This window comes from Nocardia acidivorans NBRC 108247 (assembly GCF_001625085.1).
GTDB lineage: Bacteria > Actinomycetota > Actinomycetes > Mycobacteriales > Mycobacteriaceae > Nocardia > Nocardia acidivorans.
In genome coordinates, this window is record NZ_BDAW01000038.1 from 1 (window position 1) to 57,671 (window position 57,671).

At 66.9% G+C, this 57,671-nt stretch carries 43 protein-coding genes (1 of these 43 running past the window's edge); 22 read left to right on the top strand and 21 right to left on the bottom strand.

The features are described from left to right. From NA10_RS21200 to NA10_RS21235, 8 genes are all read left to right on the top strand, one after another. Positions 1-878: alpha/beta hydrolase (locus NA10_RS21200; protein ID WP_067570651.1), on the top strand; the 878-nt coding region annotated here is incomplete at its 5' end. A gap of 177 nt (positions 879-1,055) precedes the next feature. Further along, the gene (locus tag NA10_RS21205; protein WP_067570652.1) at positions 1,056-3,038 is read left to right on the top strand and encodes an alpha/beta hydrolase-fold protein; all 1,983 of its coding nucleotides are present in this window, start codon (positions 1,056-1,058) and stop codon (positions 3,036-3,038) included. 157 nt (positions 3,039-3,195) lie between these two features. After that, positions 3,196-3,735 carry a DUF732 domain-containing protein gene (locus NA10_RS36960; protein ID WP_067570653.1) on the top strand — a complete coding sequence of 180 codons (540 nt, stop codon included), beginning with the start codon at positions 3,196-3,198 and terminating at the stop codon, positions 3,733-3,735. Then, positions 3,732-4,709 (top strand): cutinase family protein, encoded by a 978-nt coding sequence (locus NA10_RS21215; protein WP_067570654.1) that lies wholly within the window; start codon positions 3,732-3,734, stop codon positions 4,707-4,709. The genes NA10_RS36960 and NA10_RS21215 overlap by 4 nt, the downstream gene beginning before the upstream one ends. A gap of 479 nt (positions 4,710-5,188) precedes the next feature. Next, positions 5,189-7,111 carry a long-chain-fatty-acid--AMP ligase FadD32 gene (gene fadD32 / locus NA10_RS21220; protein ID WP_067570655.1) on the top strand — a complete coding sequence of 641 codons (1,923 nt, stop codon included), beginning with the start codon at positions 5,189-5,191 and terminating at the stop codon, positions 7,109-7,111. Positions 7,112-7,237: 126 nt separating this feature from the next. Next, on the top strand, positions 7,238-12,514 hold the full coding sequence (gene pks13 / locus NA10_RS21225; protein ID WP_174562539.1) for a polyketide synthase Pks13: 5,277 nt from the start codon (positions 7,238-7,240) through the stop codon (positions 12,512-12,514). Positions 12,515-12,566: 52 nt separating this feature from the next. Further along, positions 12,567-14,111: an acyl-CoA carboxylase subunit beta gene (locus NA10_RS21230; protein ID WP_067570656.1), complete on the top strand. Its 1,545-nt coding sequence runs from the start codon at positions 12,567-12,569 to the stop codon at positions 14,109-14,111. Positions 14,112-14,176: 65 nt separating this feature from the next. After that, positions 14,177-14,377, top strand: coding sequence for a DUF5988 family protein (locus tag NA10_RS21235; protein WP_067570657.1), 201 nt, complete (start codon positions 14,177-14,179; stop codon positions 14,375-14,377). A 22-nt stretch (positions 14,378-14,399) separates the two neighbouring features. Here NA10_RS21235 and NA10_RS21240 read toward each other — a convergent pair whose 3' ends face one another. The 3 genes from NA10_RS21240 to NA10_RS21250 all read right to left on the bottom strand — a co-directional run bounded on the left by NA10_RS21240 (position 14,400) and on the right by NA10_RS21250 (position 22,062). Beyond that, positions 14,400-15,173 (bottom strand): alpha/beta fold hydrolase, encoded by a 774-nt coding sequence (locus tag NA10_RS21240; protein WP_174562540.1) that lies wholly within the window; start codon positions 15,171-15,173, stop codon positions 14,400-14,402. A 140-nt stretch (positions 15,174-15,313) separates the two neighbouring features. Beyond that, a complete protein-coding gene (locus NA10_RS21245; protein WP_067570659.1) occupies positions 15,314-18,640 on the bottom strand; it encodes an arabinosyltransferase domain-containing protein in 3,327 nt (1,108 codons plus the stop codon). Between the two features lie 137 nt (positions 18,641-18,777). Next, complete coding sequence (locus NA10_RS21250; RefSeq protein WP_067570660.1) at positions 18,778-22,062, bottom strand: arabinosyltransferase domain-containing protein; 3,285 nt, start codon at positions 22,060-22,062, stop codon at positions 18,778-18,780. Positions 22,063-22,197: 135 nt separating this feature from the next. Between NA10_RS21250 and NA10_RS21255 the strand changes: the two genes are divergently transcribed. Both NA10_RS21255 and NA10_RS21260 read left to right on the top strand, forming a co-directional pair. Further along, the gene (locus NA10_RS21255; protein ID WP_067570662.1) at positions 22,198-24,060 is read left to right on the top strand and encodes a serine/threonine-protein kinase; all 1,863 of its coding nucleotides are present in this window, start codon (positions 22,198-22,200) and stop codon (positions 24,058-24,060) included. Positions 24,061-24,067: 7 nt separating this feature from the next. Next, positions 24,068-25,594, top strand: a complete 1,527-nt coding sequence (locus NA10_RS21260; protein WP_067570664.1) for a serine/threonine-protein kinase — start codon at positions 24,068-24,070, stop codon at positions 25,592-25,594. Here NA10_RS21260 and NA10_RS21265 read toward each other — a convergent pair. The 4 genes from NA10_RS21265 to dprE1 all read right to left on the bottom strand — a co-directional run bounded on the left by NA10_RS21265 (position 25,587) and on the right by dprE1 (position 32,022). Beyond that, on the bottom strand, positions 25,587-27,455 hold the full coding sequence (locus NA10_RS21265) for a glycosyltransferase family protein (protein ID WP_245677628.1): 1,869 nt from the start codon (positions 27,453-27,455) through the stop codon (positions 25,587-25,589). The genes NA10_RS21260 and NA10_RS21265 overlap by 8 nt on opposite strands. 207 nt (positions 27,456-27,662) lie before the next feature. After that, positions 27,663-29,639 carry a galactan 5-O-arabinofuranosyltransferase gene (locus NA10_RS21270; RefSeq protein ID WP_084515085.1) on the bottom strand — a complete coding sequence of 659 codons (1,977 nt, stop codon included), beginning with the start codon at positions 29,637-29,639 and terminating at the stop codon, positions 27,663-27,665. A 140-nt stretch (positions 29,640-29,779) separates the two neighbouring features. After that, positions 29,780-30,541 carry a decaprenylphospho-beta-D-erythro-pentofuranosid-2-ulose 2-reductase gene (dprE2, locus tag NA10_RS21275; RefSeq protein WP_067570666.1) on the bottom strand — a complete coding sequence of 254 codons (762 nt, stop codon included), beginning with the start codon at positions 30,539-30,541 and terminating at the stop codon, positions 29,780-29,782. Beyond that, entirely contained in the window at positions 30,538-32,022 is a 1,485-nt protein-coding gene (gene dprE1, locus NA10_RS21280; RefSeq protein ID WP_373862396.1) for a decaprenylphosphoryl-beta-D-ribose oxidase, read from the bottom strand. Before dprE1 ends, dprE2 begins: the two co-directional genes overlap by 4 nt. A 65-nt stretch (positions 32,023-32,087) precedes the next feature. Here dprE1 and NA10_RS21285 point away from each other — a divergent pair, with 65 nt between their 5' ends. Both NA10_RS21285 and NA10_RS21290 read left to right on the top strand, forming a co-directional pair. After that, positions 32,088-32,546 (top strand): GtrA family protein, encoded by a 459-nt coding sequence (locus NA10_RS21285; protein ID WP_084515087.1) that lies wholly within the window; start codon positions 32,088-32,090, stop codon positions 32,544-32,546. A gap of 40 nt (positions 32,547-32,586) precedes the next feature. Further along, the gene (locus NA10_RS21290; RefSeq protein WP_067570680.1) at positions 32,587-33,324 is read left to right on the top strand and encodes an SDR family NAD(P)-dependent oxidoreductase; all 738 of its coding nucleotides are present in this window, start codon (positions 32,587-32,589) and stop codon (positions 33,322-33,324) included. Position 33,325: 1 nt separating this feature from the next. Here NA10_RS21290 and NA10_RS21295 read toward each other — a convergent pair whose 3' ends face one another. The 6 genes from NA10_RS21295 to NA10_RS21320 form a co-directional block, all read right to left on the bottom strand. Next, positions 33,326-33,949: a pyridoxamine 5'-phosphate oxidase family protein gene (locus NA10_RS21295; protein ID WP_067570682.1), complete on the bottom strand. Its 624-nt coding sequence runs from the start codon at positions 33,947-33,949 to the stop codon at positions 33,326-33,328. Positions 33,950-34,211: 262 nt separating this feature from the next. Then, on the bottom strand, positions 34,212-34,871 hold the full coding sequence (locus NA10_RS21300; protein WP_067570684.1) for a Crp/Fnr family transcriptional regulator: 660 nt from the start codon (positions 34,869-34,871) through the stop codon (positions 34,212-34,214). 7 nt (positions 34,872-34,878) lie between these two features. Continuing rightward, positions 34,879-35,217: an adenylate/guanylate cyclase domain-containing protein gene (locus NA10_RS37620; RefSeq protein ID WP_067570686.1), complete on the bottom strand. Its 339-nt coding sequence runs from the start codon at positions 35,215-35,217 to the stop codon at positions 34,879-34,881. Beyond that, positions 35,217-35,495 (bottom strand): hypothetical protein, encoded by a 279-nt coding sequence (locus tag NA10_RS37625; protein WP_169812619.1) that lies wholly within the window; start codon positions 35,493-35,495, stop codon positions 35,217-35,219. The genes NA10_RS37620 and NA10_RS37625 overlap by 1 nt, the downstream gene beginning before the upstream one ends. Before the next feature lie 96 nt (positions 35,496-35,591). Continuing rightward, the gene (locus NA10_RS21315) at positions 35,592-37,916 is read right to left on the bottom strand and encodes a molybdopterin-dependent oxidoreductase (RefSeq protein ID WP_084515089.1); all 2,325 of its coding nucleotides are present in this window, start codon (positions 37,914-37,916) and stop codon (positions 35,592-35,594) included. Positions 37,917-38,680: 764 nt separating this feature from the next. After that, complete coding sequence (locus NA10_RS21320; RefSeq protein WP_174562541.1) at positions 38,681-39,178, bottom strand: hypothetical protein; 498 nt, start codon at positions 39,176-39,178, stop codon at positions 38,681-38,683. Positions 39,179-39,517: 339 nt separating this feature from the next. On the opposite strand from NA10_RS21320, the gene NA10_RS21325 reads away from it, so the two are divergent. Together NA10_RS21325 and NA10_RS21330 are read left to right on the top strand one after the other, a co-directional pair. Further along, positions 39,518-40,102, top strand: a complete 585-nt coding sequence (locus NA10_RS21325; RefSeq protein ID WP_067570690.1) for a DUF4282 domain-containing protein — start codon at positions 39,518-39,520, stop codon at positions 40,100-40,102. A 40-nt stretch (positions 40,103-40,142) separates the two neighbouring features. Further along, positions 40,143-41,015, top strand: a complete 873-nt coding sequence (locus NA10_RS21330; RefSeq protein ID WP_067570692.1) for a helix-turn-helix domain-containing protein — start codon at positions 40,143-40,145, stop codon at positions 41,013-41,015. 115 nt (positions 41,016-41,130) lie between these two features. On the opposite strand, the gene NA10_RS21335 is transcribed toward NA10_RS21330, so the two are convergent. After that, the gene (locus NA10_RS21335; RefSeq protein ID WP_067570694.1) at positions 41,131-41,532 is read right to left on the bottom strand and encodes a MarR family winged helix-turn-helix transcriptional regulator; all 402 of its coding nucleotides are present in this window, start codon (positions 41,530-41,532) and stop codon (positions 41,131-41,133) included. Positions 41,533-41,618: 86 nt separating this feature from the next. On the opposite strand from NA10_RS21335, the gene NA10_RS21340 reads away from it, so the two are divergent. Further along, a complete protein-coding gene (locus NA10_RS21340; protein WP_067570775.1) occupies positions 41,619-43,085 on the top strand; it encodes an MFS transporter in 1,467 nt (488 codons plus the stop codon). 156 nt (positions 43,086-43,241) lie between these two features. On the opposite strand, the gene NA10_RS21345 is transcribed toward NA10_RS21340, so the two are convergent. Both NA10_RS21345 and rfbA read right to left on the bottom strand, forming a co-directional pair. After that, a complete protein-coding gene (locus NA10_RS21345) occupies positions 43,242-43,808 on the bottom strand; it encodes a dTDP-4-dehydrorhamnose 3,5-epimerase family protein (RefSeq protein WP_067570696.1) in 567 nt (188 codons plus the stop codon). 2 nt (positions 43,809-43,810) lie between these two features. After that, complete coding sequence (rfbA, locus tag NA10_RS21350) at positions 43,811-44,683, bottom strand: glucose-1-phosphate thymidylyltransferase RfbA (RefSeq protein WP_067570698.1); 873 nt, start codon at positions 44,681-44,683, stop codon at positions 43,811-43,813. A 245-nt stretch (positions 44,684-44,928) separates the two neighbouring features. Between rfbA and NA10_RS21355 the strand changes: the two genes are divergently transcribed. Further along, on the top strand, positions 44,929-45,924 hold the full coding sequence (locus NA10_RS21355; RefSeq protein WP_067570699.1) for an alpha/beta hydrolase: 996 nt from the start codon (positions 44,929-44,931) through the stop codon (positions 45,922-45,924). A 68-nt stretch (positions 45,925-45,992) separates the two neighbouring features. Here the strand turns inward: NA10_RS21355 and NA10_RS21360 are convergent, their stop codons facing one another. Then, entirely contained in the window at positions 45,993-46,703 is a 711-nt protein-coding gene (locus tag NA10_RS21360; protein WP_067570700.1) for a DUF8020 domain-containing protein, read from the bottom strand. Between the two features lie 436 nt (positions 46,704-47,139). On the opposite strand from NA10_RS21360, the gene rfbB reads away from it, so the two are divergent. Then, positions 47,140-48,144: a dTDP-glucose 4,6-dehydratase gene (rfbB, locus tag NA10_RS21365; protein ID WP_067570701.1), complete on the top strand. Its 1,005-nt coding sequence runs from the start codon at positions 47,140-47,142 to the stop codon at positions 48,142-48,144. A gap of 33 nt (positions 48,145-48,177) precedes the next feature. On the opposite strand, the gene NA10_RS21370 is transcribed toward rfbB, so the two are convergent. Both NA10_RS21370 and NA10_RS21375 read right to left on the bottom strand, forming a co-directional pair. Next, positions 48,178-49,758: a DUF2142 domain-containing protein gene (locus NA10_RS21370; RefSeq protein ID WP_245677629.1), complete on the bottom strand. Its 1,581-nt coding sequence runs from the start codon at positions 49,756-49,758 to the stop codon at positions 48,178-48,180. A gap of 32 nt (positions 49,759-49,790) precedes the next feature. Further along, positions 49,791-50,765, bottom strand: a complete 975-nt coding sequence (locus tag NA10_RS21375; protein ID WP_067570706.1) for a glycosyltransferase — start codon at positions 50,763-50,765, stop codon at positions 49,791-49,793. A gap of 79 nt (positions 50,766-50,844) precedes the next feature. Between NA10_RS21375 and NA10_RS21380 the strand changes: the two genes are divergently transcribed. Together NA10_RS21380 and NA10_RS21385 are read left to right on the top strand one after the other, a co-directional pair. Then, the gene (locus NA10_RS21380; RefSeq protein WP_245677630.1) at positions 50,845-51,360 is read left to right on the top strand and encodes a GtrA family protein; all 516 of its coding nucleotides are present in this window, start codon (positions 50,845-50,847) and stop codon (positions 51,358-51,360) included. 249 nt (positions 51,361-51,609) lie between these two features. Then, the gene (locus tag NA10_RS21385; RefSeq protein WP_067570779.1) at positions 51,610-53,511 is read left to right on the top strand and encodes a glycosyltransferase; all 1,902 of its coding nucleotides are present in this window, start codon (positions 51,610-51,612) and stop codon (positions 53,509-53,511) included. A gap of 115 nt (positions 53,512-53,626) precedes the next feature. Here NA10_RS21385 and NA10_RS21390 read toward each other — a convergent pair whose 3' ends face one another. Then, positions 53,627-54,220: a TetR/AcrR family transcriptional regulator gene (locus NA10_RS21390; protein ID WP_067570708.1), complete on the bottom strand. Its 594-nt coding sequence runs from the start codon at positions 54,218-54,220 to the stop codon at positions 53,627-53,629. A gap of 21 nt (positions 54,221-54,241) precedes the next feature. Here NA10_RS21390 and NA10_RS21395 point away from each other — a divergent pair, with 21 nt between their 5' ends. After that, positions 54,242-54,616, top strand: coding sequence for a hypothetical protein (locus tag NA10_RS21395; protein WP_067570712.1), 375 nt, complete (start codon positions 54,242-54,244; stop codon positions 54,614-54,616). A 45-nt stretch (positions 54,617-54,661) separates the two neighbouring features. Here the strand turns inward: NA10_RS21395 and NA10_RS21400 are convergent, their stop codons facing one another. Continuing rightward, complete coding sequence (locus NA10_RS21400; RefSeq protein WP_067570713.1) at positions 54,662-55,510, bottom strand: SDR family oxidoreductase; 849 nt, start codon at positions 55,508-55,510, stop codon at positions 54,662-54,664. Positions 55,511-55,718: 208 nt separating this feature from the next. On the opposite strand from NA10_RS21400, the gene NA10_RS21405 reads away from it, so the two are divergent. After that, positions 55,719-56,903: a serine hydrolase domain-containing protein gene (locus NA10_RS21405; RefSeq protein WP_067570714.1), complete on the top strand. Its 1,185-nt coding sequence runs from the start codon at positions 55,719-55,721 to the stop codon at positions 56,901-56,903. A gap of 55 nt (positions 56,904-56,958) precedes the next feature. Next, positions 56,959-57,671: the beginning of an alpha/beta fold hydrolase gene (locus NA10_RS21410; RefSeq protein ID WP_245677631.1), read on the top strand. Its footprint extends 871 nt past the window's final position; only the first 713 of its 1,584 coding nucleotides appear in the window; the start codon lies at positions 56,959-56,961; the stop codon falls past the right edge of the window.

Here is a 57,671-nt window from a genome sequence, read left to right on the forward strand (position 1 = left end):
CCGCCGAGCCCGCCCCGCCGCCCCCGCCGCGCCCGCGCTTCGAGGAGTTCATGGTCCCCTCCAGCATGGGGCCGGTGAAGGTGCAGGTGCAGTGGGCCAAGAACGGCGGCGATGCCGCGCTCTACCTGCTCGACGGGCTGCGCGCGCGAGATGACTTCAACGCCTGGACATTCGAGACCAATGCCCTGCAACTGTTCGCCGACGACAACCTCACCCTGGTGATGCCGGTCGGCGGCCAATCCAGTTTCTACACCGACTGGCGCGCGCCCTCGAGTACCAACGGCCAGAAGTTCACCTATCGCTGGGAGACCTTCCTGACCCAGGAACTGCCCGCTTTTCTGGAGCCGATGGGGGTGTCCCGCACCAGGAATGCCATCGCGGGCCTGTCCATGGGTGGTTCCGCGGCGCTGGCCCTGGCCGCCTATCACCGCGATATGTTCCAGCACGCCTCCTCGTTCTCGGGCTACCTGAACATCTCCGCGCCCGGTATGCGCGAGGCGATCCGCGTCGCCATGCTCGATGCCGGTCGCTTCAATGTGGATTCGATGGCCTGGCCGTGGAGCCCGCAGTGGCTGCGGATGGACCCGTTCGTCTTCGCACCGCAGCTGCGCGGTCTGCCCATGTTCATCTCGGCGTCGTGGGGCGTGCTCGGCGCGCACGATGATCCGGCCTCGGCGCGGGGCGCGTTCAACACCATGAACGCGGTGGCGCTGGAGGCGCTCTCGATGCTCAATACCGTCTCGTTCATGTCCCGGATGAATGAGCTCGGCATCGGCGCGCACTACAGCCTGCCGACCAAGGGCACGCATTCGTGGGGGTACTGGCAAGACCAGTTGACCGCCGCACGGCCGGACATTCTGGCGGCACTGGGCGTGTAGTCGCGAAGTCGCGCCGGACGACACCAAAAAGTAACCGGTCGTTTGCTGATGTGCCCCCGATTCCCGCGCGTCCTACCGGGCCGCGCACCCGATCGGGGGTACAACACTTGTGTGGTTGGAGTTGTTGGTGGGACTGAGCGGGCGCGCCGACGCTGGGCGGCATGCGCCGCCGTTGCCATGTTTCCGCTGGCAGTCGGCGTTTTCGGTGGTACCGGCGCGATAGCGGGGCCGACGACGGCCTTCGCCGAACCCCAGGTACCCGCGGGCACGCCCGCCACCGTGCAGAAATCGGTGTGGCTGGGCGATCGCCGGGTCGCGCTGTGGGTCAACTCGCCCGCGACCGGTGCACCCGTCGAGGTGCAATTGCTGATGCCGCGCGACTGGCGCGCCAAACCCGATGCCAAATTCCCCGTCATGTTCATGCTCGACGGGCTGCGCGCGACCGATGACGAGAACGGCTGGACCAAGGACGCCGGCGCGGCGGGCTTCTTCGCCGACAAGAACGTCATGGTGGTGCTCCCGGTGGGCGGGCAATCCAGCTTCTACACCGACTGGCTGCAGCCCGATCAGGGCCGCAACTACAAGTGGGAAACCTTCCTCACCAAGGAACTGCCGCCGCTGCTGGAGAGTCAGTACCGCGCCACCAATGTGCGTGCGGTATCCGGACTTTCGATGGGCGGTTCGGCCGCCATGATGCTCGCGGCCCGCAATCCCGGCTGGGTGCGGCACGCCGCCTCCTACTCCGGTTTCCTCACCCTGACCACGCTCGGCATGCCGCAGATGGTCAATTTCGCCATGAAGGACGCGGGCGGGTTCGACTCCAATGCCATGTTCGGGCCGCCGTCCAGCCCGGAGTGGAAGTCGCACGACCCGTACGAACTCGCCGACAAGCTCAAGGGCATCGCGCTCTACGTCTCCAGCGGCAGCGGTACCGCGGGCGCGACCGATCCGCCCGGCGACGTGCCCGGCCTCACCACGAACTACGCGGGTATGGGCCTCGAGGTGCTCTCCCGCCTGAGCACGCAGAACTTCGTCGCCAAGCTGAACAAGTTGAATATCCCGGTGCAGGTGAGCTATCGCCCGTCGGGTACGCACACCTGGCCGTACTGGGATTTCGAGATGCGCCAGTCCTGGCCGCAGATCGCGGCCGCGCTCGGCGTGGACGGCACCCCCAGCGATTGCAGACCCGGTGGCGCGATCGGCGGACTGCTACAGCTGAACAACTGGCTCGGCGACTGCCTCACCGGTGAGTACCCCGTCGCCAATGGCGGTGTGGCACAGGACTTCCGCAATGGCGTGGTGTTCTACTCGCCCGGCACCGGCGCACAGCCGGTCACCGGGGCCATCGCGGGCAGCTATTCGGCTCTCAACGGCGCCGCCAGTGGGCTCGGCTTCCCGACCAATGGCGAGCAGCCGCTGCCCGATGGTCGCGGGCGCTATCAGCCGTTCCAGGGCGGTTCCATCTACTGGACCCCGCGGACCGGCGCGCAGATGGTGCGCGGCGCGATTCTGGACCAGTGGGGTAAGCAGGGCTTCGAACGCGGACCGGCGGGTTATCCGAACGGTCCGGAGGCGGCGACGCCGAACCACGACGGGGTGGTGCAGGGCTTCGAGAACGGGTCCGTCTACTTCAGCCCCAAATCCGGTGCGCACCTGGTGCAGGGCCTGATTCTGGGCCGGTACGCCCAGATCGGTTATGAGAACAGTCCTTTCGGCTTCCCGACCGGAGAAGAGCAGCCGCTCAAGGATCTCGGCCGCTTCGTGAGCTTCGAGGGCGGCAATATCTATTGGAGTCCGCTCTCGGGCGCGTGGGGCGTGCGCAAGGGTCCGATCATGGATGCCTGGGGCGCACAGGGTTTCGAGAACGGCGGGCTCGGCTTCCCGATCGGTGAGGAGGGCGCGAATCCGAACGGCACCGTGCAGCAGGCGTTCCAGGGCGGTTCGATCGTCCAGCAGGATGGACGCGCCCAAGCGTTCGGAGTCGACGGCAAGCCGATCGGACCGGCCGTAGGCGGTCCGCCCCCGGCCGAGCCCAAGCCCGCGCCGCAGCCCGCCGCCGCGGCAGCGCAACCGGCCGCGCCGCCCGCGGAACCCGTGCTGCCTGCGGAGAACTTCCCGCTGCCCATTCCGGCCCTGGGCCCGGAGGTCCGTCCGAACTGACCGGTAGGGGTTTTCCGAGGCTGCCGCCGGGTAACTGCCGGGGGAGTATCGGACGCTGAGAAGTGTATGAGGTTCACCGTCGAGGCAGGCGCGGCGAGCGGGGTTGCCGCTAGCCTGGGTGCGACCTCGAGCCCGCAGACAGATCAAGGAAACGAACATGCATCGGACCCGTGGAAAGGTTCTCGGCGTAGTGATGGCTTGCGCCGCTGCCGGACTCCTTGCCGCCTGTGGCACCAATGATTCGACCGCGACGAGTACGCCCACGCTGGCCCCGACCACGACCAAGACCACCGCCGCGGCCTCCGCCACCACCGCGCCCGGCGGCGATGCGCCCTCCGATCACCCCGGGTCCACCGAAGCCGCGCCCACCACGGTGCCGGAAGCCGAACGCCCGCAGCCCGTGCCGAGCCAATTCCTCACCACCCCCAGCGGTACGCCGCCGCTGACGGATCGGGACAAGACCTTCATCCAGGAGCTCAAGAAGCAGGGCATCAGCCCGGCCGCACCCGATATCGCGCTCACCGCCGGCGGCCTGGTCTGCCAGGGCACCGCCGAGGGCGCCACCAAGGATCAGATCATCACCTACGTGACCGCGATCGCGGGCTCTGATCCCTCCTTCGACGAGTCGAAGATGTCGGTGGATCAGGCGGGCAAGATCTACTACGACGTCGCGATCAAGAGTTACTGCAACAAGTGACCACCTCACGACGCCGCCTCGGACGCCGGTCGAAACCGGCGGGTTGCCTGCTGCTCATCGCCGCGATCGTGATCGTGATCATCGTGGTGCTGCTGCTGTGGTACCTGTTGGCGGGCCGGCTGCGGGTGCCGGGTCCGAAACCGCCCGGGTCCAAGGAGCCGACCTCGCAGTCGGCCGACTGTCCGGATGTGCTGTTCCTGTCGGTGCCCGGCACCTGGGAGTCGAACAGCGGTGACGATCCGTACAACCCGTCCGCCAATCCGGCCTCGCTCATGCTCAATATCTCCAACCCGGTGCGGGAGAAGTTCCCGAACGATCGGCTCGAGGTCTACACCGTTCCGTACGTGGCGCAGTTCTCCAATCCCATCGCGCTGCCGCCGGACGGTCAGCAGTCCTACAACAACAGTCGCTCCGAGGGCGCCAAGCGCGCCACCGACAAGCTGGCCGCGACCTACAAGGCGTGCCCGCTCACCAATTACGTGATCGTCGGTTTCTCCCAGGGCGCGGTGATCGCCGGTGACGTGGCCGCGCAGATCGGTGCGGGCAAGGGTCCGGTCCCGGCGAACAAGGTGCTGGGCGTGACCGTCATCGCGGACGGGCGGCGCGATCAGGGGCCGGGACAGGCCACCGAGGTCGGGCAGTCACCGGCCGGCGTCGGCGCGGAGGTGGCGCTGCGCGGGCTGAACGTTCCGGGCATCACCATGACCGGTCCGCGAGAAGGCTTCGGCGACTTGGCGAATCGCGCGTTCACCATCTGCGCCCCGGGCGACCTCATCTGCGATTCGCCCAAACAGGCGCTCAATCCGATGAATCTGCTCGGCAGCGTGGGCACGCTGATGAAGGCCGCGGGCAATCCGGTGCACAGTCTCTACAACGGATTCGTGGTGGACGACAGCGGCACCACGGCCACCCAGTGGACCGTGAACTGGGCCGATGGGCTGATCGAGAACGCCCCGCACCCCGCGCACTCCTGAACTTCCGGCCGACCCCCCAGTTTTGGGGTCACGCTGTAAAGTGCTGCGAGTTGCGGCACCGGCTGGCCCGGTGGCGCGGGTACATCCGGACAGCCAGGAGCAGGTGTTGATGACAGCAGTGGGGTTCGGCACACCCGCGCCGTCCCTCGCCCGGGTGACCGGGGTGCGGCAACTCACATCCTCGTCCCGCAGCGGGCGGGTTGCGCACCCGAACAGCCACATTCGCGCCGGTGATCCCGTGTGCGCGAGTCGAGTGAGCTGGGATATGTTTAGCCGCTCCGGAGCATGGCAGGGTGGCTCCTCTGTAACATGACCCTGGTTTGAGTACATCTAGCCAATAGACGGTCACCGCGCAGACCGCAACAGAATTCTGCAGGTCGGCTCTCACGAGAGCCCCCCGCGGGCGAAAGTCGGGGCCCCACAGGCAACAGCGGCATTGTCGCCGCCCATGTCGCGTGTGCCTCGGAGGAGAAGAAGGAATGGACGAGACTTTCGACGATTACCTCGACGAAACGGGGAACATCACGATTCCCGAGGGGCGCACCCTCGTCGACTACGTCGAGAAGCACACGCACGGGAACGACGCCGATGATCTGGCCTACCGGTACATCGACTACTCACGTGAGCGCGACGGTGTTTATCAGGATCTGACATGGAGTCAGTTCGGCGTTCGGCTGCGCGCGGTGGCTGCACGTCTTCAGCAGGTGACCAAGCGTGGTGACCGAGTCGCGATCCTGGCCCCCCAGGGCCTGGATTACGTCATCTCCTTCTTCGCTGCCATCTACGCGGGCACCATCTCGGTACCCCTGTTCGATCCGGACGAGCCGGGCCACACCGATCGCCTGCACGCGGTGCTCGGTGACTGCACGCCCTCGGCGATTCTGACGGCCAGCTCCTCCGCCGCCGGGGTCCGCCAGTTCTTCCGCGGACTGCCCGCGGCCCAGCGGCCCCGCATCATCGCCGTGGACGCCATCCCCGACAGTGTCGGCGAGTCGTGGATCCGGCCCGATATCGCGGTAGACGATATCGCGTATCTGCAGTACACCTCGGGTTCGACACGCGTGCCCGCCGGTGTCGAGATCACCCATCGCGGTGTCGGCACCAATGTGCTGCAGATGGTGAACGCGCTGGACCTGAACTGGAATTCGCGCGGTGTCACCTGGCTGCCGCTGTATCACGACATGGGTCTGCTGACGGTGATCCTGCCCGCCGTGGGCGGTAAGTACATCACCATCATGTCGCCGTCCGCGTTCGTGCGCCGCCCCTCGCGCTGGATCCAGGAACTGGCCGCGGTCTCCGACGGCGCCGGAACCTTCGCCGCCGCACCGAACTTCGCGTTCGAGCACGCCGCCGCGCGCGCCGTGCCGAAGGCCGGTGAGTCGCTGGACCTTTCGAATGTGATCGGCCTGATCAACGGCTCCGAACCGGTGACCACCGCCTCGATGAAGAAGTTCAACGAGGCGTTCGCGCCGTACGGCCTGCCCAAGACCGCCATCAAGCCCTGCTACGGCATGGCCGAGGCGACGCTGTTCGTCTCCGCCACCCGGCACGAGGACGAGGCCAAGGTCATCTACGTCGATCGCACCGAGCTCAATGCGGGGCAGATCGTCAAGGTCGAACACGGCACGCCGAATTCCATCGCCCAGGTCTCCTGCGGCTATGTGGCGCTCTCGCAGTGGGCCGCCATCGTGGATCCCGAATCGGTCGACGCCCCCGAGGGCGCGACCGAATTGCCCGAGGGCCGGGTCGGCGAGATCTGGTTGCACGGCAACAATGTCGGCATCGGCTACTGGGGTCGTGCCGAGGAGACCCAGAAGACCTTCCGGAACCGGATCGTCAACCGGGTCGCCGAGGGTTCGCACGCCGAGGGCGTTCCGGCCGACGGCAATTGGCTGCGCACCGGCGACTATGGCGTCTACGTGGACGGCGAGCTGTACATCACCGGCCGCGTCAAGGATCTGGTCATCGTGGACGGCCGCAATCACTACCCGCAGGATCTGGAGTACTCCGCCCAGGAGGCGTCCAAGGCGCTGCGCCCCGGCTTCATCGCCGCGTTCTCGGTGCCGGCCAATCAGCTGCCGCCGGAAGTCTTTGCCCAGGACAGTCATTCGGGCCTGAGCTTCGACGCGGACGACGGTTCCGAACAGCTGGTCATCGTGGCCGAGCGCGGTCCCGGTGCGGGCAAGGCCGATCCGGGTCCGATCGCCGATGTGGTGCGCGGCGCGATCTCCACCCGCCACGGCGTCACCGCCCGCGATGTACTGCTGGTGCCCGCGGGTTCGATTCCGCGCACCTCCAGTGGCAAGATCGCCCGCGCCGCCTGCCGGGCCGCGTATATCGAAGGCACACTGCGTGGTGGTTACACGCAGCAGGCTTTCCCCGATGCTCCTGACGAGGAGTGAGGCGGAGCATCTAACGTGGAGTGGCGCGGGCCTGACGGTCCGCGCCATTCATGCATGACGCTGTGCCGCTTCGAACGTCCGAATCACTGCCGCGCATCGAACGCAGACAGGTAGCTTGAGGAACTGATGGCTGAGAACGAGGGCACGTCCCCCACCCAGACGACCGACAATGCTCCGACGGTGTCCGACGGCGCCGCGAAACCGGAAGCCACCGGCGCGAATATGACCGTGACGGAGCTGCGCGAGTGGCTGCGGCGCTGGGTCGCCGACGCCACCGGGCAGCCGTACGAGCAGATCACCGTGGAGCGTCCGCTGGAGGAGTTCGGCCTGGCGTCGCGGGACGCGCTCGCACTCGGTGGGGATATCGAGGAGCTCACCGGGGTCGTGCTCAATGCGACCATCGTCTATCAGCACCCGACCATCGCCTCGCTCGCGGAGCGAATCATCAACGGGGAACCCGATCTTCCGGTCGAATCGGCCGACGACTCGTTCTATACGGCGGGGTACACGCCGGGCGAGGCGCACGATATCGCCATTGTCGGCTTGTCGACCCGTTTGCCGGGTGCGGGCGAGACGCCCGAATCCACCTGGGAATTCCTGATCAACCGCGGTGACGGCATTCGGGATCTACCCGAGGGCCGCTGGTCCGAATTCATGAGCGATCCGCGCGCGGCCGAGGCCATCGCCAATGCCATGACCAAGGGCGGCTACCTCGATCAAGAGGTCATCAAGGGCTTCGACGCCGAATTCTTCGCCACCTCGCCGGTCGAGGTCGAGCGGATGGATCCGCAGCAGCGGTTGACCATGGAGCTCACCTGGGAAGCTTTGGAGCACGCCAGGATTCCGGCGAATACCCTCAAGGGCCAGCCGGTCGGCGTGTACGTCGGCTCGTCCGGCAATGAGTTCATGCTGATCGCGGCGATGTCCGTCGGCGGGACCGAGTCGGACGCGAAGACCCCGATTTCGGCAGAGGCATACGGGATCATGGGCTCGGTCTCGTCCATCATCGCGAACCGCACCTCCTACTTCTTCGACTTCCGCGGCCCGTCCGTCGCCATCGATACCGCCTGCTCGTCCTCGCTGGTGGCGGTGCACGACGCGGTGCGCGCACTGCGCAGCGGCGACGTAGACGTGGCGCTGGCTGGTGGCGTGAACGCACTGGTGGCGCCCATGGCCTCGCTGGGTTTCGACGCCAATGGCGGTGTGGCCAAGGACGGTCACATCAAGGCGTTCTCCGCCGACGCGGACGGCATGGTGCGCGGTGAGGGTGGCGCGCTGGTGGTGCTCAAGCGCCTGGCCGACGCCGAACGCGATGGTGACAAGGTCTACGCCGTTATCAAGGGTTCCGCGGTCAACAATGACGGCCGCTCCAACGGTATGCTCGCGCCGAACCCGGACGCGCAGGCCGACTGCCTGCGTCGCGCCTACCGGGATGCCGGAATCGCGCCCTCCACCGTGGATTACATCGATGCACATGGCACCGGCACGCTGCTCGGCGATCCGATCGAGGCGGATGCGCTCGGTCGCGTGGTCGGTCGTGGTCGCGATGCCGACAAGCCTGCCCTGCTGGGCTCGGCCAAGACGAACTTCGGACACCTGGAGTCCGGTGCCAGCGCCGCCAGCCTGGTCAAGGTGGTGATGGCGTTGCAGCACAACGTTATTCCGCCGAGCATCAATTTCACTGCTCCGAACCCCTACATTCCGTGGGATCAGGCGCACCTGAAGGTCGTCGATCAGCCGACCGAGTTCCCGCGCTACAGCGGAACCGCCACGGTCGGCGTCTCCGGCTTCGGTTTCGGCGGCACCAATGCGCACGTGGTCATCCAGGAGTACGTGCCGACCGCGGCCGCGCCCGCGCGCTCGGATGACGCCGACCCCGATGACGAGACCACCGATGTGGTCGCCGAGGCCGAGAAGCTGCTCGATGCCACCGCGCCGGAACAGGAGTGGACCCGCGAGGAGCCGCTGCCGCTGATCCTGCCGGTCTCGGCGTACCTGCCCTCGCGCCGTAAGCGCGCCGCCACCGATCTGGCAGATTGGCTGGAATCCGAAGCGGGACAGGCGACTCCGCTGGTCGATGTGGCGCGTTCGCTGGCCAAGCGCAATCACGGCCGCTCGCGCGGTGTGGTCATCGCCAAGACGCACGACGAGGCGATCGCGGGTCTGCGCGCCATTGCCGAGGGCAAGCCGGGCACCGGCGTCTTCACCGCCGACGCGCCCGCCGCCCGGGGCGCGCTGTGGGTGATGGCCGGATTCGGCGCACAGCACCGCAAGATGGGCAAGCAGCTCTACAACGAGAATTCGATCTTCCGCAAGACCGTCGACGAGGTCGACGAGTACGTGCGGGACGAGGCCGGTTACTCGGTCGTGGAGATGATGCTCGATGACGAGCAGGATTGGGATATCGGTACCGGCCAGGTCGGCACCTTCACCATCCAGCTCGGCCTGGCCGCGGTGCTGCGCGCGCACGGCGCACAGCCCGAGGGCGTGGTCGGTCATTCGCAGGGTGAGGTTGCGGGAGCGTACATTTCGGGCGGTCTGCCGCTCGAGGACGCGGTGCGCGTCATCTGCGCCCGCTCGCGCCTGATGGCCGAGGGCGAGGCCATGCTCACCGATGATCAGGTGCGCAATATGGCGCTGGTCGAGTACTCGGCCGAGGCCATCGAGGAAGTTCTCGTCGACTACCCGGATCTCGAGGTCGCGGTCTACGCCGCGCCCACCAATACCGTGATCGGCGGTCCGCCGGATCAGGTGCACGCCATCGTGGCGCGCGCCGAGGCCGAGGGCAAGTTCGCGCGGGTGCTACAGACCCGCGGCGCGGGCCACACCTCGCAGATGGACATGCTGCTCGGTGAATTGGCCGCGGAGCTGGCGGGTTTGGAGCCGACCTCGGTCAAGCACGATCTGTACTCGACCGTGCACAGGGACACCGTCTACCGCGCGGGCAACGCGCCGGTGCACGATGTGGACTACTGGGTCACCAATATGCGCGGCTCGGTGTACTTCACCAACGCCATCTCGCAGGCCGTGAACACCGGTATCACCACCTATCTGGAGCTCGCGCCGAATTCGGTGGCGCTCATGCAGGTGCTGGGCACCACTTTCGCCGCCGGTGTGCACAATGCCGCGCTGATTCCGACGCTCAAGCGCAAGGAAGACGAATCCGCCGCCGTCATCTCGGCTTTGGCGCAGCTGTACGTGCAGGGTCACGCGGTGGATCTGTCCTCGCTGCTGACCGCCGGTGACTACGCCGACGTACCGCGCACCGCGTTCGTGCGAAAGCAGTACTGGCCCAAGGTTTCCCTCGCCGCCGACTCCGGCAGTGGCCGGATTCCCGGCTCGCATGTGGCGCTGCCGGACGGCCGGCACGTGTGGGAGGTGCAGGCCCCGGCCGTCACCGACCTCGTCGCGCTGGTGAAGTCGGCTGCGGCACAGGTGCTTTCGGATGTCGCCGTGGGCGCTTCGGTGGCGCACGGCGCGATTCCGGCCACCGGATCCCTGACCACCACGCTCACCCCGCATCCGGGTGGCGCGTCGGTCTCGGTGCACGCCAAGCAGGGCAACGCTTTCCGCGCGCTCTTCGACGCCGTCGTCACCGCGTCTGTCCCCACCGACTCACCCCAGGCCGCACCACTGCCGGAATCGGTTGTGGCACAGCCGGTCGCCGCCCCGGACGCCGAGGTGGCCGTGGTCGAGGAGACCGGTGAGCGCTGGAATCCGAACGGGTCGCAGACCATCGAGCAGCGCCTGGCGATCATCGTCGCCGAATCCATGGGTTACGCCGTCGAGGATCTGCCCATGGAGATCCCGCTCATGGAGCTGGGCCTGGATTCGCTGATGGCCATGCGCATCAAGAACCGCGTCGAATACGAGTTCGACATTCCGCAGTTGCAGTTGCAGGCGGTGCGCGATGCCAGCCTGCTCGAAGTCGGCAAGGTGCTGCGCTACGCCATCGAGCATCGCGAGGAATTGGCCGATATCGCCGCGCGCCAGGCCGCCGGTGAGGAGATCATCGTCGACGGTGATCTGGTCGCCGCCGCCCGCGCGGCGCTGGCGGCGGGCACCGACCCGGCCGCGGTACTGCCGGGTGCGTCCGATCGCCTGGACAACGTGTCCACCGATCCGGTCTCCGAGGCCGAGGCGATCACCGCGGATGCCCCGGTGGTGGAGTCGAATTCGCTGACCTCGGCCGATGTGGAGGGAGCTCCGGCGACCCCCGCGACGGACGCCGGTCTGACGGCGGATGCCCCCGAGGTCGATTCGAATTCGCTGACCGCCGCCGATATCGAGGCGGCCCCGCCGGTCGCGGAGACCGATAAGGACAATGTTCCGCCGCGTAATGCGCCGGAGCGCTTGGCCTTCGGCACCTGGGCGCTGGCCACCGGCAAATCCGCGGGCGGCATCTTCAATCAGCTGCCCGAACTCGACGACGCCACCATGGACAAGCTCGTCGCCCGGCTTTCGGAGCGGGTCAAGGCGGAGGTCGACGCCGCTCAGGTGCGGGCCTGCAAGACCATCGAGCAGTTGGCCGATCTGGTCGCCACCTATCAGGAGCACGGCGACGATGTCGAGGGCTTCGTGCGCACCCTGCGCGCGCCGGAGCCCGGTTCGAACGCGGTGCCTGTCTTCGTTTTCCACGCCTCGGGCGGTAACACCCTGGTCTACGAGCCGCTGCTGAAGCGGCTCCCGGCCGGTACCCCGATGTATGGTTTCGAACGCGTCGAGGGTTCGATCGAAGAGCGTGCGCGCCAGTACATTCCGGAGATCCGCAAGCGGCAGCCGGAGGGCCCGTACTTCCTGTACGGCTGGTCGCTGGGCGGTGTGTTCGCGCTGAAGGTCGCCGAGCTCATGCGCGCCGAGGGCGCGGATGTGCGCGAGGTCGGCCTGATCGATGTGGCACTGCCGTCGCAGCCGCACGTGGATACGCCCGAGGAACGGGTGAACCGCGTCCGGCGCTTCCAGAACTTCGCCAAGAAGACCTATGGCTTCGAGGGTGAACTCGACGATGAGCAGCTGGAGGAGCTGGCCGCCGCCTCCGATGCGGAGCAGATCGATATCGTGCTGGAATTGGTCAAGTTCGCCGGGGTCGACATCCCGGGCGGCGTGCTCGAGCATCAGCGCAGTTCGTACATCGACGGTGGTGAACTTCAGCGCATCTCGCCGCAGCGTTATGAGGGTCACGTGGTCCTCTACCTGGCGGACCGCTATCACGATGGAATCATCGAGCTGGAACCGCGTTTCGGTGAGCGGCTGCCGAACGGTGGCTGGAGCGAGCACATTCCGGATCTGGAGATCATCCACATCCCGGGTGACCACATCGATATCGTGGACGAACCGCGTATCGGCGTGATCGGAGCCGACCTGACCAAGAAACTTGGGGCAGTCGACACGACCGCGAAATAGCTTCACCGCGAAAGAGGTTCTGCGAAAGTAGGTTTCTGCCGAAGGGAGCCCCGTGACCACGACCGCCGAGAAACTCGCCGACCTGCGACACAAGTTGGCAGTCGCGAGAGAACCGGCGGGGGAGGCGGGGGTAGCGAAGCGGGCGCGCAAGGGCATCCCCTCCGCCCGCGACCGGATCAATATGCTGCTGGATCCGGGCACCTTCGTGGAAATCGGTGCGCTGGTGAAGAATCCGGGCGATAAGTCCGCTTTGTACAGCGATGGTGTGGTCACCGGCCACGGTCTGGTGGAGGGCCGCCCGGTGGCGGTCTTCTCCCACGACCAGACCGTGTACGGCGGTTCGGTCGGGGAGATGTTCGGCCGCAAGGTCGCCGGAATCATGGAGTTCGCGGCCAAGGTCGGCTGCCCGGTGGTCGGTATCAACGACTCCGGTGGCGCGCGCGTGCAGGAGGCGGTCACCTCGCTGGCCTGGTACGCCGAGCTGGGCCGCAGACAGGAGCCGCTTTCCGGTCTGGTGCCGCAGATTTCGATGATCCTGGGCAGCTGTGCGGGCGGTGCGGTGTACGCGCCCATCAATACCGATGTCGTGGTCGCCACCGAAGAGGCGTACATGTTCGTCACCGGTCCCAAGGTGATTCGGGAGGTCACCGGTGAGGATGTCAGCCTCGAGGAACTCGGCGGCGCCCGCAATCAGGCCGAGTACGGCAATATCCACCATGTCGCGAAAGATGAAGCGGCGGCGTTCGAATGGGTCCGCGCCTACCTCGGCTTCCTGCCCTCCAGCTGCCAGGAGCTGCCGCCGATCGTGAATCCGGGGATGGAGCCGGAGATCACCGATTCGGATCTGGAGCTGCGCGATATCGTCCCCGATGCCGATAACGCCGGGTACGACATGCACGAGGTGTTGCTGCGCATTTTCGACGACGGCGACTTCCACGAATTCGGAGAATCCGCCGGGCGCAATGTGATCTGCGGTTTCGCGCGCGTGGACGGCCGCCCGGTGGGTGTGGTCGCCAATCAGCCATTGGTCTACGCCGGAGCCCTGGACGCCCGTGCCTCGGACAAGGCCGCGCATTTCGTCCGGCTCTGCGACGCCTTCGAACTGCCGCTGGTCTTCGTGGTGGACACCCCCGGCTTCCTACCCGGGGTGGAGCAGGAGAAGATCGGCGTCATCAAGCGCGGTGGCCGCTTCATCTTCTCCTTCGTGGAGGCCACGGTCCCCAAGGTGACGGTGGTGATCCGCAAGTCCTACGGCGGCGGTTACGCGGTGATGGGTTCCAAACAGCTCGGCGCGGATGTGAATCTGGCCTGGCCGACCGCGCGCATCGCGGTGATGGGCGCGGAGTCCGCGGTAACCCTCATCGGCGCACGGTCTTTGGAGGCCGCGCCGGAGGATCAGCGTGCGGCCATGCGCCAGCAGATGATCGATTTCTACAACGCCACCATGGCCACGCCCTGGGTGGCGGCCGAGCGCGGCTATATCGACGCGGTCATCGATCCGGCCACCACCCGGCTGGAGATCCGGCGCGCCTTGCGCCTGCTCCGGGACAAGACGCTGCCGCGCAACCCCCGCAAACACCACCTGCTGCCGCTCTAGCCTCGCGGCTCGCCGATTGTGCTGAATCGGTCGGTCGGGTGGGGTGGATGTGAGAGCCTTCAGCTATGAGTAGCTCACCTAAGGCATTGCTCGAAGGCGGACCTGACGGGCTGGAACAGCGGATTGTGCCGATCACTCCGCCGGGAATCGAGTTGAGGGTGGCGCACGGGGACGGGTATGAGCGGTTCAAGGTGACACCCCGCTGGGAGGACACCCCGGAGGGCAGTTTGCCGGTGTACGAATGGGTCGCGCACACCGAGCACTGACGGGTTCGGCGAGGACCGGGAACTAGGACTGGGCGGCGCGGCGGCGAATGGGCTGCCGCGTCGGGATCGGGTCCTTGGCGAGGAAGTCCGCGATCAGGGGGTAGACCTCGTTCGGCTTCTCCATGACCAGCAGGTGTGAGGTGCCGGGGATGACCGCCAGCTCCGAATCGGGGATGGTGCGGTAGAGCGCGATGGTGTGTTCCAGGGAGACGGAGTCGTCGTCACCGGACATGACCAGGGTGCGGGTGGGCAGCACCTGGAGATCCTCGGGGGTGAGATCGGGCTGGGTCTCCCACATTTCGGCGAGTTTGCGGGCCACGATCGGGAAGTGGTCTTCGCCGTCCGGCGAGACCTCACCGTAGTTTCCGGCCAGATAGCGCTGGACCGATTCGTCCTCGAAATCGTCGAGTACGCCGGGGATGATGCCGTCGTAGTGGAAATTGCCGCTGATCAGGACCAGTTTGCGGACCAGATCGGGGCGGCGCAGCGCCACCAGCAGCGCGACATTCGCGCCATCGCTGTGGCCGACCAGGTGGGCGGGTTCGCCGACGACCTTCTCCAGGAACGCGATGGTGTCCTCGGCCATCACCTCGTACGACAGCGGGCCGTCCACATCGGGGGTGTGGCCGTGGCCGCGGCGGTCGTTCGTGTAGACGCGGAAGCGGCCGACCAGCGAGGGCATGGCGGGGGCGAACATTCGCGAATCGACGAACGCGCCGTGCAGCAGGACCACGGATTCACCGTCGCCGTGCACGTCGTACCAGGCCGCCACATCGCCGAGTTGAATATTCACCATGGGGTCCATCCTCCCGGGTGGTCCGCGCCGGTCTCACAACGGGTGCCCGGTCGGGGTGAGCGACCGTTCGGGCAGGCGGGAAAACGGAAGCGGCCGCCCGCATTTCCGCGGGCGGCCGCTGTAGCCGTGGATCGAAAGGGTCAGGCCCGGAGTTTGCCCGGGGACCAGAGTCCGGAGCGGGTTTCGGTTCCGGTCTGGATCTCGGCCGCGGTGGCCGGGTAGTACGGCGTGTACTTCTCCAGCGAGCCCCAGTCCCGCGCCCAGTTGTCCTTCAAATAGGTGGGCACGGTCTGCGAGGACCCGAGCATTTCCGCCCAGCCCAGCGGTCCGCCGAACTCCTCGGCCTGCCAGGTGTTGGTGGAGCTGATGGCGAGCGGCCGATCCGGCAGGATGCGGAAGTTCGGCACCTCGGCCACGCCGTAGCGGTGGTCGAACGGGCGCTGGCACGGGAATTGCAGGCCGACCGCCCAGTCCTCCAGGATCGGCTGCTCCGAACCCAGGTAGCTGTTGAGCGTCTGCAACTTGGGCATCCGCGGCGGGGTGAACGCCAGCCACTGATCGCCGATGAGGATCGGATCGATGGCGTGAATGCGAATGACATCGGCCGCACCGGGCAGCGCGTCGACCGGCACCCGCAGGTTCCGCCAGGACGGCGCCGGGCCGATGTCCTGCGGCCGGTAGTTGCCCGGCAGTTCGGTGACCGAGCCATCCGGATTCTGATGGCCGTACTCGACCAGCAGCTGCTGTCCGTAGGTCATATTGCCGGTGTCGTCGAAGGACAGGATGCGGCCCGCCGCCGAGATGACGATGAGCGGTGAGTCGGCCGACCGCGCGGGCAGCCGGTACCAGCTGGAGGTCAGGTTGGCGGGCTGCTGCACGCCGTCCTGCCAGCTGCCCATGACCGGGGTGGTGGCCGGGTCCAGGCCGAACGGGAGCGCCACGGTGGAGCCGTTGACGCCCTCCGCGCCCTTACCGCCGCCGGTGCCCGCGTTCTGCCCCTTCTCGAAGGCCGGGCCGACGGTCTGGTTGGAGGTGTTGCCGGTGCCCGGTTTCACCTCGACGCTGTCGGCGTCGAGCTTCTCGGGAACTCCGTTGGGGGAGAAGCCGACCGGATCCGTGCCCGCGAGCGGATCGCCGTTGAGCGGCGGATGCGCCGGATCGATGACCGGGGTCAGGTTGCCGCCGTTGACATTCGGCTCCACCAGCACGTCATTGGCGAGTCCGCAGCTCTTACCCGACAGCGCGTCGATATTGGAGCGGGCCAGCGAGTACGCCGGGTACTGCGTGGCCGCGCCCTTGACCAGCGACAGCACCTCGAACGCCACCATGAGCGCCGCGACGACGGTCAGCGGGATGGCCGCGAACTTACGAACCCGCCTGCCGCGCTTGGTCTTTCCATTCACCATCGGCTTGGCGTAGCCCTCGCGCAGCGACTGCCACGCGACCACCGCCAGTGCGAGCCCGAACAGCATGAGCATCAGGGTGTTGGACTGGAAGCCGTGCAGTGAGACGCGCTTGTCGAACCACGGCACGCCGTAGCTGGAGACGTACCAGTAGCCGTTGATGCCGGAGAAGGCGAGCGCGAGCGTGAACAGCAGTCCGGCCAGGAATACCGAGCGATTCTTGCGGGAGCGCAGTGCCGTCGCCGAGACCGCGACCGCGGTGACCGCCGCCAGCGCGCCCGCGATACCCGCGTACGAACCGAAGTGGTGCGTCCACTTGGTCGGGTTGAACATCATGAAGAAGATGGTTCCGAAGACCACGCCGAGCAGTCGCCAGGTCGGTCCGGAGGCGATGCCCGGCACCTGGCGGCGGCGCAGCAGCACCAGCAGCGTGGTGATCAGGCACAGGATCATCACCAGGAAGGCGAAGCGCCGGGCCAGCGAGCCGTCGACGGTCTCGACGAACAGGTAGTAGTAGCGCAGATAGTCCTCATACCAGGCGAGATTGGGTCCGGTGGCCTGCCGCACCCGGTTCGCCTCCATGATTCCGGCGAAGGTCTGGTCGCCGAAGACGACCACCAGCACCAGGAATCCGGCGGCCGCGATGGGGGCGAGCAGTGCCACATCACCGAATTGCTTGCGCCGCCGCACCACAATGCGCACCAGGGGCCGGATGCCGGCGAGCAACGCTGCCACGCACATCAATCCGGTCGGCGCGGCCGCGAGGGTGAACGCCGCGACCAGGACCGCGACCGCGGCGGGCAGCAATCGTGAGGTGGCGATGGCCCGTTCGATCGAGACCCAGGTCAGCAGCGCGCCCAGCGCGACGATGGGCTCCGAGCGCAGGCCGTTGTCGTAGGGCAGCCAGAAGGCCAGGAAGACCAGGCCGCCGGTCCACAGCGCCACCTTGGAGGAGGCGACCCCGCGCCCGAGCCGCGGCACCACCTCGCGGCTGATGACCAGCCAGCAGAGAATGCCGCAGAGCAGCGCCGGAATTCGCACCCACGGGCTGGCGGTGGAGATCTCCGAGAACGCCTGGATGACGTAGTAGTACCAGCCGAACGGGGCCTCCGGGACGCCGAACCAGCGGAAGTAGTTGGCCATATAGCCCGCGTGCGGTGCCACGCGCACCATGGTCAGGATGTAGCCGTCGTCGGAGGTGTTGGCGCCGACGAAGTGCCACAGCATCAGCGTGCCGATAATGCCGCCGTCCGCCCAGGTCGGCTGCAACCAGTGCCGGGGGAAGATGCGCCGGTGCCCGCGCCCGTCGCTGGTGTCGAGTACCGCGAGCGCGCCCATGGCCAGCAGTGTCAGCAGGACGGCCGCGATGATCGCGATCAGCTTGAGGATCGTCGGCGAGGTGGAGAACCGCGAATCCACCTTCATGTGGAAGGACAGGCCCTGCGGCACATCACCTTTCAGATCGGTGAAGACGCCGACAACCTGCGGCCGCAGATCACCCAGCAGGGAGCTCTCCACCGGTACGGTGACCGATTCGCGTCCGCCGTCCGCGGTCGGCTTCTCGACGGTGCGGGTCAGCCCCTCGAATTTCGCGGTGGTCTTCTCGTCATCGGAGCTGATGACTATGGAGCTGCATTCGCTCATCTCGGACCGCTGCGCCGACGCCACGACGGCATTGCGATCCAGGACGTCGACGCTGTCCCCGGAGACCCGGACGAACAGCCCCTCCAGGTCCGCGCCCTTTCCCTGCGGCGGCGCGGTTGCCAGCAGAATGCCGCCGCGCGGATCCAATTGCGCTATCGCCGAACAGGGAATGGTCGCGGTCAGATCGGTCGGCACCTGCGATACCAGCGGTGCGTCGATACTGCCGAGCGTGCCGTTCTGCGGCCAGTTCACCACCGCGGTGGTCTGCTTGACCGGAAGGAACGGCGTCGCCAGCGCGAACAGCGCCCCGAGGACACCGGCGACGATCGCGATCATTTTCGCGATCCGATAGTCGCGCGGCGTCGCCGTGGGTGTCGGCGTCGAGGGCGGTTTGCTCAATACAGCGGAGGCGTCGGGCACGGTTGCTGATCGTACTGTCCGCGACCCGGAGTGGCGCTGTTCACTCCGGCGGTGCGGCACGTATGCCGCATCGCACCTGTTCGGCCGTGTTGACGGGGTCACCGAGCAGGCTTGGCGACCCCGTCGAAAACGGCTGTCTACCTGGCCCTTATGGGGGCGTCCTTACCGACGCCCGAACGGGTTTCGACGGTCACGTCCGGGGCGGCCTGGACGGCATTCGGGACATAGGGGGTGAACTGCTCGAGGGAGCCCCAGTCCCGGCCCCAGTCGTGGTCGAGGTACGAGGGGCGGGTCTGGGATTTGAGCAGTAGGCCCGTCCAGCCGAGGGGGCCGCCGCCGATATCGTCCTGCCAGGCGTTGGAGGCGTCCGAGCCGGTGCGGTCGGGCAGGATGCGCCATTGCGGGACCTCGGCGATGCCGTCGTGGTGGTCGAAGGGGCGCTGGCAGGGGAAGGCGAGGCCGACGTGCCAGTCCTCCAGGACCGGGGCGGTATGGCCGACAAGGGTATTCAGGGTTTGCAGGGTGGGCAGCCGGGGCGGGGTGACGGCCAGCCACTGCTTGGGGGTGATGTCCCGGTCGTCGGCGACCAGGCGAATGCTGTTGGCTCCCACCGGGATATCGGAGATGGGGACGCGCAGGTCGCGCCAGGAGGGCGCGGGTCCGATGTCCAAGGGGCGGATCCTGCCGGTATTGCTCACGGTGCCGTCGGCGGCGCGGGTGCCGTATTCGACGAACAGGTCGCCGCCGTAGGTCTCCACACCGTCCTTGTTGACCGATCGGATGCGGCCCGCCGCGGTGACGATCAGGACCCTGTAGGCCGGATCGGCACGCACGCTGTCGGACAGGTCGACCCGATACCACTCGGTGGTGAGCTTGGCCGGGGCCTGATCACCGTCGGTGTAGCTGCCCATGACGGGTGTGCGCGCCGGATCGAGTCCGAAGGGCAGGGCGACCGTGGAACCGTTGAGACCGGCCTGTGCGCTCTTACCGCCGCCGGTCCCGGCGCCGGTGGTGTTGGTGGTCTTGTTGGCGGAGTCCTTGCTGACCGAGTTGGCTCCGCCGCTGACGGTCTCCTCGGCATCGGCGGTGAGGTCGGTGGCGACGCCGTTCGGGCTGAATCCGGTGTTCTGCGAAGCCAATCCGTCGGCGGGCGCGCCCGTCCAGGGTTGCAGCAGCGAGTCGGCGGTATTCGTCTCCACCAGTACGTCATTGGCGAGGGCGCACGAATCACCCTTCAGCGCATCGATATTCGATTTGGCGATGCTGTACGCCGGGTACTGGGTGACGGCGGCCTTGGCCAGCGACAGCACCTCGAACAGCACCAGCAGCGCGGCCGCGATGGTGAGCGGCATACTCGCGAATTTGTCGAAGGCGCGCACCGGTTTCGGCTGCCGGTACGGCTCGCGGTAGTGCTGGAAGGCGGCGATGAGCAGGCACAGGATCGCCAATCCGAGGAAGAGCGTGGAGAATCCCTTGCCCGCGATCAGCGGGGCCTTGTCGAACCACGGCACACCGTAACTGGAGACGTACCACCAGCCGTTGGGTCCGGTGAAGGTGATGGCCAGCAGGAACAGCACAGCCGCCGCGAACAGCGTCCGATTGCGCGGGGATCGAATTCCGTTGACGCCCACCGCGACCGCCGCCAGTGCCGCCACCGATCCGGCGAGCCCGGCGTACACCCCGAAGTGATGCGTCCACTTGGTGGGCGTGAACATCATCAGGAACAGCGCCATGAAGATGATGCCCAGAATCCGCGCGGACGGCCCGCGCGAGGTGCCGGGAATCCGCCCGTTCTTGCGCAGCATCACCATGACGCAGACGCCCAGGCAGAGCAGCATGGCGAGAATACCGAACCGGCGGGCCAGCGATCCGTCGGGCGAGAGCATGAGCAGGGAATCCCAGCGGGTGCGCTCGTCGAACCAGGCCACATTCGGCCCGATGAGCTTACGCACCCGGGTCGCCTCCATCACCGAGGCGAGTGTCTGATCGGCGAAAACGACCACCAGCACCAGGGTTCCGGCGGCCACGCCCGGTGCGAGCAGCGCGGCGTAGCGCAGCAGCGCCGAGCCGGTTCCCTTGGCCCGCTTGATGATCACCTGCAGTACCGGTCGCGATCCGGCGATGAGCGCGGCGAGGCAGATGAGCCCGGTCGGCCCGGCGGCCAGCGAGAACCCCGCGATCAGCACGCCCAGCGCCGCGGGCAGCAGGCGTCCGGTCGCGATGGCGCGTTCGATGGAGCACCAGGTCAGCAGCGCACCGGCGGCGATGATCGGCTCCGGTCGCAGACCGTTGTCGTACGGCATCCACGCGGCCAGGAACACCAGGCCCGCCGTCCAGACCGCGACATTGTCCCGGCGCACCCGGGAACCCAAGCGCGGCAGCACCTCCCGGCTGATCACCAGCCAGCAGACCAGCCCCGCGAGCAGTGACGGCAGTCGCATCCAGGGGCTGGAGTCGCTGATCCGGGTCATCCAGACCAGCACCTCGTACGGCCAGCCGAAGGGCGCTTCGGCGACGCCGAACCATCGGTAGTAGTTGGCCATGTACCCCGAAACCTTCGAGGCCCGAGCCATATTCAGGATGTAGCCGTCATCGGAGGTATTGGCCCCGATGAAATGCCACACCACCAATGTTCCGAGCACCACGCCGTCGGCGAGCCGGAAGCGCCACCAGTGCGCGGGCAGGAAGCGGCGTGGCCGCCGCCCGTCGCGGGTGTCGAGCAGATGCAGGGCGTACAGCGACAGCAGCGTGAAGAGCGTCGCGCCGATGATGGCGGCGCGCTTGAGCCAACTCGGGCTGGAGGTGAAGCGGGCGTCGATATCCGCGTGCGCCGCGCCGTCTCCCAGCTGCGCCCGGGTCAGATCGGTGAACATGCCGACCACCTGCGGCCGGGTGTCGCCGCCGACGCGGCCGAGGAACGGCGTGCCGTCCTTGCGCGTGACGCCGGTGAGCTCGACGCGCGTCTCGGCGGCATCGGAGTGCAGTACCACCGCTGCGCAGTTCTGAATCTCCTCGACCGGGGCGGACAGCAGCGGAATGTTCCGCAGCAGCACCGAGAGCGTGCGCGTGCCCTCGGTCGCCGCGCCGCCCTCGGGCGTGGCGGTCTTCGGCGCGCTCTCCTCGATCTTGACGACCAGGCCCTTGTCCACCGCCTTCCCGGAGGCGACGGGCACGGTCGAGTACAGGGTTCCGCTCGGCAGCTCCCACAATGCCCGGCACGGCAGGTTCACGTCCAGGCTCAGCGGGACATAGGACACCAGCGGTGCGTCGATATTCACCGAGTCGCCCTGCGGCCAGTGCACGGTGGGCCGGTCCTGCCGTACGGGCAGGATCGGTGTCAGCACCGCCAGCAGGATTCCGAGAATTCCGGATACCACGGCGAGCAGTCGGACTCGGGGAAACGCTCGGGTGTCTTCGCGCACGATCCCCGATGCTAGCCACCCCGGCGGGTTTCACCCGTGACCGCACCCGCGCCGAACTGAAATACTCTGTCGCCCTTTACGATGGTTGTTATCCGAACTGGGCGAGGGGCCGGGCCGGAAGAATATCGAGGGAGCATGACCGAGCTGCGACCGGGCGAAGTGATCGCCGGGTATGTCGTCGCGCGGCGAATCGGTGCTGGTGGATCGGGCGTCGTCTACGCGGCGCGACATCCACGGCTGCCCAGGTTGACGGCGTTGAAGGTATTGAAACGCGATGACGTCACCCGGGCCGACGAGGTGTGGAAGCGGTTCGAGCGCGAGGCCGATATCGCCGCCCACTTCGATCATCCGAATATCGTGCAGGTGTACGACCGGGGCATCGAGCAGGAGCGCTTCTGGATCTCCATGCAGTACATCGAGGGCACCGATGCCGCTGAGCTGCGCGGGATTTCACCGGATCGGGCGTTGCGGATCGCGGAGGAGATCGGCGGCGCGCTGGACTACGCGCACGGCAAGGGCGTCCTGCATCGCGATGTGAAACCGTCGAACATTCTGATCGCGGACTCCGACAGCGGGCGGCCGGAGCGGGCGCTGCTCACCGATTTCGGGATCGCCCGGCTGCGGGACGAGACCACCGATCTCACCCATCCCGGGCGGATCTCGGCGACCTTCGCTTTCGCCTCACCCGAACAGGTTTCGGGCCAACCGGCCGCTCCGGCATCAGATCAGTACTCACTGGCCTGCACGCTGTTCGTCCTGCTCACCGACCAACGGCCGTTCACCGCCGACAATCTGCTCGGCTGGGTGCACGCGCACACCAGGGGAAAACCGCTACGCGTCAGCGCCGTTCGACCCGATCTGCCCGCCGCCCTGGACACGGTCTTCGCCCGCGCGCTGGCCAAGGATCCGGACGACCGCTACCCCAGCTGCCTGGAATTCGCCGAGGCCGCCACGGCGGCGTACTACTCGGATCCGGAACTGGCGGTGACGGCGCCCGCGCGTGGCGCGGCGATGGTGCGAGCACGAAAGCCACTGGCAAGGCGGCTGTTCCGCAAACCGGTGGTGCTTCCGGTGCTCGCCGCCGTCGTACTCGCGACGGGTGCGGCAGTCCTGTTGTCGAGCACCGGTTCTGAACCTAAGGTCACCGGAAACGGTTCTGTACCAGATGAATTCGTCGGCACCTGGCTCGCCACCGAGGGCCAGACCAACTATCGACTCATCGTGCAGCAGGGCCGGACCGGCGATTCCATCCTGCAGAACCGCGTTGACGGTGTGCTGCCCAATGGCGCGCCCTTCCACTGCGAGTTCGCCGCTCCGCTCGGCCAGGTGCCGTCCGGCGGCGATCGGCTGCTCATCGGCACCTCCGAGATCGTGACCGGTGAACCCGCCAATGCCTGCCGCGCCAACGGACCCACCACGCTCACCCTGCTCTCCGATGGCCGGGTGAGCCGCAAAACCGATGTGAGCGGGCTCATCACGTACACCAGCGCCGATCAGGTGGCGCGCTCCTGGGGCAGCGAATACGCCGCCATCGCACAGGCTTTCCCGAGTCTGGTCGGGCAGTTGGCGACCAATGGCAGCGCGGTGGGCTGGCAGGGCGCGAACTGTCTCGAACGCGATCCCGGCCCGGAGGACGCCGCCCCCACCCGGGGTGCGCACCGGGTGATGTGCAATGCCCAGGACTCCACCGGGCAGGTGCGCTTCGAATTCTTCGACTTCGGCACCCGCCCGGCGCAATCGGTGGGCACGCTGTTCTTCGGCGGGAATTCGCGCGCCGTCCGGGCCAGCCATCAGGATGTGGCCGGGGAGCTGACCGTCACCACCGATAAATCCGTGGATCCGGCCGCCACCACCGATACCGAGGCGCGACACGTGCTCGCCGCGGTCACCTTTCCGGACGGCGATCCGCGATCGCGTTTCGTTTTAGTGCTCCGCTGGCCGGGCCACACCGTCGATAATGAACTCAGCGACTGGCTTTCCCGAGCGCCGCTGAAGTAGGTGCGTCATGGCTGAACTGCGACCCGGCGAGGTGATCGCCGGATACGTCATTCAGCGCAGTGTGGGGGCGGGCGGCTCCGGCACCGTTTATGCGGCCCGCCATCCCCGCCTGCCCCGGCTCGCCGCCATCAAGGTGATGGGCAATGGCGGGGTGAACGCCGACGCCGAGGCGTGGCGCCGCTTCGAACGCGAGGCCGATATCACCGCCCGCTTCGACCATCCCAATATCGTGGCCGTCTACGACACCGGGGAGGACGCCGGGCGACTGTGGATCTCCATGCAGTACATCGACGGCAATGACGCCGACGCCCTGCGCGCCACCCGACCCGAACGCGCCCTGCGCATCGGCAGCGGGGTGGCCTCGGCCCTGGACTACGCGCACGGCAAGGGCGTGCTGCATCGCGATGTGAAACCGTCGAATATCCTGCTCTCCCCGGCCGAGGACGGGCGGGCGGAGCGAGCGCTGTTGACGGACTTCGGGATTGCCCGGCTGCGCGATGAATCCACCCATCTCACCCGGACCGGGGATGTGGCGGCCACCTTCGCCTACGCCTCACCCGAGCAGGTCTCCGGTGCGCCGCTGGATCCGCGCACCGATCAATACTCGCTGGCCTGCACACTTTTCGTACTGCTCACCGGGCATCGGCCGTATATGGCCAGGGATCTGGCGGGCTGGGTGCTCGCACACACCCGGATTCCGCCGCTGCGCATCACCCAGGTCCGGCCCGATCTGCCGCGGGCGCTGGACTTCGTCTTCGATCGGGCGCTGGCCAAGAATCCGGAGTATCGCTTCGCCGGGTGCGCCGATTTCGTGGATGCCGCGTGGACCGCCCTGTCCGGACCGCCGACCGGCGATCCACTGCCGTATATCAGTGCGCCCCGGCCGATTCCGGCGGTCGACCCCTCGCGCATGAAGACCACCGTGCGTGCCTCGGGACTCGCGCCCGCCCGTGAGCCCGATCCGGCCCCGCCACCGGCTCCGGCACGCGGTAACTCACGCCTGCTGGCCGGAGTCCTCGGCGGTGCGGTCGCGATCCTGCTCGCCGGGGGCGGATTCCTGCTGGCGTATCAACTGGAGAGCAGCGGAAGCACTTCCGGCGCACCGGTTTCGGCGATCGTTCAGCCCGCCGCCACCGGACCGTCCGGGATCTCCAGCGCACCGATACAGCAGGCCACACCACCGGCCACCACGGCGGCGGCCGTGCCGGCCGGGTGGATCCCGGCGGGATTCCTCGGTGAATGGACCGGCAGCAGCGATCAGAACAATGACGACTATCGGCTCTCCATCGGTCAGGGTGAGGTCAATCAGGTCGTGGAAACCTCGACGGTCTACCGCAATGGAACCCTGGTGTGCGCCTTCGACTATCGACTGATCGCGGTGTCCGCCGGCGAGGTCACCGTCGGCAATGGCGTCACCACCAGCGGCGGTGCCAACTGCCACCCGCAGGCCACCCAGGTCCTGCGCCTGACCGGCGGCCAACTGATCCGCGACCTCGATATCAGCGGTCACGTCACCTACAACCGCGTCAGCTGACCAGTCCGCGCACCTCCCAGAGCCACACGCCGTCGACGCGTCGCGCCGGGAAGCCGAGCAGCTGATCCACCGTCATCCGCAGCGCGTCGGCATTGTCGGTGGGCGGCAACACCATCACATCGGCCTGCCAGTACCGCAGATCCGCGAGTGCCTGTGCCCGCGCGGCGTCGTCGATGACCGGGACCTTGTTGTCGTGCTGCGCCTTGATCAGCAGGCTCGCGGTGGGGCGATCGTCCGGACCGTAGCGGCCCTTCTTCTCGGTGCCGGTGGGTCCGACGAAATAGCCTCCGGCGAGCGGGAATTCGAAGTCGGCGGCGGTCTGCCACTGGAGGGCGCGGGCGTCCGGAGCGGTGGGCGGGGGTGTGATCACCACCGAACCGTGCGAAACGTATTGCCGCACCGTGCCATCCGCGAAGAAGGCCGGGGTGGCCGGGCGCTGCACCACCGGCAGGACGGTGGGGGTGAGCGGCAGCAGGGCCAGGGTCATGGCGGCGAACCAGGCCAGTGGCCGCCAGTCGGTGGCCGAGACGCGCCAATACTCCAGGGCGCGTTGGGTTCCCATGGCGAGCATGATGGCGATGGCGGGAATGGCGGCCATGGTGAACCGCGATTCCAGCACCGAATTGAGCAGCGGAACTTCCTCGAACCAGTGCCAGGGCATGGTGATTCCGGTGTCGCGCTTACCGATCAGCAGGGTGGAGCCCAGCGACAGCACCGAACCCGCCACGATCACGGTGACGGCGGCCCGCACCACGCGTTCGCGCCACATGAACACCGCGGTCATGAGCACCAGCAGCAGGAGCGGCCAGCCGAAGTAGGAGTTCTCCTCGGTGGGATTGATCGCCACGTTCTGCCCGTGCTGGAGCACCCCGCCGAGCGATTCGGACGGGAATTGGAACAGCGCCTTGAGGTCGTTCTGCATCGGCCCGTGGTCGATGGAGCGGTAGGACTGCGGTCCGAAGAACTGCCACCACAGCGGAATCTCGGTGAGGGCCAGGGTGATTCCCGCGGCCAGCAACACCGTCGGCAGGACGGTGCGCAGCGCGAGCAGTCCGGCGCGCGGGGTGTGCAGGTAATACACGAAGGCGAAGACGGCGAAGGCGAGCGCGAAGATCAGCAGCGGCTCCTCGCCCAGTGCGATCTGCAGGGCGACCAGCAGGCCCAGGACGAAGGCGTCGCGCAGCCGCCGCGCCCTGCGGACCTCCTCCGATGCGTGCATATGCCGGGCGACCCGGATGAGCTGGAGTGCGATGAGCGGAAGCAGGGCCAGCACGACGAAGTTCGGGTGCGCGTTGGCGTGCGAGATCATGGCGGGCGCGAAACCGCAGAACAGGCCACCCACGGCGGCGGCGAGTTTCGAGTCGACCAATTCCCGGGAGAACAGCCAGTACCAGGCGAAGGCGGTGCCGAACAGGCCGAGGGTGAGCACCAGGACGAAGGTGACGGTCGGCCCGAACAGCAGGGTGACGGGGGTGAGCGGGACGCCGACGCCGAACATGGCGGTATTGGCCATCATGTTCACGCCGTCCGGATAGTTCTGCAGGACGGTGCCGAGCGGATTCTCCAGATGCGCGATCTTGTTGGCGGTGACCGCGAAGAACCACTCCCACATGGTCTGGTCCTGACCGCTCTTGATCAGGTAGCCGCGATCGGTGTGCAGCCACTGGCCGGACAGCACCAGTACGGCGAGACCGAGGTATCCGGTGGCGACGATCAGGTCGGCGCGCGCAGCGCGCAGCCGGTGCGCGACACGCTGTCGGTGAGTGCGCTCCGGGGCAACAGTTTTCGGTACTGTTCGGTCTAGAACCGCTACCGCGGCTCGGTCCGCGATAGTCCGGTCGGTATCCCACCCCTGTGCCACGCGATAACTCCTCTTGCCTTCACAATCAGCGGCCCACGCTACCGGGTAGCGCTGAGATTGTGCTGGCAAGTGCATGAGTTATCCACAGAAAAGGGTGTTCATCCACAGGTTTCGGGGCACTTCTGTGCATAAGTGACGCTTGTCTCGAGTCCGAATCGAGACATAGCCGTGGGCCGCATCACAATGCACAGCCCACGGCTATAACGCTCAGGGGTGCACCACAACCAGGGTGAACGGCCCGATATCGGTAGCCCGGAAGTGCCCGTCCTCGAACAGTGATGCCGGGAACGTCACCGTATAGCGCTTCACATTCGGATCATTCGGATACACGTCCTCGGAGAGGCGCAGCGTGTACTGGTCCCCGGAGCGCCGGAACAGGAACGCGTCGGGGGCGCGCCAGGGGGAGTGCGCCAGCGCGTCCAGCAACTCCCGCGGTGTCTTCAGCCGGCTCCACCGCTTGATCTCCGCGGACCGCGCCGCGAAATCGGCGAGCGGATTCGCGTAATGCGAAGTGAGCGCCTGGAATCCGTAGTACGGGTAGATCGCCAGGAAGGTGGTGTCCGCGGTCAGCACCACACTCTGATCCCGCGGCCGCCCGGTCTGCTCCAGCAGCGCGGCATCGATCGCCCGGTAATGCGAGACCGCCGAGGGCTGGCGCCTATCGGCCCGCTCCCCATTGCCGTCGGTATCGGTGTACGCGGTGGTGATCTCATTGGCCAGCACATGCGGAATCTGCTGACTGAACGCGATCGCCCCGATCACCGCGATCACCCCCGCCGCCAACCGCATTCGCGACGGCTCGTTCAACACCTGGTAGACCGCCCGCGCTCCCTCCACGAACCCGAACGCACCCGCCGCCGCGAGCAGGGCGTACAGGATCGGCTCCAGCCGGAAGGAGAGCATTGTGGTCCCGGCGGCGGTGGCCGTCATGGACAGCAGGCACCAGAGATAGATGGCGATCACGCCGATGGCCAAAGTCTGTGCGCGCCGCGAACTCCCGACCCGCAGCACCAGCCACACCGTGCCGAGCAGGCAGAACACGCCGGGCAGCGAGAATTCGAACATGGGCAGCGGCAATTGCGACCCGCCATCGGGCAGGTAATGGAAGGCGGTGCCGGACTTGGGGATGGTGCCGCCGAGCATTTTCAACAGGAACGGGAACCAGACGGTCAGCGCCAGCAGGCCCGCGATGACGCCCGCGACGATGAGCCGCAGCAGAATCGGCCACACCGTTCGCCAGCGTCCGGGCACCGCGGCCCCGGCGTTCGCCCGATGCCGTTGCGCCCGTACCGCTTTACCGCGCTCACGCAGCGCGAGGGCGGCGGCGACCACGGCCATGAGGCAGACCGCGAAGACCGCCACGCCGAAATAGAGCGTGTAGAGCATGGCCGCCACACCCAGGAAGAGCCCGGTCCCCAGCACCGCGCCCCAGCCACCGGCGGTCGCGGCGGCGGGTTCTCCGGGTCGGTACAGCGCACCCCAGGCCAGCACCAGCGCGGGCGCGAACAGTAGGACCAGCGGCGCGCTGTATGCCTCGGGCGACCCGTAGGCCAGCGTGACGGCGGTGGTGGCGGCCGCCACGGCGACGGCCCAATCGGCGCGAATCAGCTTGGACCACAGCACAACCGCGATCACCGCCGTGACCGCGAGCCCGATGATGGCGAACGGCTTGAACGCCTCCCACCCGGCCATCCCGGTCAGATTCGCGAATCGTCCTCCGACCCAGAACCATCCGCCCGGATAGAACGGCGGCAGGTCGATGTAGTTCATATCGTGCAGCGCCGAACTGTCGGTCAACCGCGTCAAATACTGCGTCCGAAACTCCTGATCCACGGAGATCCCGAACAGATACAGCTTGGTAGCCGCCAGCGGCATCCCCAGCGTGACCGTCACGAACCCCGAAATCCCCACCCAGGAAAGCAGTTTCGCCAGCGCCGGCCACCTGCCCATCCGCACCAGCACAATCGCCCCCACCAGCAAGGCCAGCGCGACCACCTGCCCCACGGTCGTCAATGCCCGAGTCACATGGGAGGAATTGAACGCGGGCCACTGCACCGTCCCGAAGGCCGCCAGCCCCACCCCGGCGACCGCCGCCGCGACCACGGCCGCCAGCACGCCCTCCCCGAGCGCACCCCCGGCCCGCCGCACCAGCACTGCCCCCCGGCCGCCCGCTTCCTCGCTCATTCCCACTCCGCCTCCGGGTTCGCTTGCATGGACCAGGTCACCCTAACCAGCGGCGCGTGCCGGCATCGGTCGCGGCCCACGTGTCGAATGACAAACGAGCGGTGACCGTCGCGGTCACCGCTCGTTATTGTCGCTATTGCCTAGACGGGCAGTTTGCGGAAGATGGGGCGCGGGATGTGGCGCAGCACCATCATGATGTAGCGGAAAGTGCCCGGGGCCCAGACGATTTCCTTACCCTTCTCGGAGGCGGCGACCGCGAGGGCGGCGACGTCTTCCTTGTCGACCGTGAGGGGGGCTTCCTTCACGTGGGCCGACATGCGGGTGCGGACCTGGCCGGGGCGGATGACCGTGACGCGCGGGCCGTGCGGGCGCAGTGCCTCGCCGAGGCCCAGGTAGAAGCCGTCCAGGCCGGCCTTGGTGGAGCCGTAGACGAAGTTGGAGCGGCGGACGCGCTCACCGGCGACCGAGCTCATGGCGATGATGCGGCCGTAACCCTGGGCCTTCATCTTCTCGCCGAGCAGGACGCCGACCGAGACGGCGGCGGTGTAGTTCAGCTCGCAGGCGATGACGGCCTTGCGCTGGTCCTGCCACAGTTCCTCGGCATCGCCGAGCATGCCGAAGGCGACAATGGCGATATCCACATCGCCGTGCGCCCAGGCGGCCTCGATGACCTTGGGGTGCGAGTCCATCTCCAGGGCGTCGAAGTCGATGACCTCGACCTCGGAGGCGCCGGCCGACTTCATCTGCGCGACAGCCTCTTCGCGCAGCGGATCACCGGGCAGCGCCGCCAGAATGATCCGCGCGGGACCCTTCTTCAGGTACTCCGAGCAGATCGCGAGACCGATCTCGGAGGTGCCGCCCAGCAGCAGAATGGACTGCGGATTCCCTACCGCATTGATCACTGAAGCTCCAGCCTTCGCGCCATATCGGACATGAAAACGCCTGTGGGATCGACACTGCGGCGGATCTTGATCCACTCGTCGATCCGGGGGTACATCTTGTGGAAGGTCTCGGCGGTGGTGCGCGAGTCCTTCGCGGTGTAGAGCCGCCCGCCGAACTCGGTGACCCGGCGGTCCAGATCGGTGACGAGCTCATTGAGCCCGGCCCGGATCGGGAAGTCGACGCAGATGTTCCAGCCCGGCATGGGGAAGCTCAACGGCGCGGGATTACCCGGGCCGAACAGCTTGAAAACATTGAGCGCCGAATAGTGCCCGGACGCCTGGATATCGATGATGATCTTCTTGAATTCATCGACGGCCTCGGTCGGCACCACGAACTGGTACTGAAGAAAACCGGCCGGACCGTACGCCCGATTCCACTCCGCGATCATGTCGAGGGGGTGGTAGAACTGCGTCAGGTTCTGGATCTTGCCGGTGTAATTGCCGCCCATGGCGTAGTACGCCTCGCCGACCGAACCGAGGGTCAGCTTGTTCGCGGTGAAGCTCGGGAAGATATTCGGCACCGTGAGCAACTGCGGCGCATCGAATTTCAGCGGATTGCGCTGCTTCTTCGCGGGCAGCTCGTCCAGCTTGGCCAGTCGGCCGCGAGTGATGGTGGCGCGCCCCAACTTCGGCAGCGGATTCATCACATCGAACCAGGCGCTGGAGTAGGTGTAGTTCGCCTCACTGCCGTCGCTGTGCGCGGCGATGGTCTCGTCCAGCGTGCTGGTCTTGACACCGTCATTGATGAAGTAGGCGGTCTCCGTCGGCACCATTTCGATGGTGGCGCGCAGGATGATGCCGGTCAGGCCGTTACCGCCGACGGTGGCCCAGAACAGCTTCGCGTTCTTCTTCGGCCCGATGGTGGAGACCTTGCCATCGGCGGTGAGCAGGTCGATGGACCGCACGTGATTGCCGAAGGAACCCTCGGAGTGATGGTTCTTACCGTGGATATCGGAGGCGATGGCGCCGCCGATGGTCACCTGCCGGGTGCCCGGCAGCACCGGAACCCACAGCCCGAAGGGCAGCGCCGCCTTCATGAGCTGATCCAGGCTGACACCGCCGTCCACATCGACCAGACGGGAATCGCGGTCGATACGGTGGATGCGGTTCAGCGCCGGCATATTGATGACGAGGCCGCCGGAGTTCTGCGCGTGGTCGCCGTACGAGCGGCCCAGGCCGCGCGCGATGACGCCTCGGCGTAGGTGCGCGGGCTTGGAGTCGTTGTCTTGCGCGACCATGGCGACCGCCTTGACGATCAGCTCCGGGTCGGCGGTCGACAGAACTTCAGACGTGGTGGCTGCGGTGCGACCCCAACCGGTCAGGCGGCGGGTCTGCGTCGGCAGTTCATAGGAACCGTTCGATGCTGCGTCCGCACCCTCGCTCGCCGATTTCGTCTCGGCAGCGGCCGTGGTGGTGGTCTGAGCTTTCGTGGACATCGGGATAGAGGCTACAGGCATAACCGTCTCGAGGCTTGTGTCCTGCATCCCGGGCGATACCCTCATGCCTTGTGACCGCGGAACCCCATCTGCCCCTGCCGCCCGAGCTGCCCCTCGTCGACGAGCCGGGCGGTACGGACGTCGATCTGAAGACTCAGATCATCCGCTTCGGTCTGACCGGCGGCTTCTCCGCCGTCGTCGACTACGGCCTCTACACCCTGCTCTTCCAGCTGTTCGGCCTACCGCTGCCGGTCTCGAAGTCGATCAGTTTCATCGCGGGCACCACCACCGCCTACCTGATCAACCGCCGCTGGACCTTCAAGGCCGAACCCAGCCGCAGCCGCTTCATCGCGGTCGTCATCCTCTACGCGGTGACCTTCGCCATCCAGGTCGGCATCAATCAGATCTGCTACTACGCGCTTCCCGATCACACCTGGTGGCGCATGCCGCTGGCCTTCTGCGTAGCCCAGGGCACCGCCACCGTGATCAACTTCATCGTGCAGCGCACCGTCATTTTCAAGATCAAGTAGCTGCGGACCGTGGCAGTCTGGCCACCATGGTGATCGAGGGATGAGCCGCGGCGTACTGGTGACCGGAGCCTCGCGGGGAATCGGGCGCGCGGTCGCGGCCGCGTTCGCCGCGGACGGCGAGCGGGTGGCGGTGCACTATTCGCGCCGGCGGGATGAGGCCGAGCGCACCCTGGCCGCACTATCCGGCGCGGGCCACGTGCTGATCGGCGGCGATATCGCCACGCCGGAGGGCGCGCAGGCGGTGGTGGCGACCGCCGTCGAGGCGCTCGGCGGAGTGGATGTGCTGGTCAACAATGCCGCGGTGAATCTGGCGCAGCCCGTGGCGGAGATCTCCTACGCCGACTGGCAGCGGGTGTGGCGCGAGACCGTCGATGTGAACCTGGTTGGGACCGCGAATGTGTCATTCCTGGTGGCGCGGAACATGATCGAGCGTGGAGTACCGGGCCGGATAGTGAATATCGGATCACGCGGGGCGTACCGCGGCGAACCCGATCATGTGGCCTACGGCGCGACCAAGGCGGGGGTGCAGGCGCTCGCGCAGTCACTCGCGGTCGCGCTGGCACCCTACGGTATCGGTGTCGCGGCGGTGGCCCCCGGATTCGTGGCCACCGAGCGGGTGGCGGAGCGGGTGACCGATGCGGTGAAGGGGCAGAGCCCGTTCGGACGGGTGGCCGAGCCGCACGAGATCGCCGCCGCGGTGCGCTATCTCGCGTCGGTGGAGGCGATCTGGAGTTCGGGGACCGTGCTGGATGCGAACGGCGCCTCGTACCTGCGCTGACTCAGTAGTCGACGAGGGCGCGGGATTCGGCCTCGGCCCTGGTGCGGAAATAGTCGCCGCCCTTGGCCCGCACATTGTCGGTGCCCCACTGGACGGTTTCGCGCTGGGCGGGGACCAGGTGCGGGATGTGTTTGCGGCAGTGGATGTATGCCTCCTCCACATCGACCACCACCCAGCGTTCGGGTTGGCGGCCGCGCACATCGGGCGGGAGATCCGCGACGCAGCGGCGCATGAGAGAGTCGTCGACTATCCGGGCGGTGCCGTTGATGTGCAGGCCGATGAGGTCCTGGACGAAATCGATGAGCAGGATGCCGATATGCGGGTTCTCCAGCATATTTCCCAGGCTGGCCAGCACGCCGTTGCCGCGGTATTCGGGATAGGCGAGCGTGCGGTCGTCGATGACGTGCAGGAATCCGGGTTTTCCGGCGCGGAAGCTGTTGTCGCATTCGCCGTGTTTGTCGGCGGTGGCGATGAACGCCATATCCATTCGGCCGATGAATTCGATCATCTGGCGGTTCAGTCGATTTCGGACCTGATCGGAGTAGAAGCGCTCTGCCCGGTCCTGAGTCCCGTAGCGTTCCTGTAGTTCCCGCTCGCCGTCGCTGCCGTTTCTGATACCGGGCATCGTGCACCCCCAGTGGTAGCTGAATACCGGATGGAAGAGGCTTGGCCACGGAGCTCGGCCATCCGAAATCCTATACGGTTTAACTATTTTGGTGTGGCGAATGCGTGAACCGGCAGATCCGCGCTGGTGGGAGCGGATCGACTGATGCCGGGACAAACCTTCTCGTCCGACGATCCTCCCAAGCGGAACTAATCGGTAGGGCCATTGGTCCCATAGCCATCGGGATGCTGTCAGCCCGCCTTGGCGCGAAGCGCCGAAATGGTCAGGCGCGCCGCCGCGGCAATCGCGCGCGATCGAGCACCAGCACCGAGCCCCGCCCCAACCGCACCACGCCCTGATCCTCCAACGCGCGCAACACCTTATTGGCGGTGGCGCGCGTGGTTCCGGCCATGGAGGCCAGGTCCTCCTGGGTGAGTTGGATGACCGCGGGCTTACCGTCCCCGTTCCCGTACACATCGGCCAGATGCGCCAGTCGATGCAGCACCCGCGTCTCCACCGGCAGGTACAGCGCCTCCAGCACCGCCGCTGAGAGTCGGCGCACCTGTGCCGCGAGGGATGTGGTGAGAAACCGCTCCACCTGCGGATGTTCGCGCCGCAACTGCTCCAGTTGCGTGCGGTTCAGGGTGAGCGTCTCCCCGTCGGTGACCGCCACGATGGTCGCCGTGCGCCGTGCCTGCGGACTCAACAGCGCCTGCTCGCCGAACATCTCGCCCGGACCGAGAATGGTGAGGGTGGCCGAATTCCCCAGCGGCGTGGTGATCCGCACGACGAACCGCCCGGACAGGATCAGGTGCACGCAATCACCGGGATCGCCCTCGTGGCAGACGATATCGCGGCGCCGGAAGCGCCTGGGCGTGCACGCCGCGATGAACTCCCGCTTCTCGGTGGGTGAAAGACCTTCCAGCAGTTCGAATTCCGCCATCACTCCCTCACCGCGGTCCGATCAGCCGATAAACCGTCACCGGCCGACTCTTGCCCTTGATATCGAAGTCGCCGAGATTGCGCACCTGCGCCCGATCGCCCAGCCGCTCCCGGATCAGCGGCCCCACCGCCACCGTGCCCGGTTCGGCCAGACCCTCCGGTTGCGCGGCGAGATTGGTGGCGTCGCCGATGGCGGTGAAATTCCGCATCTCGCGCGCGCCCACATTGCCCACGATCGCCGGACCGGTGTTCACACCCACCCGGAACAGCGGCCACTCCAGCGCGCCCGGACCCGCGACCCGCGGAATCCCGATGGTGTCACCGGTGCCGCACCTGTTCGCGTTCATCACCCCAGAAAACCCGAATTCGATTGGAACACCGGCGAAACCAGGATCAACCGCATATCCCGGTGCACGCGGGCGGCACGCAGCGGCAGGATCGCCACGCCCAGCGAGAGCACCGCCGCGCCGCGGATCAGCCAGAAGTGCATTCCGCCGTGCATATACATGTGATTCAGGTCCGGATACGTGACGAGCAGCCATAATCCGGCCGCGGGAAATGCCCCATGCACCGCCCACCGCCCGATCCGTACCGGCGGGACACCACGTGCCGAGACCGTCGTCACCGTGTCCCCCGCCTCGCGCATCACCGATATGCATGTCCGTCACCAGGTTTCACAATGTGCCCGCCTCATATCGGCGCTACCGCCCGCGCTCGGCGCTCAGGCGGGTGTGAGCGTCACCGGGACACCGTTGAACACGGCATTTCCGGAGGGTGCGTCCACCAGCGAATCATCGGTCAGCGCATTGGCATTCACGCCCGCGTGCGCCCGCGCCACCGTCTGCTCGGAGTCGCCGTGTCCCCAGCCGTGGGGCAGGCTCACCACGCCCGGCATGATGTCCTCGGTCGGCTCCAACTCCACCGTGAGCGCCCCGGCCGCGGACTTGACCACCGCGTGCCCGTCCAGCCCCAACCGGTTCAAGTCGTCCGGATGGATATGCAGGGTGCACCGGTTCGACCCGCCCACCAGCGGCGGAACATTGTGCAGCCAACTGTTGTTGGAGCGCAGCTGCCGCCGCCCGACCAGCACCATCGCGGGTGCGTCGTCACCCAGCCGCTCATGCAGCCGCGCCACATCCGCCAGCAATGCCTCCGGCGCCAACTCCACCCGCGCGGACGCGGTCAGCAACAACCCCGGTAGCCGCGGTCGCAACGGCCCGAGATCCAACCCGTGCGGATTGTCCAGCAGCACTTGCAGATTCAGCCCGCCGCGGGTTCCCTCGCCAGCGACACCGACTTCGGCGGCAGTATCCGCCGCACCGATTTCGGTGGCTGTTTCCGCGGCACCGACTTCGGCGGCAGTACCCACCCCGTCATCCCGGCGTGCTTGTGGCCGGGATCCACCCTCGGCGGCCCATTCCCCGTAGGGCCCGAGTCGCAGCATCAGGTCGATGCGCTGCTCGGTGCTGTTCTCGCCCAGCAAATCTCCGCGCCGATCAGCCATCCCGGCCTTGTGCAGGGTTCCCGCGATCACGAATTCGTCCACGGCCGCAAGCGGATCCACCCCCGGCTGCGCCTCCTGCCCGGTGATGGCCAGGGCGAGCCGCGCCATGATCTCGGACTCGGACAGCTGATCCGCGCCCAGCGGCAGCAGCGGCCGCGAGTAGCGCGCGTAATTGCGCACCGCGAAATTCAACAGCGCGAAATCGTAGTGCGGTGACTGCAGAATGCGCGGCGGCGGCAGGATCACATCGGCATAGCGCGTGGTCTCGTTGAGATAGCGGTCCACGCTCACCATGAACTCCAGGCTCGCGAAGGCATCGGCCAGCCGCGGCCCGCTCGGCGCGGACAGCACCGGATTGCCCGCGACCGTCACCATGGCGCGAATCCGTCCGTCACCGGGGGTGAGGATCTCATCCGCGAGCGTCGCCACCGGCAGTTCGCCCATGGCCTCGGGCAGGCCGCGCACCCGGCTGTTCCAGCGCCCGAGCCGAAAGGCCCGGGTGCGCACGATGCCGAGTGCGGCCCCGTTGGCGAACATGGCCCCGCCGGGTGCGTCCAGGTTCCCGGTGAGCACATTGATCACATCGACCAGCCACTGTGTCACCGTGCCGAACTCGGCGGTACAGGTACCGATGCGCGCGTAGACGGCGGCGGTGGCCGCACCGGCGAGCTCGCGTGCCAGCCGCACCACGGTCTCGGCGGGCACCCCGGTGCGTGCGGCCACCACCTCCGGGGTGAAAGGCGCTGCGGCGGTGCGCACTTGCTCGAGTCCGCGCACCGGCACCCGCACCGTATCCAGGCCCTCCGCGAACAGGGTGCGCACAATCCCGAACAGCAGGTACGCGTCACTGCCGGGCCGTACGAACAGATGCTCGTCGGCGAGTTTGGCGGTGCGGGTGCGCCGCGGATCCACCACCACGAACTTCCCGCCGCGCTGCTGCAGCGCCTTCAATCGGCCCGGGAAATCCGGTGCGGTGCACAGCGATCCATTGGACTCCAGCGGATTCGCGCCCAGCATGAGCAGATAGTCGGTGCGATCCAGATCCGGCACCGCCACGGTGAGCGGATCGCCGAACATGAGCCCCGAGGACACCTGCTTGGGCATCTGATCGGCGGTGCTGGCGGAGAACAGGTTCCGAGTGGCCAGCGCCCGAATCAGGATCGGCACGTACAGCGCCCCCGCCAGGGTGTGCGCATTGGGATTGCCCAGATACAGCCCGGCCGACTGATTTCCGTACGCGCCGGTGACCTGCGGCATCCGCTCCCGAATGATCCCGAAGGCCTCGGCCCAGCTCGCCGCCCGCCAGGTATCGGTGGCGCGATCGCGAATCATGGGCGCGGTCAGCCGATCCGGATCCTCGTCGAGCTGCCCGAGCGTCGCGCCCTTGGGACAGATGAAACCGCGACTGAACGGATCGGCCTTGTCACCGCGTACCGCCGTGACATGGCCCTGAGCGTCCAGGGTGATCTCCAGCCCGCACACCGCCTCGCAGAGCGGGCAGGTGCGCGGCAGTGTCCGCGGGGCATTCGTGGCGGGGGTCATACCTCATCATCGCCCCGGGGCCGCACAACGGAAACAGCAAAGCGTCAACTTGGCGTCAAGTGTGGGTGTCGGATAAGCGACACACCGCGCGGATGGGCGCGGACAGACGCCCGTCCCCGCCGCGACCACGCTTGTCACATGCGGTTTTTGGAGCGAGAACAAGCACTCGAGGCCCTGCGCGCCGCCTGGGCGGAGCTGGCCGCGCGCACCGGCGATGTGGTGGTGCTCAGCGTCGGCGGTGAATCGGGCCTGTTCATCCGCCCGCCCGACGCACCGCCGCCCGCCCCGGCCGCGACCCCGCGCGGTCCCCGGTCTCACCGGCCGCCAGCAGGATGTGCTGGACCTCGCTGCGCGGACCCGACCAATGCCGAGAGCGCCGAATACCTCGTACCGTCCGTCCGCACCGTCGACCACCACGTCTCGGCCATCCTGCGCCGGCTGGGCGTGCACAATCGCCGCGTGGCGCGGGCCAAGGTCCTCGATGAGGCAGCGCCTCTGCGATCGGGCCATCACCGCCGTCCCAGAGCGATACTCCCGCACCTCAATACGAAAGTTCGCGGCCCGCCCCGGTTCTGGACCGACTGGAGCGGAGGAGCGGAGGGAGGGAAGGTTCGGGGTCACCAGGACCGCGAACCGCCGCGGCGAAGCGGACGCAAATTGGACACAGCAAAACCGCGGATGCCGGGGTGCATCCGCGGTTTCTCGGGTTATAGCTATGAGCCACTGGAGGAGGTGCTTATCGCCTGGGGCGCAGCATCTTCCCTTCAGGAGGCGATACGGGCCACCTGCGGCTTCTTGGCGCCTTTGGCCGCCGCGCGGACCGCCGCGGCGATGGCGACGACCGGCGGGACCCAGCGGGCCTCATGCGGCGCGACGCCCCAGCAGGCCGAGCCGTCGAACAGCTGGGTCGGCGGCAGCGGGATGCCCGCGCCGTCGGTGTGCACGATGACACCCGCCGCGCGCAGCGCCTCGATGGCCATGGCGGCCTTGCGCAGGCCGGTGACCAGGTGGATCTCGCGGCGCTCGGTGCCCGGGATCTCGATGACCGGACCGGTCAGGTCGTTGGCCCGCAGGTAGCGGCGGACGAAGGCGGCGGTCTCACCCGTCACCTCGATGCCCGACAGGTTCTCATCGGTGACCAGGCTGATGCCGTTGGCCGTTTCGGCGACCGTCCATCCACGCTCGGTGTACTCCTGCGCAGAGGCGGCCAGTGCTGCCGCCATAACGGAAGACGAAAACGTCGTACGCACTGGTTTCTCCATTCCCCGGTAGATCTATGTCCTGCTCTGTGCGAGGTATCGGAACGAGTCGCCCGCTCCGTTACAGCTTCTTTTTCCTCCGTCACGGTTTTTCCCTCCAAAAGAGACGGCTTGTCGTTGTAACTGGCACTGCCGTGCCTGTGTCACAAAAGCGACAGAACGGGCGGAGGGGCCCGCTGCCTGCGAAGACAGCGTCAAGAGAGCTATCGGCGGCGCGACCTCGATTCGTACTGTCCGCGCGCGGAAGTGTTCTAGAACACATTGTTTCGATCTGTCCCGCCGCGGGGATTGCGATGAGACTTCGCAGGGTCGAAAAGATCTGCGGGAGAGGAGATCGGCGGCATGACCGACCAATCGAACGGGAAGACGGCCGAACTCGACGAGCTGGAGGTCGAGGAGTTCGAGATCGGACGGTGGGCCGCCTTCAAGGATTCCGCGACCCGGCGGATGACCCGCAGGCTGGAGCAGGAAACGGCCGCCGAGCAGGAGCCGGTCGAACCCTTCGCCAGCCCAAGCGCTTTCGGCTCCTGGAGTGTGGACGCGGCCAAGGCGCTACTGGATGTGCAGTTCCACCGCGCGGCCACCCGCACCCTGCTGCCGCTGGCCTATCTATTGGGCCTGGCAGGCGCTTTCGCGATTCCGATCGTGGGAACCTTAGGGCTGTGGCGGGTTTCGGCCTGGCTGGGCGTGGCATTCGCGATCTTCTTCGCTATTCCCTTGGCGCTCACCATCGCCGCGGTGGTGCGCCTGCTGCTCGAGTTCGTTCTCAACGCCTCACGATTGGCAAGCCGTGTGGAGCACATCGCCGAGATGGGCGACGATCTGTTCCAGGCGCTCTCGGATGTGGCCGAACCGGTCAATCAATTGTCGGAAGACGTTCGCGCCGTGCAGTTCTGGCGCTTCGGGAGGCGGTCACAGCGCAGGTAATTGTGCAACAATGCGAGCGCAAGACTCGTAAGGGGGAGGGATGGCATTACCGCAGGGGATCACCGGATCCACCATGCCGCGGCGGCAACTCGGCCGTCACCTGCGCGACCTGCGCAATCGCGCCCGGATGACCACTCGGGTGGCAGCACAGCGGCTGGAATGGTCCGAAGCGAAGATTTGGCGCATCGAAACCGGACAAACCTCACTGCGCAGCCTCGATGTCGAGGCCATGTGCCGCATCTACGGCGCGCCCGAGGACGCGATCGAACCGCTCACCGCCCTGGCCCGGGAAACCAAGGCGCGGGGCTGGTGGACCGAGTACGGCGATGTGATCGACGAGGGGTACGAGGTCTATATCGGGTTGGAGGAGGCCGCGGCGCGACTCACCACCTACGAAAACGAGTTGGTGCCAGGGCTTTTGCAGACCGAGGCGTATATGCGCGCGGTGCTGTCGGGGGCGAACCCGGGTATCTCGGCCGAGCAGATGGACCGCCGCGTGCGGGTCCGCACCGCCCGGCAATCACTGCTGACCCGCGAGGAATCGCCGGTGCAGCTCGATGTGATCATTTCCGAAGCGGTGCTGTGGCATCGCATCGGCGGCGATGAGGTGACCATCGGACAGCTGGACAAGCTGCGCAAATTCGGTGAACTGCCGAATGTGCGGCTGCGGCTGCTGCCCGCGGACTGCGGGTATCACCACGGTATGGACGCCGGGCGCTTCGTGCTGCTCGAATTCCCTTCCGCCGCAAACGAACAGACCGAACCGCCGGTGGTCTACGTGGAGGCGCTCACCGGTGCGTCCTATCTGGACAAGGAACATGATGTGGAGCGTTACCGCGAAGCCTTCGCGGCGGCGGCGGCCATCGCGGTGGACGCGCTCCCGATGATCGAGACCATTCGCGCCACGGTGTAGCGAACCCTCCGTCAACCCGGAGCGCCGAATACTCGTCATCCCGGCGCGCTGCGGCCGGGATCCACAGCGGCACAGTGGATCCCGGCCAAAAACATGCCCGGGATGACGGGGCGGGCTATTGGCTGAGCGACTGCTCCAGCACCTCGCGATGCGTGGGGGCCGCCTCCGCGTGTAGTTCACGCCCCTTGTCGGTGAGGCAGACGAAGATCGCGCGGCGGTCGTATTCGCAGAGGCTGCGACTGACCAGTCCATCGCGTTCGAGTCGGGCGACCGCGCGGGAGAGCGCGCTCTGACTCAAATGGATGTCATGGGCCAGATCGGCCATTTTGTAGCTCTCGGCACCGGCGTCCATGAGTCGGTCGAGGGTTTCGAATTCGCTGAGCCCGAGATGGTGGCGGCCTTGCAATTCCTTCTCGAGGGCGCAGGAGGTCGTCGCATGCCGGGCCAGTAGATCGCGCCACTGCTCCACCAGAGCGTTGGGAACGACCTGGTCGACAGTCTTTGTCGCCTTCGGCATGCCGCCATCCTAGTGTGCCCGCGCAACCCATGCAACCGCATTTAATGTGTAGACAACTTATGTGCGTGCATGTACTGTCCTCTCTCGTGACTTCCACAGACCTACGCCCCGCGGTGAGCACCGCGGCGGACTCCACCCAGTGGACGCTCCGGCTCTGGGGCATGCTCATCACCCTGTGCATCGTGCTGTTCCTCGACGGCCTGGACGTGTCGATGATCGGCGTCGCCCTCCCGTCCATCGGCACCGAACTCGACCTCGGCACCTCCACCCTGCAGTGGCTGGTCAGCGGATACGTCCTCGGCTACGGCGGCCTGCTGCTGCTGGGCGGGCGCACCGCGGATCTGCTCGGCCGTCGCAAGGTCTTCCTGATCGCACTGGCCGTCTTCGCCGTCGCCTCCCTGGCGGGCGCACTGGTCAGCTCCGGTCCACTGCTGATCCTGACCCGATTCATCAAGGGTCTGGCCGCCGCCTTCACCGCGCCGACCGGACTGTCCATCATCACCACGAATTTCGCCGAGGGCCCGGCCCGCAACAAGGCGCTGTCCATTTACACCGTGTTCGGCGCGGGCGGCTACTCCATGGGCCTGCTCTTCGGCGGACTCATGACCGGCCTAGGCTGGCGCTGGACCTTCCTGCTGCCTTTCCCGGTCGCCATCGCAGCCCTGATCGCGGCCTTCTACCTGGTGCCCAAGGATGAGCCCGCCGAAGAGGGCGGCCACGATCTGCTCGGCGCGCTGCTGTCCACCTCGGGCATGCTGCTGCTGGTCTACACCGTGGTCTCGGCCCCGGAGGCCGGATGGGCCTCGGCCCGCACCATCATCTCGTTCGTCGTGGTCGCCGCGCTCTTCGCCGGTTTCGTCGCGGTCGAGAAGCGGGTGCGCTACCCCCTGGTGCGCCTGGGCATCCTGAAGAAGCCCACGCTGTGGCGGGCCAGCCTGGCCATCATCGCGGTGGCGGGATCCTTCTTCAGCTGGCAGTTCATCACCACGCTGTACCTGCAGGACACCCTCGGCTGGTCGCCGCTGAAGCTGTCGCTGGCGCTGCTGCCGGTGGGCCTGCTGGTGGTCGCCTCCGCGTTCGTCTCGGACAGGCTGGTCGATCGCTTCGGCACCGGCCCGATCATCGCGGTCACCATGGTGATCATGGCCATCGGCTACCTGATGTACCTGCGCATCGACACCGCCCCCGCCTACCTGACGGTGCTGCTGCCCGCCGTACTGCTGGTCGGCATCGGCTGGGTCGGCTTCCCCGCCATCAATATTCAGGCCACCAGCGGTATCGACGACGACGAACAGGGTCTGGCCGCGGGCGTGCTCCAGACCGCCATGCAGGTCGGTGCGGCCATCGTGCTCGCGGTGACCACCGCGATCATCTCCTCCGGATCGCATACCGACACCAGCCCCGCCGCGGCGCTCGACAACTACCGTCCCGGACTGCAATTCGCCGCCGGTGTCGCCATTGTCGGTGCGCTGGTAGCCCTCACGGCCTACCTGCCCAAGCGCAAGGCCCGCAAGAACGCCGAAGCGGAGCGGGAGGTCGCGCTGGTCGGCTGACAATCCACGCCGGGCCGCGCCCGCCGCTTACGCGGGCGACGCTCGGCCGACCGAAAGACGCTGGGGCGCACCGTATTACACGGTGCGCCCCAGTTGCATATCAAAGCCGGCCCGTGATCCCGGCATGCATTCGGGCCGGGATCCACCTGGTTCGGATCAGTGCGGCAGTTTGAGATCAGCCAGTCGTGGCGCGGCCGCGTCCTTGGGTGATCGCGTGAAGCTCAACGGCTTGCCGTAGCGATCCACCGCCGGCCAGTCGATACCCAGGTCCGGATCGAAAGCGTCCAGATCCCGGTCGAATTCGGGTGAGTACTCCAGCGAGCACAGGTAGATGACGGTCGAATCGTCCTCGAGTGCGAGCAGAGCGTGCCCGAGCCCCTCGGCGAGAAATACCGACTTGCGCTCCACATCGTCGATGACGACGCTGTCCCACTGCCCGAAGGTCGGCGATCCGGCCCGCAGATCCACCACCACATCCAGGAACGCCCCGCGCACACAGGTGACGTACTTGGCCTGGCCCGGCGGATCCTCGGTGTAGTGGATACCGCGCAGCACCCCGGCCGCCGAGGTCGAGGTATTGACCTGCAGCAGCTCGAACGAGCGCCCCACGATCTTCTCGAACTCCGAGGATTTGAAGGTCTCGGCGAAGACCCCGCGCTCGTCACCATGCAGGGCCGGGGTGAATTCCCAGGCGCCCGGAATGGCCATTTCCCGAATCCGCATACTCAATCGTCTCGTCCCTGTTCCAGCAGGCGCAGCAGGTAGGCCCCGTAACCGGAGCGCACCAGCGGCCGGGCGGCCGCGTCCAATTGCTCGTCGTCGATGAAACCCATACGCCAGGCCACCTCCTCGGGTACCCCGATCTTCAGGCCCTGGCGCTCCTCGATGGTACGGACGTAGTTCGCCGCGTCCAGCAGCGAATCGAAGGTGCCGGTATCGAGCCAGGCGGTGCCGCGGCGCAGCACCTCCACATTCAATCGGCCCTGTTCGAGATAGGCGCGATTGATATCGGTGATCTCGTATTCACCGCGATCGGAGGGCTTCAGCTCGCGCGCGATGGCCAGCACGTCGTTGTCGTAGAAGTACAGCCCCGGGATCGCGTAGTTCGAGCGCGGCACCTTGGGTTTCTCCTCGATGGAAATGGCCTTGCCCCCGGCGAATTCGACCACGCCGTACGCGGTCGGATCCGAGACCCGGTAGGCGAAGACCGCACCGCCGTCCACCCGCGCGTACTTGCGCAGGTCGGTGCCCAGGCCGGGACCATGGAAGATGTTGTCGCCCAGGACGAGTGCGGCCGGGTCATTGCCGATGTGGTTCGCGCCCAGCACGAAGGCGCGGGCCAGCCCGTCCGGCTCCGGCTGGACGACATAGCTGAGATTGAGTCCGAATTGGCTGCCGTCACCGAGCAGGCGGGTGAACGCCGACATGTCCTCGGGCGTGGTGATGACCAGGATGTCCCGAATACCCGCCAGCATGAGCGTGGAGAGCGGGTAGTACACCATCGGCTTGTCGTAGACGGGGACCAGTTGTTTGCTCACCCCGCGCGTGATCGGGTGCAGACGCGACCCGGTGCCCCCGGCCAGGATGATTCCACGCATGTCACGAGAGTCTGCCAGTTCCGTCGCGAACGAGAGCGGGGAGGTTCCGACTGCGCGGCGAAACCATCACAACCGTTTGCGGCCATACCGTTACGGCGATATCTGTTGCGTAGGTCACGTTCCCATGGTGTTCTGAAACGACGCTATGTGAGATGTCAGCGCCGACTCTCCCGCGCCGGGTACCCGAGCCCTCCTCCGGTCACCGGACGAACGGCTCGGCGCGCCAACAACGAGGTAGGTGCGCAATGGCGAGTACCCGCAAAGACCATGCCGATGCTCCGGTGATCAATCCCGACAGTGTGAGCGTCTACGCGCGCACCCTCGAAGTGGCCTGCCGCAATACGATTCGGCCCGCCGGGGAGTACATGACCCTCAGCGAAGGGGCCATGCCGATCGTCAGCGGCGTCATCAATACCCTCGCCAGACTGCGCCCCGCGCCCCGCGGCGTCGAACGGGAACAGGTGCGGCTCAACGGCTTCCGCATGGAGATCGTGCGCCCCGCCGGCACCCGCAGCTCGATGAGCGACGGCGTCGTCATGTACATGCACGGCGGCGGCTTCTTCCTGTGCGGACTCGACACGCACCGGCCCGTGGTGGCCGCCATCGCCCGGCGCACCGGTATGCCCGTGGTGAGCGTGGAGTACCGGCAGCTGCCCCGGACCGATATCGCCGGTTCGGTCGCGGACTGCCTGACCGCGTACCGCTGGCTGCTCGCGCACGGCGTGCCCGCCTCGCGCATCGTCTTCGCCGGCGACTCCGCGGGCGGCTATATGACCTTCGCGACCGCGCTGCGCGCCCGCGATACCGGACTGCCGGTACCCGCCGGGCTCGTCGGGCTGTGTCCCGCACTGGATCTGGACTGCACCGAGAAGCGCGCGCACCCGAACTACCGGCGCGATCCGCTGATCCCGCTCTCGGCCTTGGAGGCGGTGGTCAAGCTCGGCGCCGAGGTGAACGGCCACCTGGACCCGCAGCTGTCCCCGGTCAACAATCCGCTCGCCGGTCTGCCGCCCGCACTGCTCATCGTCGCCGAGGACGAGGTGCTGCGCCGGGACAGCGAGATCATGGCGCAGCGGCTGGCCCAGGCGGGCGTACCGGCCACCCTGGAGATCTGGCGGGGGCAGGTGCACGCCTTCATGGCCATCTTCCCGAGCATGCCGGAGAGCCGGGCCGCGCTGGCGCATGTGGCCCAATTCGTCCGCGCCCGAATCGAATCCGCGCAGGTCGCGCAGACCGCCTGAGCGGTCCCGCGGACGACGAATCCCCCGCCCGGATACCGGGCGGGGGATTCGTTTGTGCGGCAGTCGAATTACTTGGCCGGGGCCGGGTTGATCGACGGCTGGTTGATGGTGGAGAAGTACTGGATCGCGGCCAGGATGGCGACCGGAGCGGTCACGAAGATCTGGCCGGCCAGGGTGCCCAGGAAGCCGACGGCCGCGGCACCGGCGATGCAGCCACCGATACCACCGGCGGCAGCGCCGAACATCAGGGACAGGGCGCCGGTCAGAGCGGCACCGGCGACGGCGCCACCGATGCAGCCCAGGGCCGCGCCACCGATGCCACCGACCAGGGTGCCGATGGTGGCGCCCATGGAGATGGTGTCCTTCAGGCGGTTCCAGGCGGCCTGCTCACGGTCGTAGTCGCTCTTCCAGGGAGCAACGTTCTCGTAGGGCAGGGCGACCGGCTTGTAGACGGCCTTGTCGAGGCTGAACTCGGGGGTCAGCGTCGCGGTGTGATCGGAGATCTCAGCGGCGATGGGGAACTGGAAGTCATCCACCCGGAAGTTGAGCTCGGTACCGGCGACCGTGGTGCCGTTGGCAGCCTTGATCTTGAAGACGCCGTCCTCGACGACCATGGAACCGGCATCGGTCCGGATGATCGTGTTGGTCTCGGAGTTGGTGGAGGTGTAGTTAATCACGTCGGCGTCGGCCGTCGCGGGTGCCGCGTTGACGGTACCGGCGGTGATGCCCATCGCGGCGATCAGCAGCGCCGACGTGGCGGCGAATTTCCTCATCAGCATTTTTTCTCAGAACCTCATCGGAAGAGCTCGGGGGGACACGGAGAATCGAAATCCAGGTCAGCTAACGCGCGGTGAACCGGTCGTGACTGTTTGTTCAAATTGTGTTCACTTCCGTGGTCGCGCGGTTCGTCAGCTTCTGGAAATGCGCTGCGTAAGTAAGGTTTTCGGCAGTGCTTCCCATCGCCTGGTTCGTTACCGGATGGTCTCTTTGTGGCGAAGGTCACAGCCTTCGCTGGGGAAACCGGAATGATCCTGACCCGAAAATCCCGGAGAGTCCACAAAAATGCGACTTTCCGTATGAACGTACGACTTTCAGTTCGATAATTTGTTTCCTTCTCGTGTCTTATTCCGCTCCATGGAAACGGTCGATCGGTGTAGGGAACGAAACGTGAGACCGGGCGCACGCGCACGCCCAAGGCCACGTAGGGTTTTCGTTGTGCGATTGCTCGTAACCGGAGGCGCCGGTTTCATCGGCGCGAACTTCGTCCATCAGACCGTGACCACCCGTCCCGGCGTTCAGGTGACCGTGCTGGACAAACTCACCTATGCCGGAAATCGGTCCTCGCTGGACCCCATCGCCGATCGAATCGAGTTCGTGCACGGCGACATCGCCGATGCCGCTCTGGTGGAACGGCTGGTCGGCGGCGTGGACGCGGTGGTGCATTTCGCCGCCGAATCACACAACGACAATTCGCTGGCCGATCCCTGGCCGTTCGTGCAGACCAATATCGTCGGCACCTATTCGCTGCTGCAGGCCGTGCGCAAACACCAGGTGCGGTACCACCACATCTCCACCGATGAGGTGTACGGCGATCTGGAACTCGACGATCCGAGCGCGTTCACCGAGGCCACGCCCTACAACCCGTCCAGCCCGTACTCCGCCAGCAAGGCGTCGAGCGATATGCTGGTGCGGGCCTGGGTGCGCTCGTTCGGCGTACGTGCCACAATCTCCAACTGCAGCAACAACTATGGCCCGTATCAGCATGTGGAGAAATTCATTCCACGCCAGATCACCAATCTCATCGACGGTGTGCGACCGCGCCTGTACGGCAGCGGACATCAGGTGCGGGACTGGATCCACGTGGACGACCACAACTCCGCGGTCTGGGAAATTCTGGAGCGCGGGCGAATCGGCCGGACATACCTGATCGGTGCGCAGGGCGAACGCGATAACAAATCCGTCGTACAACTGATTCTCGAGGCGTTCGGCCGCCCCGCCGACGACTTCGATCACGTCACCGATCGCCCCGGCCACGATCTGCGCTACGCCATCGATTCCAGCCTGCTGCGCACCGAGCTGGGCTGGACCCCCCGATACTCCGATTTCCGTACCGGATTGGCCGCCACCGTCCAGTGGTACCGCGATAACGAGAACTGGTGGCGGCCACAGAAAGCCGCCACCGAGAACGCCTACGCCGCGGCCGGCGAAAAAGTCCTCTGACCCGCTGAACTCAGCCCCGGACCCGGGGTGAACTCAGCCCCAGACCAGGGTGGAGTACTTGACAACCGCCGCGGTCAGGGCTATCGCGGTGGCCACCACAATGACCACGGCCGGGCCGCGCACGGGGGTGCGGCCGTCGGTTCCGGTGAGGCGCAAGGGCATCCAGCGCAGGAAAACCGCGAGGGTGAGCAGCGCCAGCGGAACGAAGTAGCGGCCCTGGACGCCGTCGATGATGAAATAGCCGACGGGCGTGAAGGACATGTACAGGGTCACGTAGATCATGGCGACGCTGGCCAGCATGGTGAGCAGTACCAGCCAGGTGCGCAGCCGATCGCCGGCCATGCGGTCCGCGATGCCGATGCTCACCGCGAAGGCCAGCAGGCTGGCGCAGATGGTCAGCGCCGGAACATCGATGTAGGCGAAGCCGAGTTCACCGAAGAACTGGGTGAACCAGCGGTCGTCCCGGCGCGCGATGCTGTCGCCGAACACGCTCACGAAATGCCCGGGGTCACCGAGGATTTCTCCGAGCTGGTCACCGGGACGCACCGAACCCCACTGGTCCTTGCCGCGCATCAGGCTCATACCGTCGCCGGTGGGGGCGGCGATCTTCATCCACACCGCGAACGACACACCGCCGATCGCCGCCGCGGCCCACGGCAGCGCGCGCTGCCAGGGGGCCGGACGCTCACCGCTGCCGAAGCCCAGCCGCTGCGCCGGAATCAGCACGGTGAGCATGGCCAGCAGCACATAGGTGGGCTTGCAGACCGGCAGCAGAATCGTCGAGGCAAGCGCCACAACGGTTTCCGGCCGCGACAGCCGCTGCCCCAGGAACAGGCTCTTCACGATGAGCGCCGAAACCACCAGTGCCAGTGCGTTGGTCACCGTATCGGCGGTGACGGTCCCGGCCTGGAAGACCGCGATCGGCAGCACGGCCACCGTCAGCGCCAGCCACTGCACCCGATGACCGCGCAGCGCGCGCAGCGCGAATCCGACGATCAGCAGATAGGCCAGCAGTCCGGCCCAGCGGGTCGCCAGCACCATGCCGCCGACATTCAGATCCAGCGCCTCGGCGAGTCGAATGCCCGCTGCGGCAGGCAGATACGGGACGGGGGAGTAGGCGGCGGTATTGGTGAACCACACCTGCGAGGTCTGCTTCGACACCGGCAGGGCGCCCAGCACGTCATAGGCGTGCGGGTCCTCGACCATGGGCTCGGGCTCATCGCGCTTGCTGTTGTAATCGTTGAAGGCGTAGCCCGACAACGCGTTGATGGTGACCGGCACCTGCCCGCCCCAGGCGGGTCCGCGGTCATCGTGGATCTTCTCCGGCGTGAAACCGCCGTGCGCCACCTGATAGGCCCGCCCGAACTGGGTGATCTCGTCATGACCCCAGAACGGCGGCGTCACCACCGACCACACCGCGCCGAAGACACCGGCCAGCAACAGGAATGCCAGCGTGGCCGCGCCGACGCGCTGTTCGATCCGCGCCGCGGCCCGCCGCCACCCGGCCTCGGTGGGCTCGGCGGGCGCCGGAACCGGCTGTGCGGCTCCGGTCTCCGGCCGAACCGCCGGGGCGGTCGATTCGTCGTGCGGGGTGTCGCTCGTTGCGGTGGCCACGATGTCCGATTCTGCTGGACGGTCGAGGGCGGTCATCGACGGGTACCGCCGGTGTGTTCCTCGGCCTCGGTGTTCGCGCCCACCGCGGAGTAGCGCAGGTACATCAGCCGCGCCGCCTCGTGCCGGGAGCGGCGGATGCCGTCCAGCACCAGGCCCGCGGTCCAGGCCAGCGAACCCAGCAGCAGCAGTGTGAAGCCCAGGAACAGCGTCGGGAAGCGCGGCACCTCGTGGATCTCGTAGAACTGGATCACTATCGGCGTGATCAGAATGATCGAGATCAACCAGGCCAGCGTGCCGAACAGGCCGTAGAACGCGACCGGGCGCTCATGCCGGGCCAGGCCGACGATGAGCCGCAGGATCTTGAAGCCGTCGGTGTAGGTGCGCAGCTTGGATTCGCTGCCCTCGGGCCGATCCTTGAAACCGACCGGCACCGCGGTCTGCGGAACCCGCAGATGCAGTGAGTGCACGGTCAATTCGGTCTCGATCTCGAATTCGCGCGATACCGCTGGGAAGCTCTTCACGAAACGCCGGGAGAACACCCGGTATCCGCTCAGCATGTCCTCGACATTCTCGCCGAACACCTGCGCGACAACGCCATTGAGCACCTTATTGCCGGTCTCATGACCCGGGCGGTACGCGGATTCGCCCGCGATCTCGCGGCGCACGCCCAGCACATGGTCGTACGGTCCCGATAGCAGCGCCTCGATCATGCGCGGCGCGGCGGAGGCGTCATAGGTGTCATCGCCGTCGATCATCAAATAGACGTCGGCCTCGATATCGGCGAAGGCACGGCGCACCACATTGCCCTTGCCCTTGCGATATTCGTGACGCACGATCGCGCCCGCCTCGCGCGCCCGCTCGGCGGTCGCGTCGGTACTCCGGTTGTCGTAGACGTATACGACGATTCCGGGCACGGCGGCCTTGAGGTCGGTGACGACCTGTGCGACCGAGGCCTCTTCGTTGTGGCACGGAACCACGGCGGCAATTCGGAGCTCGGTGGGGTCCACCCGGTCAATCCTCGATGTGATCGGAAGGCGAATACGAACACGGGGAGGGTACCCGAGAATGCTGCGGTACCGTCGCCGAGTGCCCAGCAGTGAGTCGGCCGCCCCCGGCGTCAGCCCCGCGGAATCCGCCGAGATCGTCCCGCAGTCCCTGATCGACAAGGTGCGCGCGGCGCTGCGCCAGGGCGGCGCGTTCCTGGTCGTGGGCCTGCTCGGCTTCGCAGTCGACGCGGGCGCCTACAACCTGCTGGTGTTCGCCGGTGGGGAGGGCCCGCTGTTCCATCAGCCCTTGCTCGCCAAGATCATCGCTATCGGCGTCGCCACCGTGGTCACCTATTTCGGCAACAAATGGTGGACTTTCGCACACAAGAAGGGCGGTAGCCAGACCCGCGAATATGTCCTCTACGCGCTGTTCAATGTGGTTGCCATCGGACTGCAACTGGGCTGCCTCGGCTTCTCCCGGTATGTGCTGGACCTGTCTAGTCCGTTGGCGGACAACATCTCCGGAACACTGGTCGGCCAGATCGTCGCCGTTGTCTTCCGCTACTGGGCATACGACAAATTCGTCTTCACCGGCGCGCGCGAGGAAACGCACTGACGCCCGCGACTATCGCTGTGCACCAAGGTGGTTAGCGGCCCGCCCGTTTCTGGACCGAGGGGAGCGGAGGAGCGCGGCGGGGGAGCGGAGGGAGGGAAGAATCGGGCTCCCGGGCCGCTAACCCCGCCGGAGCGCAGCGAAGGCAAATGGTTATTGATATTCTCGCCCGGCCGAGCGGTGACAGTAGGTGTGCGTCCTACGTCGGGTGTTGCCGGTGTCTGTTGTTTTCGAGGGATGTCGAGGGAATTCATGGATACGTCGGCTGGACCAGCCGTGACCGAAACCAATGATCGGCTGACCGCCGGAGCCCCCGCGACGCTACGTGCGGACCATGCGGCTCCCGATCGCCTGGTGTTGGCGCGCGGCCTGTTCACCGGCCCCGCCCCGCGCATCAGCGATGAGCTGTACGCGGTCGTCAAGGGCGGTAAGGCCCATCGCGAACGGTTCAGCCTGCGGCTGGACAAGGGCGCGACCGCGCACACCAATACCTACTTCGGGCGTTTCGCCGCCAGCTACTGGCAGCGCTGGACCTCGGTCACCGCCGTCCAGGTCGCCATGACCCTCGAGGTCGGCGGTAAGACCAAGGTGCGACTGGCCGCCTCCGATATCGCCGGGCACCGGCGTGTCGCGGCCACCGCGCAAACCAGCGAATCCGGGCGGGTCGTATTGACCGCCGCACTGGACATGTTCATCGACGGCGGCGCACTGTGGATCGAGGTCGACGCCATCGGCGGCGAGGTCACCATCTCCGATCTGGAGTGGACCGCGCCCGCGCCGGAGACAGTGCGCCCGGTGGCCATTGCCATCTGCACCTTCAATCGCGCACCGGACTGTGCCGCCACCATGGCCGCGCTCGCCTCGGATCCGACCGTGCTGAACGCCATCGACGCGGTGTACGTGGTCGATCAGGGCACCGATCTGGTGCAGGATCAGCCGGTCTTCGCCGAGACCGCGCCCAAGCTGGGTGACAAGCTGCGGTATATCCGGCAGCCGAATCTCGGTGGCGCGGGCGGTTTCACGCGCGGGCTGTACGAGGTCTCCGGTGCGAACGAGCATGCCGACGTCATCCTGATGGACGACGACATCCTGTGCGAGCCGGAAACGGTGTTGCGGCTCAACGCCTTCGCGAATATGACCGTCGAACCCACCCTGGTGGGCGCGCAGATGCTCTTCCTGTTCAATCCCGACTACCTCAATGTCGGCGCCGAGGAGACCGATCTGGCCCGGCTGCGGCACGGCCAGAAGGTGTCCAAGGCGCTGCGCAACACCAGCATGCTCAAGAAGCATCAGGAACGCCGCGTGGACGCGGGCTACCAGGCGTGGTGGACCTGCCTGATCCCGGCCGAGGTGGTCAAGAAGATCGGGCTGCCGGTACCGATCTTCTTCCAGTGGGACGATGTCGAATACGGTTTGCGCGCACGGGAGAACGGTTTCGTCACCGTCACCCTGCCGAACGCCGCCGTGTGGCACGCCGACTTCTACTGGAAGGATTTCGACGACTGGGCGCGCTACTTCTCCTCGCGCAATTCGCTCATCGTCTCCTCGCTGCACACCGATCTGGATCCGAAAGCCGTTACCCGCCAGCTGTTCCGGGAGATCGGCGAGTTCCTGGTCGGCATGCAGTACGGTCTGGCGCACACCACGCTCGCGGGCATCGAGGACTATCTGCGCGGCCCGAAGGCGTTGCGGGACGGCGGCATCGAGGCGCTCGAGACCGCGCGCGGTTCCCGCGCGGACTATCCCGAGACCATCAAGCATCCGGCGGCGACCGCACCGGTCGTCAACGCCCACGTGCATGTGCGCCGCGCCGGCGGTGAACCCAGCCGTCCGCTGCTCATCCTGTTCAAGCGCGCCCTCACCCAGTGGACCGGCCGCACCATTCCGGGCGTCGTCGGCGTCACCCGCGAGGACGCGCACTGGTGGCATATCAGTCTCTACGATCACGTGGTCGTGACCGACGCCTCCCAGTCCGGTGTGCGAATTCGCCGCCGCGACAAGGAAACCGCGCGCCGCCTGCTGGTGCGCGCCTACCGCGTGCTCAAGCAGCTGCGCAAGGAACTCCCGAGCCTGCAACGGCAATGGCGCGCCGCCATGCCCGAACTCACCAGCCGTGAGAACTGGGAACGCCTCTACGGCATCGACCCGAAGTGAACTGAATCGAGAACGAAGTCCCCTCGTCATCCCGGCATGCTTTCGGCCGGGATCCACACAATCGGCTGACTCGCCCCCGGTGTGGATCCCGGCCGAAACGCGCCGGGATGACGGGCTATTCGTGTGCGGTGAGTAGCGCCCGCGTCGCCGCCACCAGGTCGGCGTCCAGCCAGTCCGGGAACTCGTCGGTGTAGGCGTAGCGGCGCAGTGCGCCGTAGGGCAGGTCCACCACGGCGCGGCGCACGGCGTCGAGTTCGCGTTCACCGTCGGATCCGTAGATGCCCCGGGCGATTCGGCTCAGCGTCGCGAAGAGGGGTTCGTTCATGGCGGCCAGCCGGTCGTTGAATTGGGTGTCCGGCGCGCCGTCCAGGAGGTCGCGCGGCCGCAGGTTCAGCAGCAGTTTCGCATCCTCGAGCCGCTCCCGGCCGAAGGCGAGCGCGGCGCCGGTCATGGCCACCGCGGCCTCGAGCGGATCATCCTGGGCGGCGGCCGCGCCGAGCACACCGGTTTGGAATCGGTCCAGCGCCCGTATCCAGGCGGCCGTCAGCACACCATTGCGATTGCCGAACCGGTGGTACAGCGTGCCGACAGGCGCGCCGCTCGCCTCGGCGATGGCGGCGACGCTGGCCGCGCGTGGACCCTCGCGCAGCACCAGGGTGCGCGCCGCGTCGAGGATCACATCGGTGTCGTGCTTCCGGGGAGGTGCCATGAACTAGTACAGTCCTTCTATATGGAGCGTTTGCCCTATATCGATCAGCATTCCACAATAATCCCCGCGGATCGCGCCCGAACCTGGTCCGCCCTGCTGCGCACGACCTGCAAAGACCCGGATGATCTCAGCACACTTCCGCGCGGATTCACCGTCGACGAGGCCGACCCGCCGAATCGATTGGCCCTGACCGGCCACCACCCCTTCTCCCGCTACGCCCTGGTCTTCCTCCTCGCCGAGGAATCCCCCACCGTCACCCGCCTCACCGCCGAGAGCTGGGGCGAGTTCCCCGGCCTACACGGCCGCGTCTACCGAGCCCTCGTCATCGGGAGCGGTGGCCACCGCGTGGTGGTCCGCGCCGTGCTCGAGCGCGTCGCCGCCGCGGTCGAGGCATGAGAACGGCGGACCGCGCACCCGCGACCCGCCATTCGAAGGATGGTGTCAGAGGAACAGGTCCGTGGTGAGCGGGCCGTCGCCCGGGATCACCCGGTACTTGTCCAGATCGGTAATGCCGTGGGCGGCAAGGACTTCGTCATCGATGAAGAAATTGCCGGTGGTGTCCTTGGCGGGGGAGGTCAGGACCAGGTAGGCGGCGTCGGCGTAGATGTCGGGGGTGCGCGAGGTGGAGACCATCTCCTCACCGCCGAGCAGGTTGCGGACCGCCGCGGTGGCGATGGTGGTGCGCGGCCACAGCGAGTTCACGCCGATACCGTATTTGCGCAGTTCCTCGGCCAAACCCAGTGTGGTGAGCGACATTCCGTACTTGGCGATGGTGTAGCCGAGCGAGGAACCCGCCCATTTCGGATCCAGGTTCAACGGCGGGGACAGCGTCAGGATGTGTGGATCGCGGCCCGCCTGCGCCGAATCCTTCAGCGCCGGAATGCAGGTCTTGGAGAGCAGGAAACTGCCGCGGGCATTGATGTCCTGCATGAGGTCGTACTTCTTCATGGGCAGAATCTCGGTGGGGGACAGGTCGATTGCCGACGCGTTGTTCACCACGATGTCGATACCGCCGAAGCGTTGCACGGTCTGCTGTACCGCCTCGGCGACGGCCCCGTCATCGCGCACATCGCCGACGTACTTGAGCACGGTGCCGCCCGCCTGCTCCAACTCCGCCGCCGCGGTATGAATGGTGCCCGGCAGCTTCGGATGCGGGGTGTCGGTCTTGGCGATCAGGGTGATGTTCGCCCCGTCCGCCGCCGCCCGTTTGGCGATCTCGAGCCCGATGCCGCGGCTACCGCCCGACATGATCATGGTCCGGCCCGCCAGCGGTTTCCGTGCTTGTGTCATGGTCAGCTCCCTCTCCCTTGCCGTCGCCCCGGTTCGATAATCCGCGCGTCCATGCGAGGCCGGGGCGAAAACCCTGCAATTCGGACAGTAGGCGTAAACGGCCTTCTATGCAACGAGTTGCATAAGCGCGAGGGTAGCGCCAGCACTACCGGCTATTCGGGTGTGCGCCGGATCGGCAGGTCAGCGTGGTTTTCCTAGGCTCGTTCGCATGAGGAAACTTCGACGGCAGCGCAGCGCGACCGCACTGGCCGGACTCGGACTGGTGGCCGCGCTGACCGCGGCGGCCTGCGCCAACCAGGACCCCGCGCCCGCGGCGAACAGCGCCCACCACGATCAGACCATCGTGGACGCCATGAATGCCGCTGTGCGTGGCGGATTCCCAGGGGTGCAGGTGGTCATCACCGGCCCCGCCGGACGGCGCACCCTGACCGCCGGCAAGGGCGATCTCGCCACCGGCGCACCGATCGCGGACGACGCGCGGGTCCGAATCGGCAGCAATACCAAGACCTTCGTCGCCACGGTGGTACTGCAATTGGTGGCCGAGGGAAAACTCGATCCGGACGCGCCCATCGAACGCTATCTGCCCGGCGTCGTCCAGGGCACCGGCAATGACGGCAACCGGATCAGCGTGCGACAGCTGCTCCAGCACACCAGCGGCCTGCCCGATTACCTCGCGGGCGGCGACCCGGAACTGCGCGCCGCCACGAATACCCCACAGCTGGACGTGACTCGAGAGGACACCCGCTGGACCCAATACCTCCCGGCGGACCTGGTGCGCTTGGCCATGACCATGCCACCGCAATTCGAACCCGGCGCGCGCTCGGTCTACACCAACACCAACTATCTGCTGCTCGGCATGCTCATCGAGAAGATCACCGGGCACACCGCCGCCGCCGAAATCGGCACCCGCGTCATCGACGAACTGGGTTTGCGGGACACCTACTACCCGGCCGCCGGGGAAACCGTCATTCGGGGACCGCATCCCAAGGGCTATCAGGTGCTCGACGGTAAGCAACTCGACTTCACCGACCTCAACCCCTCCTGGGCCGACAGCGCGGGCGGCATGGTCTCCACCGGAGCCGATCTCAACCGCTTCTTCACCGCGCTCCTGAAGGGCGATCTACTCTCCGCCGCCCAGCTCGCGCAAATGAAGCGGACCGTACCCTTCGATCGAATGCCCGGCGGCGGTTACGGATTGGGCCTCATTCGCGTGGCGAACTCCTGCGATCGGGAGATCTGGGGTCACGGCGGCAGCATCCCCGGCTTCGAAACCCGCAATGGCGTCCTACCCGACGGCACCGCGGTCACCGTCACCGTCAATCAGCTCCCCACCGATGAGGCGAGCGCGGATCTGGCCACGGCGGTCGCGGACGCCGCCCTGTGCACGAGTTGAACCACCCCGTGCCGCATCCCGATTCGTCAGCACCGCACGCTTGGAAGGAATGACCGTGCGTCACTCGAACAGCACCGACCCCGCCGAACTCCCCGACTCGCACAGCACACCGCGGCGTTCCCGCCGGGCCCGGCGTCGACTGGGATGGGGGGTGGCGGGCGTGGCCGGAGTCGCCGCCGTGATCGGCGCCGTGCTCGTCACACCGATCGTCCCGGCCGCCGAGGCCGAACCCGCACTGGACCGGTTCTACAGTCAGCGCCCGGAATGGAAGCCCTGCGGTGACGCCCCGCTCGACGCGGCGGGCGCGCAATGCGCCGATATCACCGTGCCGCTGAATTACGCTGCCCCGCAGGGCGAGACGATCACCGTCGCCATCTCACGGATCGCCGCCACCGATCGGGCGAACCGGCGCGGCATCATCCTGTCCAACCCGGGCGGTCCCGGTGGTGCGGGCCTGGGCTTCACGGTCGAGTTCGGAGCGGCCATGACCGCCGATGTCCGCGCCCGCTACGACCTCATCGGTATCGACCCGCGCGGGGTGGGCCGCTCCTCGGCCGTGCACTGCGGCTGGCCACGCGGCTTCGGCTTGCAATCGGCGGGCCTGGATGCGGTGGGCTATGCCGAATCCGTCGCGGTGCAGTCCGATCTGGCCGCGCGCTGCGCCGCTTCCGGCGGAGAACGGCTGCGGTACTTCACCACTCGCAATACCGCCCGCGATCTCGATGTCATTCGCGGTGTCCTCGGCGAGGAGAAGGCCAGCTTCTACGG

Coding starts and splice junctions, on each gene's coding strand:
- NA10_RS21255 (WP_067570662.1), top strand. CDS start 22,198: ATGACCGAGCTGCGACCGGGCGAAGTGATCGCCGGGTATGTCGTCGCG.
- NA10_RS21290 (WP_067570680.1), top strand. CDS start 32,587: ATGAGCCGCGGCGTACTGGTGACCGGAGCCTCGCGGGGAATCGGGCGC.
- fadD32 (WP_067570655.1), top strand. CDS start 5,189: ATGGACGAGACTTTCGACGATTACCTCGACGAAACGGGGAACATCACG.
- NA10_RS21325 (WP_067570690.1), top strand. CDS start 39,518: ATGACCGACCAATCGAACGGGAAGACGGCCGAACTCGACGAGCTGGAG.
- NA10_RS21395 (WP_067570712.1), top strand. CDS start 54,242: ATGGAGCGTTTGCCCTATATCGATCAGCATTCCACAATAATCCCCGCG.
- NA10_RS21315 (WP_084515089.1), bottom strand. CDS start 37,916: ATGACCCCCGCCACGAATGCCCCGCGGACACTGCCGCGCACCTGCCCG.
- NA10_RS21390 (WP_067570708.1), bottom strand. CDS start 54,220: ATGGCACCTCCCCGGAAGCACGACACCGATGTGATCCTCGACGCGGCG.
- NA10_RS21240 (WP_174562540.1), bottom strand. CDS start 15,173: ATGGTGAATATTCAACTCGGCGATGTGGCGGCCTGGTACGACGTGCAC.
- NA10_RS21360 (WP_067570700.1), bottom strand. CDS start 46,703: ATGCTGATGAGGAAATTCGCCGCCACGTCGGCGCTGCTGATCGCCGCG.
- NA10_RS36960 (WP_067570653.1), top strand. CDS start 3,196: ATGCATCGGACCCGTGGAAAGGTTCTCGGCGTAGTGATGGCTTGCGCC.
- NA10_RS21345 (WP_067570696.1), bottom strand. CDS start 43,808: ATGCGGATTCGGGAAATGGCCATTCCGGGCGCCTGGGAATTCACCCCG.
- NA10_RS21385 (WP_067570779.1), top strand. CDS start 51,610: ATGGATACGTCGGCTGGACCAGCCGTGACCGAAACCAATGATCGGCTG.
- NA10_RS21320 (WP_174562541.1), bottom strand. CDS start 39,178: ATGGAGAAACCAGTGCGTACGACGTTTTCGTCTTCCGTTATGGCGGCA.
- rfbA (WP_067570698.1), bottom strand. CDS start 44,683: ATGCGTGGAATCATCCTGGCCGGGGGCACCGGGTCGCGTCTGCACCCG.
- NA10_RS21400 (WP_067570713.1), bottom strand. CDS start 55,510: ATGACACAAGCACGGAAACCGCTGGCGGGCCGGACCATGATCATGTCG.
- NA10_RS21260 (WP_067570664.1), top strand. CDS start 24,068: ATGGCTGAACTGCGACCCGGCGAGGTGATCGCCGGATACGTCATTCAG.
- NA10_RS37620 (WP_067570686.1), bottom strand. CDS start 35,217: ATGAACGCGAACAGGTGCGGCACCGGTGACACCATCGGGATTCCGCGG.
- NA10_RS21295 (WP_067570682.1), bottom strand. CDS start 33,949: ATGCCCGGTATCAGAAACGGCAGCGACGGCGAGCGGGAACTACAGGAA.
- NA10_RS21355 (WP_067570699.1), top strand. CDS start 44,929: ATGGCGAGTACCCGCAAAGACCATGCCGATGCTCCGGTGATCAATCCC.
- NA10_RS21405 (WP_067570714.1), top strand. CDS start 55,719: ATGAGGAAACTTCGACGGCAGCGCAGCGCGACCGCACTGGCCGGACTC.
- NA10_RS21205 (WP_067570652.1), top strand. CDS start 1,056: ATGTTTCCGCTGGCAGTCGGCGTTTTCGGTGGTACCGGCGCGATAGCG.
- NA10_RS21300 (WP_067570684.1), bottom strand. CDS start 34,871: ATGGCGGAATTCGAACTGCTGGAAGGTCTTTCACCCACCGAGAAGCGG.
- pks13 (WP_174562539.1), top strand. CDS start 7,238: ATGGCTGAGAACGAGGGCACGTCCCCCACCCAGACGACCGACAATGCT.
- NA10_RS21235 (WP_067570657.1), top strand. CDS start 14,177: ATGAGTAGCTCACCTAAGGCATTGCTCGAAGGCGGACCTGACGGGCTG.
- NA10_RS21270 (WP_084515085.1), bottom strand. CDS start 29,639: ATGAGCGAGGAAGCGGGCGGCCGGGGGGCAGTGCTGGTGCGGCGGGCC.
- NA10_RS21330 (WP_067570692.1), top strand. CDS start 40,143: ATGGCATTACCGCAGGGGATCACCGGATCCACCATGCCGCGGCGGCAA.
- NA10_RS21335 (WP_067570694.1), bottom strand. CDS start 41,532: ATGCCGAAGGCGACAAAGACTGTCGACCAGGTCGTTCCCAACGCTCTG.